This window comes from Lichenicoccus roseus, from assembly GCF_005844085.1.
GTDB classification, from domain to species: Bacteria; Pseudomonadota; Alphaproteobacteria; order Acetobacterales; family Acetobacteraceae; genus Lichenicoccus; species Lichenicoccus roseus.
The window spans coordinates 114,843-172,513 of sequence record NZ_VCDI01000001.1; the positions used below are offsets into that span (position 1 = coordinate 114,843).

A 57,671-nucleotide genomic window follows, 5' to 3' on the forward strand; every position below is an offset into this window, starting at 1 on the left:
TCGATCGCGTCGACACGCAGACGCCGGAGCGATGCCTCGGCCACCTGCCGGATGCGCGCCGGGCGGCTGTCGAGCGCAGCACCGCCCTTGCCCCCGGGACCGAGGTCGAAGCCGAACTTGGTCGCAATCACGACCTCGCCTCGGAACGGCGCCAGCGCGTCGCCGACCAGGGCCTCGTTGGTGAACGGCCCGTATACCTCGGCGGTGTCGAAGAAGCTGACGCCGCGCTCCACGGCACCGCGCAGCAGGGCGATCATCTCGCCGCGGTCGGGCACCGCGCCCCGATGGTGGTTCATGCCCATGCAGCCCAGGCCGATGGCGGAGACCACCGGACCGTCGCTGCCAAGCCTGCGTGTCTGCATCCCCTGCCCTCCTGTCCGCACGACAGCGATATGGCGGAGGATGGCCGGCACGATTAGCCGTTCAGCGGCGCATGCACCGATAAGCCCGGCTTATGAATGCTCCACGTCGGTGCCGGGGGATCAGTGGTTGTCGCGCGGCAGGCCCTTGGTCTGCGCGATGCGCTGGTAGGCGACCGCCGGCTCCAGCACCGCGCCGGTCTCAAGCTGCCCGACCACGCCGCGCTGCAGCTCCTGCCAGGGCGTCTGGTGGGCGGGATAGCGATAGCCGCCGTCCGCCTGCAGGGCGACCCGGCGCTCGGCGATCTCGGCCTCGGCCACCAGCATGTCGACGCGACCCTGGCGGAGGTCGACGCGCAGCCGGTCGCCGGTGCGCAGGATGGCGAGATTTCCGCCCGCCGCCGCCTCCGGCGACGCATTCAGGATCGAGGGCGAGCCGGAGGTGCCGGACTGCCGCCCGTCGCCGATGCAGGCCAGCGCGTGCACGCCCTGCTGGATCAGGTACGCCGGTGGCCGCATGTTGACCACCTCGGCGGCGCCCGGATAGCCGATCGGTCCGGCACCGCGCATCACCAGGATGTCGTGCGTGGTGATGTCGAGCGCCGGATCGTCGATGCGGGCGTGGTAGTCCTCGGGGCCGTCGAACACCACGGCGCGGCCCTCGAAGGCCTCGGGATCGTCCGGGTTGGCGAGGTAGCGCTCGCGGAACTCCTCGGAGATCACGCTGGTCTTCATGATCGCCGAGGTGAACAGGTTGCCATGCAGCACCAGGAAGCCGGCACGCTGCTTCAGCGGGCGCTCGAACGGCCGGATCACCTCCGGATCGAGCGTGCGCAGGTGGCCGCTGGTCTGGCCGATGGTGATGCCCTTCACCGTCATCGCCTGCTCGCGTATCAGCCCCTGGCCGATCAGCTCGCCGACCACCGCCGGCACGCCGCCGGCGCGGTAGTAGTCCTCGCCGAGATACTCGCCGGCTGGCTGCAGGTTCACCAGCAGCGGAATGTCGTGGCCGTAGCTCTGCCACTCCTCGATCGGCAGCTCGAGGCCGAGATGACGGGCGATGGCGGCAAGATGGATCGGCGCGTTGGTCGAGCCGCCGATCGCGGAGTTCACCCGGATCGCGTTGATGAAGGCGTCCTTGGTCATGATGTCGGACGGCTTGAGGTCCTCGCGCACCATGTCGACGATACGACGCCCGGTCTCCCAGGCCATCTCCTGGCGGTCGCGATACGGCGCCGGGATCGCCGCCGAGCCCGGCAGCTGCATGCCCAGCGCCTCGGCCAGCGAGTTCATCGTGGTGGCCGTGCCCATGGTGTTGCAGTAGCCGGCCGACGGCGCGGATGATGCCACCAGCCTGACGAAGCCCTCGTGGTCGATCTCGCCGGCGGCCAGCAACTGCCGCGCGTGCCAGATGATGGTGCCCGAGCCGGTGCGCTGGCCGCGGAACCAGCCGTTCAGCATCGGCCCGACCGATAGCGCGATCGCCGGGATGTTGACGGTGGCCGCCGCCATCAGCAGCGCCGGCGTGGTCTTGTCGCAGCCGATGGTGAGCACGACGCCGTCGAGCGGATAGCCGTACAGCACCTCGACCAGGCCCATGTAGGCGAGATTGCGATCCAGCCCGGCAGTCGGCCGCTTGCCGGTCTCCTGGATCGGATGCACCGGGAACTCGATGGCGATGCCGCCGGCCTCGCGTATGCCCTCGCGCACGCGCTCGGCCAGGATCAGGTGGTGGCGGTTGCACGGCGACAGGTCCGAGCCGGTCTGCGCGATGCCGATGATCGGGCGCCCGGACTGCAGCTCCTTCTGCGACAGCCCGAAATTCATGTAGCGCTCGAGATACAGCGCGGTCATGTCCGGGTTGTGCGGATTGTCGAACCAGGCCTGCGAGCGAAGACGCTGCTGGGTGCCGTTATCCTGCCCGTTCGACATGGTGATGCTCTCGTTGCCTGTCTGTCCGGTGGCCACCGCGCCGGCGCACCGCGCCGGCTACCTCCCGGATGTCATTAGTCAGACAAATAATCGCGAAAGAACAGCGATACAAGCCGGATGGGGGAACCGTCCCGGCAGGCCCCCGGAGAGTGGGCTACGGACGGCGCGCGAGCGCCAGGATGTGCAGGCCGGCATCCGCCAGCAGCGGATCGTGCGCCGCCGCGCGATCGATCGCGGCGTACAGACCATCCTCGTCCGCCAGCGGCGCGCAGGCGGCGAGCCGGCCGGACGCCGTCGCGGTTACCGCCAGCGCATGGCAGCGCACATCGACCAGTCCGGCATCCAGAAGCGCCGCCTTCAGCGTGCCGCTGTCATAGAGGCGGCGCTTCGGCCGGCGCCGCTCGGGATGCCACCGCTCGGGAGCATGCCCGCGCTGCTGCTCCTGCAGCCAGCCCAGCACCAGGGAGAGCAGGTTCTCGACGCGGACGCAGAGGATGCCGCCAGGCTTCACCAGGCCGACCAGGCGCTGCAACGCCAGGAACGGATCGGCAGCCGACTGCAAGGTCGCCGTCGCCAGCACCAGGTCGCCGCGATCCTTGTCTGTCCACTCGATGCGTTCGGCTTCGGGGCCGGTGATCTCGTCGCCGGCCAGGCTGGTGACGCGGCAGCCGCGTTCGATCCAGCGACGCGTCCAGCGCGCGCCACCGCGGTCGGCCTCGACGACATGCGCGCCCGGCGGCAGCGGGATGGCGGAGACCAGCTCCCAGGCGAGCGCATCGTGCAGCCGGCGATCGGCGGGCGCGTCATGCCAGCGCAGCTCCATGACTTCCAGCAACGCGTCCACCACCGGCGGCGCCGGCAACGCGGGAAAATCCATTGCCGCAGTCATGCGGGAGTAGTCCTCGGGTCGACGGTCGGCAAACAGGTGTGTCACGGCAGATCAGTCCAGCCTGGATGAAGACCTTCAAAGCATATCTCCCCGGTCGGGGCATCGTTATTGTATGCGATCGAAAGTAAATGACGGCGTTTTAGCGTTCCAAAGTTGTAACGATCAAACAACCGTCGCGTCTTCGATGCTGCTAACCGGCCATCCGTTGCAACGACGCGGCGGCATCGCGGTCGTCCCACCGTACCGGGCCCTGGATGCGGGCGACCTCCTGGCCGCCGCGATCGATCACCAGGGTGGTCGGAATGCCGTCCAGCCGCAACGCCATCATGGTTTCGCTGTGCGGATCCAGCAGCACCGGCAGGTTGCGTATGCCGTGCGAGGCATAGAACGGCGTCACCGCCGCGGCCCCGGCACGGTCGAGCGAGACCGCCAGCACCGTCATCGGCGGCTTCGATGCCGCCATGGCGCCGGCCAGCGCATCGAGCGCCGGCATCTCCGAGACGCAGGGGGTGCACCAGGTAGCCCAGAAGTTCAGGATCACGCCGCGACCGGCATAGTCGGCCAGCGTGCGCCGGACGCCGTCCGCGGTGGTGAAGGCGAGCGCAGGCAGCGCGGCCGGTGCATGTGGCTGCAGGTCGGCGATGCCGCGGGGCGCCGGGCCGGGGGCGGCAGGCGGCGCGGCGTTCCGCGCCGGACCGGTGCCGGGCGCCTCCGGGCCCGGAGTCGGTGCTTGGCGCAGGGAATTGCGTGCGACCAGGGCGGCCAGTAGGGTCCCACCCGCCGCCAGCAGGCCGCGGCGCATGACGATTGGCGTGATCAGGGGCATCTGCATGTCTTTAGAAGCGGGCGACAGGCAGGGGAAGCCCGGCGCATTGCCAGCAAGTGCCGCCGCGGGAAGCGGGGCGAATGCCCAGTGGGGCGGACGCTTCGCCGGCGGACCGTCCGCGATCATGCAGGAGATCAACGCCTCGATCGGCTTCGACCGCGCGCTGTGGCGGCAGGACATACGCGCCTCGCTGGCGCACGCCGCCATGCTGGCGCGCACCGGCATCATCGAGGCCGCCGACGAACAGGCGATCCGTGCCGGGCTGGAGCAGATCGCAGGCGAGATCGAGGCCGGGCGCTTCGAATTCGACGCCGCGCTCGAGGACATCCACATGAACATCGAGGCGCGGCTCTCGGAGCGCATCGGCGAGGCTGGCCTGCGGCTGCATACCGCGCGCAGCCGCAACGACCAGGTCGCCACCGACTTCCGGCTCTGGGTACGCGACGCCATCGACGGCCTCGACGCGCAGGCCGCCGCCCTGATGCTGAGCCTGTCGCGGCGGGCGCTGCAGCACGCCGCCGACCCGATGCCCGGCTTCACCCACCTGCAGACCGCACAGCCGGTCACCTTCGGGCACCACCTGCTGGCCTATGTCGAGATGCTCGCACGCGACCGTGGCCGGCTCGCCGATACAGGCCGGCGCCTGAACCAGTGCCCGCTCGGCTCGGCGGCGCTGGCCGGCACCTCGTTCCCGATCGACCGCCGCATGACCGCGAGCGCCCTCGGCTTCGACCGTCCGTGCGGCAACTCGCTGGACGCGGTCTCCGACCGGGACTTCGCGCTCGAATATCTCTCCTCGCTGGCGATCATGGCGATGCACCTCTCGCGCCTCGCAGAGGAGATCGTCACCTGGTGCTCGTCGCCGTTCGGCTTCATCCGGCTGTCGGATGCCTTCACCACCGGCTCCTCGATCATGCCGCAGAAGCGCAACCCGGACGCCGCGGAACTCATCCGCGCCAAGACCGGCCGCATCACCGGCGCGCTGGTCGGGCTGCTTACGGTGATGAAGGGACTGCCGCTGGCCTATGCCAAGGACATGCAGGAGGACAAGGAGCCGGTGTTCCAGGCCACCGGGAGCGCCAGCCTGTCGCTTGCCGCGATGGACGGCATGGTGCGCGACCTGGTCGCCGAGACCGGACGGATGAACGCGCTGGCTGGTTCCGGCTATGCCACCGCCACCGATCTCGCCGACTGGCTGGTGCGGGTGCTGAAGCTGCCGTTCCGCACCGCACACCACGTCACCGGCCGGCTGGTCGGCCGCGCCGAGGCGCGTGGCGTGGATCTGGCCGGCCTGTCGCTTGCCGAGATGCAGGCCGAGGAGCCGGGCATCACCGGCGACGTGTTCTCGGTGCTGACGGTGGCCGCCTCGGTGGCGTCGCGCACCAGCGAGGGTGGCACCGCCCCCGGCAACGTGCGGCGGGCGGCACAGGGCTGGATCGCGCAGCTGTCCGGTGACGCGCAACCGGGGGACGGCGCATGAGGCGGTTCGTGCTGCTGGCACTGGTGCTGCTGATCGGCCTGCCGCTCGCTGCCTGCGGACGCAAGGGCGCGCCGCACGCGCCCGGCCCGGCCGACCGCATCATCTATCCGAAATCGTATCCGACGGAGTAGCCGCCGGGGCCGCCACCAGGGCCGCCGCGCGACCGCCGACGCTACCGATCCGCGCCTCGATCTGCACCCCGATCACCACCCACCGCCCGGCGGCGTCGCGGGCGAGCAGCGGCGCGCCGCTGGTGCCCCTGGTGCCGGCGCAATCGTGGTCCAGCACCTGTCCCGGCCCGATCCGCCTGATGCCGAGCAGCCGGCAGGGTGCTCCGCTGGCCGCGACCTCGTCGCGATCCGCGCCATAGCCGGCCATCGCCAGGGGGGTGCCGGAAGCCGGTAGCGCGTGCGCGATACGCAAGGTCTCGGCAACGGGCGCGATCGGATGGTCCAGCAGCAGCAGCGCCCGGTCCAGGGCCTCCGGGACCGGACGCCCGCGATCGGCGCCGGGCGGCAGGACGAACCGGCGTGCCTGGGCGTGTGCGGCGTAATCGCCCATCCGGTAGCGCAGCAGGACGTGCACCGAAGCCGGCTGCAGCAGACGCCCGGTCGCATCAGAGTACAGGCAGTGTGCCGCGGTGACGGCGATATCGGGTGCGATCAGGAAGCCGGTGCACCGTGCGCCCAGTTGGGTCTGCACGCGCAGGAGGCCCTGCCAGGGCGGGACCTGCAGGGAGACCTCGTGCGGACGCTGGCTACCCTCGCCGGGGAGCACGGTTGCCTCATGAAGCGTCGCTGCCCCGGGAAGCGTCGCCTCCCCGTGCCGCGGAGGCGCTGGTACCTGCGGTCGTGCGGCGGACAGCGGCCATGGCGCAAAAGCCGCAGCGAGGAGGAAAATCCGCGGCAGCCTGATCATTCCGTATTCAGATCGTCCCGGACAGCGCATCAAAGGCACGGATCGACATGATCGTGCCATCAACAAGCCACGAAGCCGATGAAGATCGGCGATGGCAAGACGGCCGGTGGCCCGCCCGGGAGGATTTCGTGCGCAGACAGGACCCGGAGACTCGTCAGGCACCGGTCGACGAACGGATCGCGCATCGGGCGCTCGGGCTGCCGGGTCCGCGCGCCGGCGCCGGGTCGATGTCCCAGCAGGCGCGCGACCGGCTTTATGAACGGATGTTTCCGCGCGAGATCTGTGGCGGCGGCGACGAGGGCAGCGAGTAGGCTGTCGGATGACTGGTGCAACAGTCCCGGCCCCGCCTGGGCCGGGACGTAGTCGTGCTGGCGGAACCGCCCTGCTCAGGAGCGAGCGAAGCGGGCGAGATCCTCCGTGAGCCGGTCCTTGTCGGTCATGAACAGCCCGTGCGGGGCACTCTCGTAGCGCAGGTAGGTCGCATGCGGCAGCGCGGCCGCAACGGCGTCGCCGGTGACACCCGCCGGCACCGTCTTGTCGCCGGTGCCGTGGATGACCAGCGTCGGGATCTTGAAGGCGGCAAGATCGCCGCGGAAATCGGTTTCCGAAAAGGCCCGGACGCAATCGATGGTCGCCAACGGGGAGGCCTGCAAGGCCATGAACAGCGTCCACTGCATGATGGCGCTGGAAACCGGCGAGCCGAGCAGCCCCGCACCGAAGAACAGCTTGCCGAACTCGTTCAGGAAGTGCGGCCGGTCATCCTCCAGCTGTCCGATCATCTGGTCGAACACCGAGCGATCGACGCCATCCGGGTGATCCGGCGTCTTGAGCACGAAGGGCACCACGGAAGAGACCAGCGCCACCCGGCCGATCCGGGCACCGCCATGGCGCGACAGGTAGCGCGCGATCTCGCCACCGCCCATGGAGAAGCCAACCAGCGTCGCGTCCTGGAGGTCGAGTTCGTCCAGCAGTGACTTCAGGTCGTCGGCGAAGACGTCGTAGTCGTACGGTCCCGAGGGCTGATCCGAGCGGCCGAAGCCGCGGCGGTCGTAGGCGATGGTGCGCAGACCCTGCCGGGCCAGCGGCGTCATCTGGTACTCCCACATGTCGGCATTGAGCGGCCAGCCATGGATGAACACGATCGGCCCGGGCGCGTCGCGCGGCGTCGCGCCTGCGCTTCCCGCGAACCAGTCCTTGTAGAACAGGCGGGTTCCGTCCCCCGTCGTGATGTGCGGCATATCGATGCTCCCTGCTGCCGGACCCGGTGCCGCCGGCTTCTGAAGCGAACGGCGCCTCCTGCGGACGGTTTCAGCCAGGGACGGGCCCGCACCGTGCCGTGATGGAGTCCCAGAGCAACCGCTGCCGCGGCCACCGGTTCGAGGAGCTTGGCCGACCGCCCCGGTCGCAGCCTTGCGAGAGCGACATGAACCAGGATCCGCGCAGCAACTATCCGACCCCGCCGTTCAGCCAGCCGAAGATCGACCCGCCCGGCTCGAGCGCCGAGATGACGCCGAAGCCCGACCATGGCGAGAGCAGCTATCGGGGCTCGGGCAAGCTGGAGGGACAGGTGGCGCTGATCACCGGCGGCGACAGCGGCATCGGCCGCGCGGTCGCGATCGCCTTCGCACGCGAGGGCGCCGACGTCGCCATCTCGTTCCTCGACGAAAGCGCCGATGCGCGCGACACCATCGGCTGGATCGAAGAGGCGGGTCGCCGCGCGCTCGCCCTGCCGGGCGACATCACCAGCCGCGCGCTCTGCCGCGGCCTGGTCGAGAAGGTGGTCGCCGAGTTCGGCCGGATCGACATCCTGGTCAACAACGCCGCCTTCCAGCGCACCCACGAGAAGTTCGAGGAGATCGACGGCGACGAGTGGGAGCTGACGTTTGCCACCAACGTGCATGCGATGTTCCACCTGACCCAGGCGGCGGTGCCGCACATGCGGCCGGGCAGCACCATCATCAACACCACCTCGGTCAATGCCGACATGCCGCCGCCGACGATGATCGCGTACGATGCCACCAAGGGCGCGATCTCCAACTTCACCGGCGGCGCCGGGCAACTGCTGGCCAAGCAGGGCATACGCATGAACGCGGTGGCGCCCGGTCCGATCTGGACGCCGCTGATCCCGTCGACGATGGACGCGGACTCGGTGAAGAATTTCGGTGCCCAGACCCCGCTCGGCCGGCCGGGCCAGCCGGCCGAGCTTGCCGCCGCCTACGTGCTGCTGGCGTCCAACGAGAGCAGCTACATGAGCGGCGCGATCATCCCGGTGACCGGCGGCAGGCCGATCCTGTAGGCGACCGGCCCCGGGGCCGTCAGAAGCCGAGATTGCCCGGCCCGAACGAGTGCGGCAGCAGCTCCTCCAGCGTACTCTGCAGCAGGACGCTGCCTTGCTGGTCAACCATGCGTATCACGACCTCCGGGCCGGCGAACTCGCGCAGCTTCTGCCGGCAACCGCCGCAGGGTGTGCAGGGAAGCGGGCCGGCGGCGGCGATCACCACCTCGGCGATCCGGCGCGGCCCGGCCAGCACCATTGCCGCGATCGCACCCGCCTCGGCGCAGGTACCCTGCGGATAGGCGGCATTCTCCACGTTGCACCCGGCATGCAGGCTGTCGTCGTCGCAGCGCAGCGCGGCGCCGACAAGGAAGCGGGAATACGGGGCGTGGGCGCGCAGGCGGGCGGCCACGGCGGCTTCGATCAGGGGGTCGCTCATGCCGGATGTCCCGTCAGACTGTTGGAGTGATGCCCAGGCTAGCCGCGCCGTTCGCAACCCCAAAGCGGCAGTCAGCCGTCGAGCGCCCCTTGGTGGCGCGTGGCGGCACCACTATCCTCCATTGATGCAAAGCGCCGCCTCGCTCGCTCCGACAGATCGCGCGAACCAGCAGCCCGACCCGGCGACCGGCGACATGCTGGCCACCCGGCCGCATCTGTCGATGCATGCGGTGTCCGGCCTGCTGCTGGGCGACGTTCCGCTCAACGCCATCGCGGACACGCTCGGCACCCCGTGCTGGGTGACCGGCGCCGATATCCTGCGCAGCCGCTACCGCGAGCTCACCGGCGCGATGGCGGAAGCCGGGTTGCCGGTATCGGTGCATTACGCGGTGAAGGCCAACGATCATCTGGCCGTGCTGCGCGTGCTCGGCGCGGAAGGCGCCGGTGCGGACGTGGTCAGTGGCGGCGAGCTTCGCCGGGCGGTGCAGGCGGGCATCGCGCCGGAGGCCATCGTGTTCTCCGGCGTGGGCAAGTCGGAGGACGAGCTGCGCCTCGCCCTCGCTCTCGGCGTCGGCCAGATCAACGTCGAGAGCGCCGAGGAGATCGTGCGTCTCTCCTCGATCGCCGCCGGCATGGACCGGATCGCCCACATCGCGCTGCGGGTCAATCCCGACATCGAGGCCGGCGCCCACGACAAGATCAGCACCGGCCGGCTCGGCGACAAGTTCGGCATCGACCATCGCGACATCCTGGCCCTGTATGCGCAGGCCGCCGGCCTGCCCGGCCTGCGCCCAGTCGGTCTTGCCGTGCATATCGGCAGCCAGATCGACAGGGCGGCGCCGTTCCGCGCCGCCTACCGCCGGCTTGCAAGCCTCGTCGACGCCCTGCGCGCGGCCGGCGGACAGGTCGGGACGATCGATTGCGGCGGCGGCCTCGGGGTGCGCTACCGCGACGAGAACGGACTGTCGCCGCGCGCCCTGGCCGGCGCGATCCGTGCCGAACTCGGCGACCTCGGGGTCCGCTTCGCCATCGAGCCCGGACGCTGGCTGGTGGCGCCGGCCGGACTGCTGCTGGCCTCCGTGCTGACCGTCAAGCGCCAGCGGGACGGCGCACCCTTCGTGGTGCTGGACGCCGCCATGAATGACCTGCTGCGGCCCAGCCTGTACGGGGCCTGGCACGGGATCCTGCCGCTGTCGGCCGCGGTGGCGGCCGGCCCGCTCTCGCCCGCCCACGTCGTGGGTCCGGTCTGCGAGACCGGCGACAGCTTCGCCCGCGACCGCATGCTGCCGGAGCTGCGCCCGGGCGACCGCGTCGCCATCCTCGATACCGGCGCCTACGGGGCGGTGATGAGTTCGACCTACAATGCGCGGCCGCTTGCGGCGCAGGCCCTGATCGACGGCGGACGCTGGGCCTGCATCCGCGCGCGCCAGCCGGTCGAGGCGCTGTGGCGTGACGAGACCGTGCCCGACTGGCTGCAACGCGCCGACCTGCCGCCGCTGCAGGACCGGCTGCGTTGAGCGACGTGATCCCGGACCGGACGGACCGCGATACCGGGATCGCCCGGGCTCGTCGGCGGGCCGCCGCCAACCTCCGCGTCGAGCAGATCTGGCCGGCGCTGCTGCCATCGATGGCAGTGGTCGCAGCCTATACCGTGCTGGCGCTGCTCGACCTGCCGCAGCGCCTTCCGCTCTGGCTGCAGGTGCCACTGCTCGTCGTCGTGCTGGTGGCCGCCGTCCAGATGGCCTGGGTGCGGTTGCGTCACCTGCCCGCCCCCCGCTCCGACCTCATCGATCGCCGCATCGAGCAGGCTTCCGGCCTCCGCCATCGGCCGCTGCAGGCGCTGCTGGACCGGCCGGCCGGTGGTGGCGAGGCCGGTGTTGTCTGGACGGCGCATCTCGGGCGGGTGCAGGCCGGTATCGGACGGCTCGACGCCGGCTGGCCGCGCCTCGGCCTGCTGCGGCACGACCCGTACCGGCTCTCCCTCGCGCTCGGGCCGCTGCTGCTGGTGACCGCCCTGGTTGCCGGCGCCGATCTCCCCGGCCGGCTCGCCACCGGCTTCCTTCCCGGCCTGGTGGTGCCGCCCGGACCGATGCCGCGCCTGCAGGCCTGGATCACGCCGCCCGACTATGCGCACGCGGCGCCGGTGTTCCTGACCGGCGGCCACGACGTTGTCAGCGTCCCGGCGGGCTCGGTGCTGCAACTCAGCCTGACCGGCGTGGTCGGGCGGCCTCACCTCGCGCTGCACATGCTCGATGCCAGCGCAGATTTGGCGGGCAAGGTCCGGCTCGAGAGGCTGGCGGCGGGAAGCTGGTCGCTGCAACGGTCGCTGCAAGCCGGCACCAGCCTCTCGCTGCGTGCAAACGGCCGGGCCCTGGCGGATTGGACCCTACGGGTGACACCGGCACCGCAGGTGCTGGTGGCATGGAACGGCACGCCCGGGCCGGCGACCCAGCCGTGGCTGACGCGCCTGCCCTGGCACGTTTCGCATCCATACGGCGTCTCTGCGCTCGCCGCCGAGATCCGCCTCGCGGATCCCGTAGGGTCCGGCGGTGGGAGGGTGTCCGGCGGCGGGGCCATCGCGCCGTTGCAGGTGCCGGTCGCGCTGCCGCCGGATGCCCGCGACGCACGCGGCGTTGCCCTGCCCGACCTGTCCGCCGACCCGCGTGCCGGCGAGGCGGTGATCGGCCGCCTGCTGGCGACCGACGCCGCCGGCCACACCGCCGCGTCCACGGAGGCGCGTTTCCGCCTGCCGGAACGGCCGTTCCACAATCCGCTCGCCCGCGCGGTGCTTGAAGCCCGCAAGCGCCTCGCCCTCGGTCGCGAGACACGTGCCGCCACCGCCGCCGACCTGCAGGCGCTGGGCGATGCGCCCGGCGCCTTCGCCACCGATCCCGGCCTGTTCCTGAACCTCTCCAGCACCGCGTCGCTGCTCGGCGACGACGACGTGCGGGACCAGGCCGCGATCTCGGAGGCCACCGCACGGCTGTGGAACCTCGCCCTGGCGCTGGAGGACGGACTGCACAACGACCGCGCCGGCGCCCGCGCGCTGGCAGACGTACGCGCCGCCCGCGAGGCACTGGCGCAGCAGCTCGAGCACATGCGCCAGCTCGGCGACAAGGGGCAATCGTCCGCGGAACAGTCCGAGCTTGACCGCCGCATCCAGGCGCTGCAGTCGGCGATCGCGCGCCGCCTGCAGGCGCTCGCCGAACAGGCCAGGCGGGATCACACGATGCTGCCGCCGATGCCGGACGCGAAGGCGCTCACCGGCGGCGACCTGTCCCGCATGATGCAGCAGATGCGCGATGCCGCCGCGCAGGGCAACACACGCGAGGCGATGCAGCAGCTGCAGCGCATGCAGTCGATGCTGGACCGCATGCGCAGCGCCACGCCGCAGGACCTGCAGAGCCTGCGCCAGCAGGCCGAGGCGCAGGCGCAGGTGCGCGAGCAGATGCAGGGGCTGCACGACCTGGAGCATCGGCAGGCCGATCTGCTGGACCAGAGCCAGGCGCGCCAGGGCGCCCAGCAGCGCGAGGCGCAGGCACGTGATGGCGCCAGCCAGCGTGGCCAGATGGACGAGGCGACGGCAGAGCTGCTGAGCCGTCTCGGGGTGTCGCCGCCGCAGGAGCAGGGCTTCCCGCCGCCCAATCCGGACGGACGTGACGACAGCGCGACCGACCCGCAGGCGGAGGCGAAACGCCAGGCTGCCGGGCAGGCCCGCGAGAAGCAGCGAGCAACCGACAGCCGCACGCAGCATGCGCTTTCCCGCGCGCTCGAGGAGCTCGGGCAGGAGTTCAAGAGCCTCACCGGACGCAAGCCGGGCGGATTCGACGAAGCCGGCCGCGCCATGCAGCAGGCGCGACAGGCGCTGGCCGCCGGCCAGGACCAGGCGGCGCAGCAGTCCCAGCAGCAGGCGCTGGCGGCGCTTCAGAAGGGCGGCCAGCAGATGCAGCAGACGCTGGCCTCCTCGAAGGGTGGCAGCCCGATGCTGCTGCCGGGAATGGCGGGCAACAACCCGTCGGACGACGCCGGCGACGCGCCGGGCCAGGAAGCGCAGGGCGACGGCCAGGATCCGCATCCCGGGCAGCGCGATCCGCTCGGGCGCCCGGTCGGCATCGGCCCGCATGCCGATGACGGCGACACCCATGTGCCGGATACCGCGGAACGGCTGCGCTCGCGCGAGATCGAGCAGGAACTGCGCCGGCGTGACACCGACCGCACCCGGCCACCGGCGGAACTCGACTACCTGGATCGGCTGCTGAAGTCGTTCTGAGAGCGGGTTTCGAACGGCCTCGCCTCGCTCAGCGACAGAGATGCGTGGCGGTCACGAAACTGACCAGGCGCGGCGGCTCGTGCGTCCAGTCGGCCTGCTCGCAGAACGGGCGGACCACCGCCACGGCCTCGATCCTGTGGCCATCCTGCAGCTTCAGGGTCGCGAGAAGGATGCGCATGTTGTTGGAGAGATCACGCGAGTACAATCCCGGCGCGTTGTCATCCAGCCCGATTGCCTGCTCCAGTTCCGTTTCGGCTCCTGGCCTGTCCTTCTTCAGCAGGTGGGCGACACCCGCGTAGAAACGTGCCCTGGCGTCGTAGGGATAGTTGAAGGCAAGCGTTTCACCTTGAGCCACGATGTCGGCGCTACGCCGCGGCATATCCTTTGTCGAGAAGAACCGGCTTGCGGGTCCGTAGTAGCCATAGTTGATCGAGACCGCATGGGCAGAGCATGCGGCCGAGAATGCGGCGAATGCAGCGAGTACCGTCGCCCCGACCGCGTATGGCGGCCGTTCCGAGTAATCTTCCCAGCCGCCCAGAAGAAGAAACCCGATCAACAGGCCGAAGACGGCTCCACCGGTATGAGCGGCGTAATTCACATGCAAGGCGCTGCTGGCGTGAAGCGGTATGAGGCTCGGGATGCCGAAGAAGGCTGCGCGTCCTTGCGCCCGCGACCTGGCATGTCCCCTTGGTAGCCGGAAGCTGGTCATGAAGAGGGCGCCGAGCACAGCCATGACTCCCCCCGACGCGCCCACGGTCACCATCGATGGCGGCATCCAGAAGATCGTCGCCAGCCCTCCACAGACTGCACCCAGGACGAAGATGCAGAGTATCCATGCATGTCCGACGATGCGCTCGAGCGCGTAGCCTGCAAGGCCCATGGCCATCGCATTGCCGATCAGGTGCTGCGCGTTCGCGTGCAGGAACGCGGACGAGAGCAGGCGATACCATTGGCCGGCGCGGGCCAGAGAGCCTGTCAGACCGCCCATCAGGATCTCGGCCATCGGATTGCTCCCGATGTCCTCGCCACCCGGAGCAAGGCGAAGCTCGACGAGATAGACCGTGACGAAACCGACCAGCAGAAGAATGGTCGCCAGCGGCACGTTGGTGACAGTCCCCTCCTCGAGGGTCCCGCCGGAGGCATTGGCATCATAATAGGGCCGCGCAGGCAGGACGCTCATGCGGAAGTCTCTCGGGCTGAAATTCTGATATGCTTAAATGTAACGAATATCTCTACTCAGCCCATTTATCAGGGTCCGGTCCGCGCCACGAAGCCATTTCTTTGTCACAACGGTTTTTCTGGAGCCGTTGCGGCGGCCGATTTCTCTCCACCGGCTCGCAGACCGTTCGCAAGGGCGTCGCTCGCCACCCGGACACGCATTGCGAGCCACGGCGACGAAGGTCGGGATATCGGCATACCCAGGGATCATGCCGGATCGTGGACAACGGGGAACCAGTCTCAGCAGAGCATGGCGTCACTGCCCCCTGCCGGCGCAATGCCTACCGCCGGCGGTCCTGACGATGCCTGTCGTTCATCCGCCCGAGCCGGTAGTTTCTGCCACCCGGCAGGCATGGTCCTGCAGGCGTTCGCCGGCGCCGAAATCGAGCCGCAGCCGGTCGATTTCACCGTCGAGAAGGATGAAGCCCGGTCGCGGCGCCACGGCGCCGACCAGCACGAGCGTGTGCCGGCCCATCTCGCGGCCGGGATCGTGCAGAGTGGCAGCGAGCAGGCGGAACGGATCCCGCGGTCCGAGCGTGTCGCCGGGAAGGAACATCGCACGGTAGCTGGTGCCGTCGATCGGCGGCAGCGTGGTCCAGCCGGTTCCGATGGTGGCCGAGGCTGCCTGCAGCATTGCGTGTGCCGGCACGCCGATGCAGTCGACGTGGATATGCAGCTGGTTCTGGCTGCGGCCATAGGCGGAGTTGATCGCAAGCGACAGATCGTCGCGCGGGAGGGAACGACCGACCCTCGCCGCGACCAGCGGCACCTGCTGCCAGGCGTCGGCGAAATAGTTCGGCGCCTGTGGCTGCAGCAGCTCCGGAGCCTCTATTCCGGACAGGCGCCGTGTCGGGATCAGCAGATACTGCTCGCGACCACGGATATCCTTGAGCACCGCGTAGCCGCCGCCGAGATCGACGACGGCGCAAGGTTCGGGACGCGCATGCAGCTTCTCGTCCGGAACGCAGCGCCCGTCGACGATCTTCCACAGTGCCGATGGGTCGGCGGCGTGCGCGGCGCTTGCCTGCCAGAGCGACGCCAGCAACGCGGCGCCGGCAAGGCGAGCCATCGCCAGGCGCCCCTGCTTCACGCGCCTTCGATCACCGGGGCCAGTCCCGCCGCCTGCGCCAGCCGGTCGAGCCGGCGGCCGACGCTTTCGGTGCCGGAGGCCAGCCGATCGGCGGAGAGCCGCAGCACCAGCCGGTTGCCGTCGCGCAGCAGGGCGGTTCCGTGCAGCAGCTCGGGAATACCGGCACACAGCACGTAGGCGAGGCGCAGGGCGAGGCCAAGGATCTCCGCCTGCTGGAAGCCGCGTGCGTCGAGCAGGCGACGCGCCGGTTGCAGAAAAGCCTGGTCGAGCTCCGCCTCGTAGCGCATCGCCAGCACCAGGGCGAGAAAGGCGCGCGTAGGATGCGACAGCGCCATGCCCGGCTGGCGCAGGATGCGAAGAAAGGTCTGCTCGGCGCGATATTCCGGATGATCGAGCGCGCCGGTATCGGACACCCAGCAGGCGCTGACACGCAACCGGCGTTCTTCGGCGGTCTCACCTGCGAACAGCGCCTCGGTCCAGTCGATCAGCGCCGGCGGCAGCGTCGTACTGCGGCTCAGCCTTGCCGCGAGTTCGTGCGAGGACGCTTCCAGCGGCGGCTCGTCCATCACCCCGGGGGCGACGCGGCGCATGTACCAGCCCTCGCGCAAGCCGTCGACGCTGAATACCACGCGGTCCGGCTGCACCCGGCGCAGCAGCCGGCGCAGCACGGTGGCGGCGAACGGCATGTCGTCGAGGCGCTTGCGTGGCGCGCCCGGCAGGCGCTCGAGGGTACGTCGGGTGGCGCCGATCACCCAGCCTGTCATCTCGCGGGCATCTTCCGGTGCAAGTTCGTACTGGTGAACGATGTTGAGCGGATAGAAGGTGCGCGCGATCTGCAGCCGTGCGAGCGCCCGGAACGCGCCGCCGACCAGATACAGCGTGCGGCCGGTGGCGTTGGCAAGCCACTCGACACCATCGAGATCGTTCTCGACCAGTGCACGCGCACGCTGCACGTCGCCGCCGGCGCGGTCGGACAGCCGGATCACGCCGAGCCGCAGCGTGCGCGCCTCGTGCATCCGGCCATCCCCCAGCCGCACCAGTTCGAGCGAGCCGCCGCCGATATCCGCCATCAACCCTTCCGCCTGCGGCAGGCCGCACAGCACGCCGGTGGCGGAATAGTCGGCCTCCTCCAGGCCGGACAGGATGCGTATGCTGGCTTCCGGCATCGCCGCGCGCAGCACGTCGATGAATTCGGCGCCGTTGCTGGCATCGCGTACCGCCGCCGTCGCCAGCACCTCGAACGGCTCCGCCTGCATGCCGCGCGCCACCGCATTGAAACGCGCCATCACGCTCATCGCCTGCGCGACGCCATCCTCGTTCAGCCGCCCGGTCGCCTCCAGGCCACGCCCCAGGCGCAATACCGCCTTCTCGTTGAAGATGGTGACCGGGTTGCGCGCATGGCCTTCGAACACAACGAGCCGCACCGAATTCGAGCCGAGATCGACTACTGCTGACCGCTTGTGCCGGTGCGCTTCATGATTACCCGTCATGCCCTGCCCCTCAATCCTCGAGGATGCGGTCGGGGCGCCGCGGCAACGGACGCGCCACCGGCACCACCTGCCCGCGCGCCGCCGAGCCACGTCCGGACAGCGACGGATTGGTCATGAAATACTCGTGCGCCGAGAACGGCTTGCCGCCTGGATCCAGCCGGCGCCAGACCGCGTCGGCGCCAAGCTTCCAGGATTGCAGGTTGTCCTTCAGGTCCATCACCATGATCTGGTCGAGGACCTGGGCGTGCACCGTCGCATTGCGGATCGGCACCATGCTCTCGACACGCCAGTCCATGTTGCGCGCCATCCAGTCGGCGCTGGAAATATACACCAGAGCGTCGCGCGACGGCATGCGGTGGCCGTTGCTGAAGGCGAACACCCGGCTATGCTCCAGGAACCTTCCCACGATCGACTTCACCTGGATGGTCTCGGACAATCCCGGCACGCCGGGACGCAGGCAACAGATGCCGCGCACCACGATCAGGATGCGAACTCCCGCCTGCGACGCCTGGTACAGCTTGTCGATCAGCTCGTCATCGACCAGCGAATTCATCTTGAGCCAGATCTGGGCGGGCTTGCCGGCACGCGCGAACGCGATCTCGGCATCGATCAGGCCGGTGAGCGTGCTGCGCGTGGTTAGCGGCGAGAAGGCCAGCACGTCCATCGCCGCCGGACGCGCATAGCCGGTCATGTAGTTGAACAGCCGCGCGCTGTCGCGCACCAGGGCGGCATCGCAGGTGAAGAAACTCAGGTCGGTATAGATGCGCGCGGTGATCGGATGATAGTTGCCGGTGCCGAAATGCGCGTAGCTGCGCACCCCGCCGCCCTCGCGACGCACCACCAGGCTGAGCTTGGCATGCGTCTTCAGCTCGGCGAAGCCGAACACCACCTGCACGCCGGCGGCCTCCAGGGTACGTGCCAGACGGATATTCGCCTCCTCGTCGAAGCGTGCGCGCAGCTCGACCATCGCGGTGACGGATTTGCCGGATTCCGCAGCCTCGATCAGCGCCTTCACGATCGGGCTGTCGCGCGAGGTGCGGTACAGCGTCTGCTTGATCGCCACCACCGCGGGATCCAGGGCGGCCTGACGCAGGAACTGCACCACCACGTCGAAGCTCTCGAACGGGTGGTGGACGATGATGTCCTTGGTGCGTATGGCGGCGAAGCAGTCGCCGCCGAAATCGCGTATGCGCTCGGGGAAACGCGGCGCATACGGCGCGAACAGCAGGTCGGGACGGTCGTCCACGATCAGCTGCTTCACGTCCACCATGCCGATCAGCCCGGCATGCAGCTGCATCTCGTCGACCGGCACGTCGAGCTCGTCGGCGACCAGCGCCGACAGGTCGGGCGGCATGGCGGCCTCGACATCGAGATGGATCACCACCCCACGCCGGCGCCGCTTCAGCGCGGTCTCGTAGGAGCGCACGAGATCCTCGGCCTCCTCCTCGAACTCCACGTCGGTGTCGCGGATGACGCGGAACACGCCGTGGCCGCCGACGTGGAAGCCGGGAAACAGCCGGTCGAGGAACAGGCCGACCAGGTCCTCGAGCAGGATGAAGCGGGCCTGCTCATGGGTTGCCCCACCTTGTCCGGCAGCCGCCTGGCCGCCGGCAGGCAAGCGAATGAAGCGCTCGACCTGGGCCGGCAGCATCACCAGCCCGCTCATGACATGGCGCTCGTCGTCGTCGCGCAGCAGCCGCAGCGCCAGCACCTGGCCCATGTTGGGAATGAACGGGAACGGGTGCGCCGGGTCGATGGCGAGCGGCGTCAGCACCGGGAACAGCCGGTCCATGAAGAAGCTCTCGAGCCAGCCGCTTTCCTCCTCGCCGAGAGCGGCGGGCTCGCAGACGACGATACCCTGCGCCTCGAGGGCGGCACGAAGCTCGCGCCAGATCCGCTGCTGCTCGTCGAGCAGCAGCCGTGCGCGCTCGGCCACCGCCTGCAACTGTTGCGCCGGGGTGCGTCCGTCGGGCGAGCGGGTGGTCAGGCCCTCGCGCACCTGGCCGACCAGTCCCGCCACGCGCACCGAGTAGAACTCGTCGAGATTGCCGGCCGAGATCGACAGGAACCGCAGCCGCTCGAGCAGCGGGTTGCGGTCGTTGTCGGCTTCCTCCACCACGCGCTGGTTGAAGTCGAGCCAGGAGAGCTCGCGATTGATGAAGCGGTCCGGGCTGTCCGGCACGATCGCCGGGACCGCGCCGTTCGTGGCTCCGGCCCGTATCGCGGATCCCGCGGCCGGCCGCCGGTGCTGCGCCGGGGCGCGGGCCGGCACGTTCGCGGACGCGGCAGCCACCACGAGGGCGCGTGGCCGCCGCGTGCGATTGGTCTCAGGCTTGGGTCGATCCGCTTGTTCCGGCACCAGCACGCTCGTCTTGTTGCAGCCAAACGGTAGGGCAGAACCCCAGCCGCGCAAAGCACGCGATAGGGCCTCGAGCCGGGACGCGGCGACTTGACCCGGAACCTTCATCGACCCGACCGTCAGGAACCATCACCAGGACGACCGGCCTTGCGCAGACGCAGCTTCATCGCCTCCCTCCCCCTCGCGGCCTCCCCGCTCCTGCTGCCCGATCCTGCCGGCGCGGCTCCCGCAACCACCGATGGCCCCGGCCAGGGCAGCGCCCCGCACGGCCAGCCGGCAGCCGGGACGCTGCCCAAGTTCCAGCCTGAGGGCGCCGAACGCTTCGAGCGCCCGGACGTGCATGCGGGCGACCGGCCGTCCGGGGCCAGCTTCGCCTCGCGCTCGGCGGCGATGGGCCTGAACGGCGCCGCCGGCACCGCGCACCCCATCGCCACCCAGGCGGCGATCGCCATGCTGCGGCGCGGCGGCTCGGCGGTGGATGCGGCGGTGGCGGCCAATGCCTGCCTCGGCTTCCTCGAGCCGACCAGCGCCGGCCTCGGTGGCGACTGCTACGCGATGATCTGGGACCCGAAGCTGCAGCGCGTGGTCTCCCTGGCCGGCTCCGGCGCCTCGCCGCGCGGCCTCAGCCTGGAGACCGTCCGGCAGCGGGCGAGGAACGGCGTCATCCCCAAGCTGGGGGCGATCAGCGTATCGGTGCCGGGCGCGCTCGATGCCTGGTGGACGATGCACCAGCGCTATGGCCGGCTGCCATGGCGCACGCTGTTCGAGCCGGCGATCGAGCTTTGCGAGCAGGGCGCGCCGGTGCCGCAGATCATCGGCTACTACATCAAGCGCAACCTCAAGGCGTTCCTGCGTCCCGGCAGCGGCGTCGAGGAGACCGCGAATGCGATGCACACCTATGCGCCCGGCGGCCACATGCCGGACGAGGGCGACGTGCGGCGCAACCCGGATCTTGCCCGCACCTACCGGATGATCGCCGGCGGCGGCCGCGACGCCTATTACGACGGCCCGATCGCCGCCACCATCGAGCGCTATTTCCGTCGCATCGGCGGCTGGATGACGCGCGACGACCTCAGGCGGCACCACTCGGAATGGCTCGACCCGCTGGTCACTTCCTATCGCGGCACCGAGATCTACGGCATGGCGGCCAACACGCAGGGCCTGGCCACCTTGCAGATGCTGAACATCCTGGAGAATTTCGACCTGCGCGATGCGGGGTTCCAGTCGCCACTTTCCATCCACCTGCAGGCGGAGGCCAAGCGGCTCGCCTACGAGGATCGCGCGCGCTACTACGCCGACCCGCATTTCGCGAACATCCCTGTCTCCTGGCTGATCTCGAAGGACTACGCGGCGCAGCGCGCGAAGCTGATCCAGCCGGGCCGCATCCTGACGCCGGTGCATCCCGGCGAGGCGCCGAGCCACGGCGACACCACCTATTTCAGCACCGCCAGCGCCGACGGCCTGATGGTGTCGATGATCCAGTCGAACTTTCGCGGCATGGGATCGGGGCTGGTGGCCGACGGGCTCGGCTTCATGTTCCAGGATCGCGGCGAACTGTTCTCGCTGCAGGACGGCCACCCCAACCTGTATGCGCCGGGCAAGCGGCCGTTCCAGACCATCATTCCGGGTTTCGCCACCCGCGGCGGCCAGCCCTGGATGGCCTTCGGCGTCATGGGTGGCGACATGCAGCCGATGGGGCAGACGCAGATCGTGCTGAACCGCATCGATTACGGCCTCGACATCCAGGCCGCCGGCGATGCGCCCCGCTGGCATCACGAAGGTTCGTCGCAGAGCATGGGCGAGGACATCGCGGGGCTGCCACCGAACGGGCTGCTGCGCCTGGAGGCCGGGGTGCCCACCGCGACAAGGGCGGCGCTGGCCGCGATCGGCTGGACGATCGGCGCCTCGGACGGTGGCTTCGGCCGCTACGAGTGCATCGAGCACCGGATGGCCGGCCGCGACCGGGTCTATGCGGCGGCCTCCGAGATGCGCGCGGACGGGGTGGCGCTGGCCTATTGACCCGGCGCGGCACCCCGCTCGAAGTCCTGCTGGTCTTCCTCCGGCTCGGCCTCACCTCGTTCGGCGGCCCGGTCGCGCACCTGGGCTATTTCCGCTCCGAACTTGTCGAACGGCGAGGCTGGATCGGCGAGCCCGCCTATGCGGAGATCGTGGCGCTCTGCCAGTTCCTGCCCGGGCCTGCGTCGAGCCAGACCGGATTTGCGCTCGGGCTGCTGCGTGCCGGCCCGCTCGGCGCGCTTGCCGCCTGGGTCGGTTTCACCGTGCCCTCGGCGCTTTTCCTGCTGCTCTGCGCGGCGCCGAGCGTCCGGCTGGCCGGCACCGCCGCCGGCGCCGGCCTGTTGCACGGCCTGCGCCTCGCCGCGGTCTCGGTGGTGGCGCAGGCGGTCTGGAGCATGGCGCGCACCCTGTGCCCCGACCGGCCGCGCGCGGCGATCGCGCTGGCGGCGATGATCCTGGTCGCCATCGTCCCGGCTGGCGTCGGACAACTGGCGGCGATCGCCCTGGGGGCCGCTTGCGGCATCCTCGCCGACCGGAGCAACGTCGTACTTGAGGATGCGACCGCTCTGCCGAGCCCGGTCTCGCCACCTGCGGCCGGCTTCTGCCTCGCGCTGTTCACGGCATTGCTGGTGCTGCCCGCGGCGCTGCCCGGCATCAGCGAGGCGCATCCGGCGCTGGCGCTGGCCGCCGCATTCTATCGCGCCGGCGCCCTGGTGTTCGGCGGCGGCCATGTGGTGCTGCCGTTGCTCCACGACGCCGTCGTCGCGCCGGGTTGGGTGACGGAGGACCGCTTCCTCGCCGGCTACGGCCTGGCGCAGGCGGTGCCAGGCCCGCTGTTCAGCGTGGCGGCCTTCCTCGGCGCTGTCGCGCGACCTGGGCCGGGCGGCGCGGCCGGCGCTGCCATCGGCCTGGTCGCCATCTTCCTGCCGGGGCTGCTGCTGCTCGGAACGCTGCCGTTCTGGAGCTGGCTGCGCCAGCGCCGGGCCGCGCGCGCCGGACTGCGTGGCGCCAACGCCGCCGTGGTCGGGCTGCTCGCGATGGCTCTGTACGACCCGCTCTGGACCGGCACCGTGTTGCGCCCTGCCGACTTCATCGCAGCGCTCACCGGTTTCCTGCTGCTGGTCCTGTGGCGCTTCCCGCCACTGGCGGTGGTGACGCTTGGCGCGGTGGCTGGCGTCACGCTCGGGGTATTGCGGCCTTGAAGCAGCACGGTAGAGGCAGGACGGGGAAGCTTGTACGCTGTCCGCTCCTCTTCGAAGACCATCCGGAGCGGTTTCGCACCGCCTCCGTCATGGCGACTGGTAAAAAATCACGACGATCCGCGTGACGGCGCCGCCCGCTGATACGTCTCAGTGCCCGTCGCTCAGGGGCATTGACGTCTCGAACACGGGAGTGAAACCGGCTCCCGCGCCTGCATGGGGAATGAGGCCGCCGGTGATCGTCTCGGCCTGAGCCTGCTTCAGATAGACATCGGCATGCGGCCTGATCGTGAACGGTATCCTGGCCGCCAGGAAAGCCTGTTGCAGTCCACCGCTTCCGGTCAGGTCAGGCTTCCGATTGCCACAGGCGGTCATGGCGTCGGCGAGCGAGGCGTCCCGGTCATAATATTGGTGGTGCAGGCAGGGAACGTCACGGCTTGCCAAGCTGGCCACCAGAGGTGGTTCCGCGGAACAGCCGGCAACTGATACCAAGGCAAGGAAGGCAACGAGAACCCGCATGTTGGTTCTCCAGCGGCATGTCGTTATGAATCCCGAGGGTCACTCGATCACTCAAGAAGGTCTACGCCTGTGAACGGGACGCAACGTATCTTATCAACACCCGATGATTTGACGTCGAGATCGAGCTCGCCCCCCTAAACGGTTTCGATCTTTCCTGGCGAGTACCCGGATCCTCGAGAGTACTTCGCGCCTGATGCACCCGATGCGGTGGGCCGTGGTGCCCGGCGGTTGGCCAACATCGCGAAGGTTTCGATCCTGAAGCGGAAATGGCTGCATTCCCGCCGTGGACAGACGTTTCCGGCACTGCGGCGCCGGGTGCCCGGAGGATCATGGTGGCGTCGATCGCATCCACCATCTGCGCGCCAGAAGGAACTCGTATTCGTCGCTGCGGCCGCCCTTGAAGTGATCGGCGCCGACGATCGTTCGCAAACGCTCGAAGCCCAGTTTCGCAAGCAGCGCGATGGATGCGGAATTCCGTGTGTCGACGAAGGCATGCACCTCATCGACCGCGACCGCGCGAAACAGCTCGTCCAATGTCGCCCGCAGTGCCGCGGTTGCGAAACCCTGCCGCCAGCAGGCCGGAAAGACATGATAGCCGATATCGCCGATCCGCCCGCCGATCGTCGCCTGCGTGTAGCCGACGAGAGCGCCGCTCGCGCGGCTTCTGACGACCCAGTTCAGCCAGGTCTCGCCATCGTCAGCCAAGCTGCCGGTCGCCAGGCGCCCATAGCGTGATCTCAGGGCCGCCACGCTCGCCGGCGGGTCGGAGGCCAGGAAGCGGTATCCCGCCGGGTCGGCCAGCCCCTCGAACATCTCGGCCGCATGGTCGCGGCGAAGATGTTCCAGGTCGATGCTTGGAAGTTCCGTCATCAGTCGACAATAGATGGTGGCTCCGAGTGAGACTTCATCGCCAGGCTCGGCGATCGTTACGCGCTGCCGACCGCCGGCCAGTTCGCCTTCCTGCGGGATCCAGCCCCGTTACAGGCCGCGCTGCCGACTACCTGGACTGCGGCCGACGCCGGGCCTTCGACCGACGGACGCTCAGAACAGCCCGGCGCCCTGCAAGCCGCCGAACACGCCGAGTGCCGTGGTCAGGCCAGCGACCACCACCACCAGCCAGAAATACGGCCCGCGCAGCCGGTGCGCGTCCGGCAGCGCGCGCACCGCGAGCGCGATCAGGAAGCCGAGCACCAGCGGCAGCAGCAGCGCATTCATCACCTGGACGCCGACATTGAGCGACACCAGGTTGGGCCAGAACGCCACCAGCACCGCGCCGGCGACCACGCAGATCGCATACACGCCGTAGAACCAGCGCGCCTCCAGCGGCCGCAGCTCCAGAGACCGGCGATAGCCGGCCACCTCGCCCACGCCCCAGGCAAGCGCCAGCGAGGCGACGATCGCCGCCACCATGGCGGCTCCGAGCACGCCGAGGCTGAACACCAGCCGCCCGGCGGTGCCCCCCATGAACGGCGTCAGCGCCTGGCTCATCTCGCCGATGGTGTCGAGGCTGGCATTCGGCTGGTGCGGCGCGATGGTGGCGGCGCACGCGATCAGCACCGCCGCCATCACCAGCTGGGTGATCACCGCGCCGATCGCGGTGTCCCAGCGCGCGGCGGCATAATGCTCCGGGCGCAGCTTTTTATCGGCCACTGCGGACTGCTGGTAGAAGATCATCCACGGCATGATCACCGCGCCGATATTGGCGGCCGCAAGATAGACGTAGCCCTTGCTGGCGAACGGGATGTCGACCGCGCCGTGCAGCATGGCGCCGACATGCGGATGCGCCGCCCAGGCGACGTAGAAGAAGGCCAGCTCGAACAGCCCGATCGCGATCATCGCCCGCTCGACCCGCCGGTAGGATCCGGTGATCACCACCAGCAGCAGCGCCACCGCGGCCAGCGCCAGCGTGATGCCGCGTGGCACGCCGTACAGCTCGCCGATGCCGGCGACACCGGAGAACTCGGTCAGCAGCGCGCCGCCGGTGGCGACCGCCAGGCCGGCCGCCGACACGATCGCCCAGAACCGCCCGAACGTCTCGCGTATCAGCTCGCCATGGCCGCGGCCGGTGAAGATGCCGAGGCGCACGGTCAGCTCCTGCACCATGAACAGGATCGGCATCAGCACGAACTGCAGCAGCAGCAGCCGGTAGCCCCACTGCACGCCGCTCTGCCCGGCGGTGATGACGCTGCCGACATCGGTGTCGGCCAGCATGACCACCAGGCCGGGACCGAACACCGCGGCGGCCCGGCCCAGTCGCGTTTGCCTGCTCCGGACGAGATCGGTCGAAGATGCCACGAGCGGATTTCCTGCATCCCGGGTATCGGGGCGCGGCAGGAGAGGGGCCGGCGGCGCCGGTGTCAACGGTTGCGGCGCTACAGCAGGGACGCCGCTTCCGGCGTGTCCTCCATGACCTCGCGTGGCCCGGCCAGCAGCTCCTCCAGCACCAGGGCCGCAAGCGTACGGGTGACGGCACCCCCCGACGCAAGCGCCGCCTGGTCGAGCCGGCGCGCCGCCTCGCGCATCGCATCCGCCCGGCGCGGCAGCCGCAGCAGCAGCCAGTCCACCACCGGTTGCGCCACCGCGAGCTGCCGCTCGGCCAGCAGGCGCTGCAGCAGGATGCGCAGCAGACCCTCCTCGGGATGACGCAGGCCGACGGCCACCGTGGCCCGCAACCGGCTGGCGAGGTCGGGCAGCCGCATGTCCCAGCGCGACGGCGCCTCGCGGCCGGCCAGCAGGATCGGCAGCCGCTCCTCGCGGGCGGCGTTCAGCAGGTGCAGCAGGGCGCGCTCGTCGGTGGCGAGGTCGGCGTCGTCGAGGGCGATCCCGCCGGCATCCGGCAGCCGGGTCAGGCCGCGCAGCGCGGTGCCGGGCAGCAGCAGGGCGTCGTGGTCGTGTGCCCAGACCTGCAGCAGGTGCGTCTTGCCGCTGCCCGCCGCCCCCCACAGCGCCAGCCGGTGATCGGGCCAGTCCGCCTCGCGCCGACGCTCGAGCCAAGCCAGCGCGGCAGCATTCGAGGGGGCGGCGATGAAGTCGGCGCGGGCAAAGCGCGGCCGGTGCGCGAACGGCAGCGCCAGCTGGCGCAGCGACGCGGTTTCGGCGGTGTCGCCCGGATGATCGGCTGCAGCTGTCACTGTTTTACGAAGCGCCCCGCCTGCCCTAAAGGAACCCGCACTGCATCTACCTGAGGAACCACCGGCCAGCCATGGCGGCACTCCTCCCACCAAGGGCCGCGACACGCATGACCGAGCCAGCTGAAGGCACCTACCGCGCATCCGGGGTCGATATCGAGGCGGGCGAGCGCCTGGTCGAGGCGATCCGCCCGGCCGCCGGCGCCACCGACCGGCCCGGCACGATGGGCGGACTTGGCGGCTTCGGCGCGCTGTTCGACCTCAAGGCGGCCGGGTTCCGCGACCCGGTGCTGGTATCCTCCACCGACGGCGTCGGCACCAAGCTGATGGTTGCCATCGAGACCGGGCGGCACGACACGGTCGGCATCGACCTGGTCGCCATGTGCGTCAACGACCTTGTCGTGCAGGGCGCCGAACCGCTGTTCTTCCTCGACTATTTCGCCACCGGCAAGCTCGCCGTGGACGCGGCGGCGCGGGTGGTGCGCGGCATCGCCGAGGGCTGCCGGTTGTCCGGCTGCGCGCTGGTCGGCGGCGAGACGGCCGAGATGCCGGGCATGTACGGTCCCGGCCATTACGACCTCGCCGGCTTCTCGGTGGGTGCGGCCGAGCGCGGTGCCCTGCTGCCGAAGACCATCGCACCGGGCGACATCGTGCTCGGCCTGCCCAGCAGCGGCGTCCATTCGAACGGCTTCTCGCTGGTGCGCAGCATCGTGCGCGAGGCCGGCCTCGGCTGGGACGATCCGGCGCCGTTCGCCCCCGGGCTGTCGCTCGGCGAGGCGCTGATGGTGCCGACCCGCCTCTACGTGAAGCAGGTACTGGCGCTGCACCGCGCCGGCCTGCTGCGCGCCGCGGCGCACATCACCGGCGGCGGCCTGCCCGGCAACCTGCCGCGGGTGCTGCCGGCCGGCACGGTGGTCGCCATCGACGGCGACGCCTGGACGCCGCCGCCGGTATTCGGCTGGCTTGCTCGGGCCGGCAGCGTCGAGCCCGAGGAGATGCTGCGGGTGTTCAACTGCGGCATCGGCATGGCGCTGATCGTGTCCAACGTCTCCAGCGCCACCGCCCTGCTCGCCGAGATGGGCGAGGATGCCGTCGTGCTCGGACGCATCGAGGCCGGGACCGACGGCGCGCCGGCCACCCTGCGCTACGCCGGCATGCCCGCGTTCCTCGCGGCCTGACCGATGGCGCGCACACGCGTCGCGGTCCTGGTCAGCGGACGCGGCAGCAACCTGCATGCCCTGATGGCGGCCTGCGCGGCGCCGGACTATCCGGCCGAGATCGCCCTGGTGCTTAGCAACAATCCCGATGCCCCCGGCCTGGATGCGGCGCGCGACGCCGGCATCCCGGCGCAGGCGATCGACCACCGGCCGCACGGTCGCGATCGCGCCGCCCACGAGAGGCAGATCGACGGGGCACTGCGCGAGGCCGGCATTGCGTGCGTCTGCCTCGCCGGCTACATGCGCCTGCTCACCCCGTTGCTGACCGGCACCTGGACCGGGCGCATGCTGAACATCCACCCCAGCCTGCTGCCCGCGTTTCCTGGCCTGCATACCCATGAGCGCGCGCTTGCCACCGGGGTCAAGCTGCATGGCTGCACGGTGCATTTGGTCACCGAACGGGTCGATGACGGGCCGATCCTGGGCCAGGCGGCGGTCTGCGTGCATCCCGATGATACGCCGGACAGTCTGGCGGCTCGCGTGCTCGAACAGGAGCATCGCCTGTATCCGCTGGCCCTGCGCCGGCATCTGGAAGGCGCGCGAGCGGAACCGTTGCACGAAGGCGTGCTGCTCGCGGTCTGACCGGAAACCGGCCTAGACTATGATCCGGATCTTGCAGGAGGACCGACACGTCATGGCCGAGCACGCTGCATCCAGCGACCACGCGCCGCTGCCGACCACGGCGGAAGCCTTGATGGCGGATCGCCAGCTGTTCTGGGCGCGCTTCTGCCGGGCCGCGTTCTGGGCGGTGATGGTGGTGATCGCCATCGTCGTGCTGCTGGACTGGACGCTGGTCTGACGGGCCATGACGCCCCGGCGACCAAATCCCCTCAGCGTGGTTTGCAGTGGACAATTGCTCGATTGAGCATATGTATTGCTCAAAGGAGCATTCCAATGGCTGACACAGCCGCGTCGCTTTCCCGAGTCCTCGTCGCCCCGGCCCGGGTGGAGCCCGAGGCGAAGCTCTCCTACACGGCCCTCTATCGCGCCACCCCGCTGGAGCGGATCGACATCATCCGGCACGGCATCCCGGCCGCGGATGCCAAGCGCATGTTCGCGGATCTGACCCTCGCCCAGGGCGCCGGGATCCGCGCGCTCAACCTGTCGGAAGCCACCGTCAACAAGAAGGCAAAGGTCGGGGAGACGCTGTCACCCGACGAGAGCGAGCGGGTCGTCGGCTTCGCGAGGCTCGTCGGCCAGCTCGAGGCGATGGTCGAGGAGGCCGGGGATGCGGCCGGTTTCGATGCCCGGGCATGGATGGCGCGCTGGCTGTCGGAGCCGTTGCCGGCACTTGGCGGCAGGCGGCCGGTCGATCTCATGGACACCATGGAAGGCCAGGGCATCGTCTCGACGGCTCTGGCACAGGCGGAAAGTGGCGCCTACGCTTGAGCGTCACCGTCTGGCGGATCGCGACCGACACGCCGGACTACGAGGCTGACGATCTCTCCGGAGCCGGCGCCGAGCGGACCGGCGGACGCTGGAACGAGGCCGGTGCGCCGATGGTCTACACGTCGGAAACGCAGGCACTCGCCTGCCTCGAGACCATCGTCCACCTGAACACCGGCGGGTTGCCGCTCAACCGGTTCCTCGTATCCATCACCATCCCCGAGGCGATCTGGATGGCGGCGCGGGTGGAGACCTCGGCGAGCGTCCCGGCCGGGTGGGATGCGGAACCGGCAGGCCGCGCCAGCATCCGGTTCGGCACCATCTGGAGCCGGTCCAGGGCGTCGGCGCTGCTGCGGGTGCCGTCGATCATCGTGCCGGACGAGTGCAACGTCCTGATCAATCCGCTTCACCCGGATACCCCCGGCATCAGGGCCGTCAAGATGCGGCGATGGCTCTACGACCCGCGCCTGCAGCGGTTCTAGCCTCGGGCAGCGCCATCGCTGCGGCGGCGGCGAGCAGGTTGACCAGCAGCAGGTACCAGCCCGGCGCGATCACGCTGCCGGTGCTGTGGATCAGCCAGACGAAGGCGATCTGCGCGGTGCCGCCGAAGGCCGCGATCGCCACCGCGTAGATCATGCCGAACCGGGTCGCGCGCAGCGCCTGCGGCAGGTGCTGCACCATCAACACGATGCTGGCGACGAAGGCCGCGCCCTGCAGCACGGCGATCACCGCGCACAGGGCGATGAACATGGCGGTGCTGCCGCCGCTGGAGACCAGCCACAGCCCGGGCACCGCCAGCAGAGCGAGAGCCAGGCGCGGCCAGATCACCACCCGCCTGCTGCCGATCCGGTCCGACAGCACGCCGCCGCCCCAGGCCGCCACCGCCGCGCAGATCCCGATCACCACGGCCACCGACAGCGCGTTGCGGATCGGCAGGTGCAGCGCGGTCAGGGCGTAGCTGGTCGAGAAGTTGAGGAAATACTGGCTGACGGTGCCGCCCGCCATCATGACGAAACCGCAGAACAGCACCCGGCTCAGTGACGGATGCAATGCCGATCCAGCCTCCGGAGAGGCCGTCTGCTTCGGTGCATGCAGTCCGGAACGCAGCCAGAGCCCGACCGGCACGACCGCAGTGCCGAGCAGGAACGGCACCCGCCAGCCCCAATCGGACAACGCGCCCGGCCCGAGCAGCAGGTCCAGCAGCACGCCGAGCAGGCCGCACAACAACACCGCGGCCGCCTGGCTCACCCCCTGCCAGGCAACCAGCCGGCCCTGGCGTCCGGCACCGGCGGCATCGAGCAGGAAGACGGTGGCGGGTCCGGCCTCGCCGCCCCAGGCGATGCCCTGGATCAGGCGCGCCGCGACCAGGAGGATGGGAGCGGCCTTGCCGAGCGTGTCGTAGCCCGGCAGCAGGCCGATGATCAGGCTGCCGGCACCCATCAGCGCCAGCGACGCCAGCATGCCGGCGCGGTTGCCGCGGCGGTCGGCGAGTGCGCCGATCAGCAGCGCGCCGAGCGGGCGGGTGACGAAACCGACCCCGAAGGTCGACACCGACAGCAGCAGCGACAGCCCGGGATCGTGTGCCGGGAAGAAGGCCCGGCCGATCATCACCGCGAAGGTGCCGTAGGCGATGAAGTCGAACACCTCGAGGGTGTTGCCGACGACGGCCGCAAGAACCTGTCCCGGCGGCACCGCCGCCGGGTGGGTGGTTCGGCTCAGGGCAGGATCTCGGTCCCGGCGAAGAAGAAGGCGATCTCGGCGGCGGCATTCTCCGGGCTGTCCGAGCCATGCACGGAGTTGGCCTCGATGCTCTCGGCGAACTGCGCGCGCACCGTGTTCGGCTCGGCCTTCTTCGGGTCGGTGGCGCCCATCACCGAACGGTTCTTCAGGATGGCGCCCTCGCCTTCCAGCACCTGTACCACCACCGGGCCGGCCGTCATCGACGATACCAGGCTGGCATAGAACGGGCGCTCCTTATGCACCTCGTAGAAGGCGCCGGCCTGCAGGTCGGACAGGCGGATGCGCTTCTGGGCGACGATGCGCAGGCCGGCTTCCTCGAACAGGGCGTTGATGCGGCCGGTCAGGTTGCGCCGGGTGGCGTCCGGCTTGATGATGGAAAGGGTGCGCTCGGTCGCCATGTCCTGGTTCCTTGTGGAGGTGGTTGATCCCGGCCGGGCATCTAGAGCAAATCCGATCTCCTGACCACACGCGCTCCGTCCCGGGACACACGCTTGAGCCTGCTCGTCATCTCCGACCTGACCCTGCGCATCGCCGGGCGCACCCTGCTCGACAATGCCGATCTCACCGTCGAGCCGGGCCGCCGGGTCGGGCTGCTCGGTCGCAACGGCGCCGGCAAGTCCACCCTGCTGGCCGCGATCGCCGGCGACATCGCGCCCGACGGCGGCGAGATCCGGCTGTCGTCGCGTGCCCGCATGGCGCGCATCCGGCAGGAGGCACCGTCCGGCCCGGCCAACCTGCTGCAGACCGTGCTCGACGGCGACATCGAGCGTGCCGGCCTCCTTGCCGAAGCCGAGGTCGCGACCGATCCCGCCCGGCTCGCCGACGTCCACGAGCGCCTGCTCGCCATCGGCGCCGACAGCGCTCCGGCACGCGCCGCCACCATCCTTGCCGGCCTGGGTTTCGACGCCGAGGCGCAGACCCGGGCGGTGAGCGAGTTTTCCGGCGGCTGGCGCATGCGGGTGGCGCTGGCCACCGCGCTGTTCCTGCAGCCCGACCTGCTGCTGCTCGACGAGCCGACCAACCATCTCGACCTGGAGGCGACGATGTGGCTGGAGAACTGGCTCGCCCGCTTCGCCGGTGCGGCGCTGATCGTCAGCCACGATCGCAACCTGCTCGATCGAGCGGTGCACGCGATCGCGCATCTCGACCATGGCAAGCTGTCGCTCACCCCGGGCGGCTACGACGAGTTCGTGCGCATACGGACCGAGCAGGCGCTGCAGCAGAACCGCGCGGCCGAACGGATCGCCCAACGCCGCGCCCACATGCAGTCCTTCGTCGACCGCTTCCGGGCCAAGGCGACCAAGGCGCGGCAGGCGCAGGCCCGCATCAAGGCGCTGGAGAAGCTCGACCACATCGAGAGCGTGGTGGAGGACGCGCCGACCCGCTTCGCCTTCCCCGAGCCGGCCCAGCTGGCGCCGCCGATGCTGACCATGGAGCGCGTCGATGCCGGCTATGACGGGCGGGCGATCCTGCGTGGGCTCACCCTGCGCATGGACATGGAAGACCGCATCGCCCTGCTCGGCGCCAACGGCAACGGCAAGTCGACCTTCGCCAAGCTGGTCGCCGGCAGGCTGGCGCCGATGCGCGGCACCGTCGCTGCCGCCCGGCAGCTCCGTGTCGGCTACTTCGCGCAGCACCAGGCCGACGAGCTGCTGCCGGACGAGAGCCCGATTGCGCACATGGCCCGCGCGCTGCCGGACGCCACGCCGACCGTGCTGCGCAGCCAGCTGGCCCGTTTCGGGCTGGATGCCGACCGCGCCAATACCGCCTCGCGCGACCTCTCCGGCGGCGAGAAGGCACGGCTGCTGCTGGCGCTGGCCACCCGCGATGCGCCGCAGCTGCTGATCCTGGACGAGCCCACCAACCATCTCGACATCGACGCCCGCGAGGCGCTGGTGCGGGCGCTGGCTGAATTTCCCGGCGCGGTCCTGCTGATCAGCCACGACGCGCATCTGGTCGAGCTGGTCGCCGACCGGCTGTGGCTGGTCGGCGACGGCACCGTGCAGCCGTTCGAGGGCGACATGGCCGACTACCGCGCCTGGCTCGGCGAGCGCGCGCGCATCGCGAGCCGCACGGCAGAGGGACCCGGCGGGACGCAGGCCGCCGGCAGCCAGGCAGCAACGCAAGCCGGTCGTCAGCCGGGAGCTCCGCCAGCCGGCGAGAAGGCCGAACGGCGGGATCGCGCGGAGCAGCGGCGGGTGCTGGCGCCGGTCCGCAAGCGTGCCCAGGATGCCGAACGGCGGCTGGCGCAGCTTGCCGCCGAACGTTCCCTGCTCGAGGCCCGGCTCGCCGATCCGGCATCCTACGCTTCGGGCAGGTCCGCCGAAATAATCGCCATCAACACCAGGCTGTCCGTGATCGAGCGGGCGGCCGGGGACGCCGAGGAACAATGGCTGCTGGCGGAGCAGGAACTCGAGGCGGCCAACACGGAATGTTGAAATCCGGCCGAGATCGTTGCATTGTTGATCGTATCTGCCGGGGCGAACCGACTTTCCCATGATGCGCGTAATCGGTTGCATAGCCGGCCAGCACGATCCGCGGCTGCTGCTGCTGGCGGCCTGCATCTGCATGCTGGCCTGCTTCACGACGCTGACGCTGGCCTCCCGGGCCCAGCGTGCCCGCCCGGCGACCGCGGTCGTCTGGCTGGCCGCGGCGGCCGCCATCTTCGGCTGCGGCGTCTGGTCGCTGCATTTCATCGCCATGCTCGCCTGGCTGCCGGGTGCCGACAGCGTCTATCGCCTCGGGCTCACCCTGGCCTCGATCCTGGTCATCAGCTTCGGAACCCTGCTGGCACTGCTCTGCACGCGCCTCGACGTGCCGCGCGCGGTAACCTCCATGCTCGGCGGCAGCGTGCTCGCATTGAGCATCGCCGCCATGCACGAGGTCGGCGTCGCCGCGATGGAATTCCCCGGCGTGGTGACCGTGGATCGCCGGCAGCTTGCCGGGGCACTGCTCTGCGGCGTCGTGCTGGGTTGCATCGCCTTCGCCCGCGCCGGGCAGTTGCAGCAGTTGCGGCGACGGGTGGAAGTCACCGCCTGGCTCGGCGCCTGCGTCCTCGGCGTGCACTTCATCGGCATGTCGGCCCTTTCGGTGACGCTGGGACCCGTCACCCCGGCGCATCCCGGCCTGGGCTACGCCCTGCTGGCGATCGCGGTCGGCACCGCCAGCCTCGCCGTGCTGGCGGCGACCCTGGCGGCGGCGCTGATGGAACAGCACCTGCACAACCGCACCACGCTGGAGCTGAAGCGCCTGCGCCTGCTGGGCTCGATCTCGCGCGAGGGCATGATCATCCACCAGGACGGCCTCATCCTGGAGGTCAATGAAGCGGGAGCGGCACTGCTGGATACCTCCGAGGAGGCGATGCTGGGCCGCCGCTTCCTCGACCTGTTCTCCGCTGGCAGCCGGAGTGCCGCGGAAGCGCAGATGGGCCATGGCGGCGAGCCGCAGGTGCCGGCGAAGCTGGAGGTGCAGTTGCAGTCGGGCCGGCTGGTGCCGGTCGAGGTTGCGTGCCGCGCGATCGACTTCCTCGGCCGGCCGGCGACGGCGGTGGCGCTGGTCGACCAGTCCGAGCGTCGCCGGGATGCGGAGACCATCCGCCGGATGGCACAGCACGACGCGCTGACCGGCCTGCCGAACCGCTTGCTGCTGCAGGAGCGGCTCACCCAGATGCTGTCTGACTGCGACGCGCAGCAGGACCAGGTGGCGCTGCTGCATCTCGACCTGGACCGCTTCAAGGCCTGCAACGACCTGCTCGGCGACCAGGGCGCCGACCTGCTGCTGGCCGAGCTGTCCCGCCGCCTCGCCGGCGAGCTGCGCAACAGCGACATCCTGGCGCGCATCGGCGGCGACGAGTTCATCATCGCCTGCGCGCTGCGGCCGCAGGCCGGGCTGGGCGGCGAGGATGCCAGGCAGGCGGGCGCACTGGCGGGCCGGCTGCTGGAGAGCCTGGTCCGGCCGTTCGCGCATGACGGATTGACGATCACGCCGGGCGCCAGCATCGGCATCGCGCTGTATCCCGGCGATGCCTCCAGCCAGGCGACGCTGTTGCGGGCTGCAGGGACGGCGCTGCACCAGGCCAAGCAGGAGCGGCGCGGCTCGTTCCGCTTCTTCGAGCCGGCCATGGACCAGCTGCTGCTCGACCGCGTCGTGCTCGAGCACGAGCTGCGCGCAGCACTCGCCAACCACGAGCTGGAGCTGCACTACCAGCCCCTGGTCAGCTGCAGCAGCGGCGCGATTGAGGGCTACGAGGCGCTGATCCGCTGGCATCATCCGCGCCGCGGCATGGTGATGCCGATCGATTTCATCCCGCTGGCCGAGCAGACCGGGCTGATCGTGCCGATCGGCGAGTGGGCCATCCGTACCGCCTGCATCGAGGCCTCGAAATGGCCGGCGCGGCAGTCCATCGCGGTCAACGTGTCGCCGCTGCAGTTCCGCCAGTCGAACCTGCCGGAGATGGTGGCCGAAGCACTGCTCGAGTCTGGCCTGCCGGCGGACCGGCTCGAGATCGAGATCACCGAGGGCGTGCTGATCAGCGACACCAGCGACGCCATCCTGACCCTCTCGGCGCTGCGCGCGCAGGGCGTCCGGGTCTCGCTCGACGATTTCGGCACCGGCTATTCGAGCCTGAGCTACCTGTCCTCGTTCGCCGTCGACAAGATCAAGATCGACCGCTCCTTCGTGCGTCCGCTCGGCCAGAGCGAGGGCGCGGGACTGCTGGTGCGCACCATCATCGAGCTCGGCCATCATCTCGGCCTGACGGTGGTGGCCGAAGGCGTCGAGACGCCGCAGCAGCTCGCCATGATCCAGGGCAAGGGATGCGACCAGGTGCAGGGCTACCTGCTTGGACGCCCGGACCGCATGGAAGCCCGTCCGGCCGTGACAGGTGCCTCTCCACGAGGCAGAGCGGACCGCAAGCCGGAACTGGAGGCAACCCGCGTGGCCTGATTGCCCGCCACTTTACCATCGGCGATCAAAATCTATCCATGAGCAACGTATTGACGGGTTTCGCCCTGCGTCATTAACCTTCCTTCACCCCGTGTGATGAGACAACGATCCGGCCTCGTATCACGCGTGCGTGGTGGGCCCGGGGACCTCTCGATCCACTGGCGAACGTGAGGATGATTGATGTCGGCCTTGAAGCGTTATCTCACCACTTCGGTGGCGTCGGTGCTCGGCGGGGTGCTTGCCGCGACGGCCGCGGCCCCCGCAGCGTCCGCCGCGGACCCCACCATCGGCGTGCCGCTGGCACTCACCGTCTACCTGCCGATCAAGAACCTCGCGGGCGCCGAGGCCGCCGCCCGGGCCATGCAGACGCCCGGCAGCGCGACCTATCATAAATTTCTCAGCGTCAAGCAGTTCGTCGCAGCCTATGCGGACAGTGACGCGGAGATCGCCAAGGTCGAGGCGACGCTGCAGAATCTCGGCTTCACGATCCAGTACGTCTATGCGAACCACCTCGCCATCGAGGTCGGCAGCTCGGTCAACAACGTGGCCGCCACCTTCGGGGTGACCCTCAAGCAGTTCACCGTGGACGGCCGCACCGGCACCGCCTCGACCACCGCCCAGAAGATCCCGCAGGCGCTCTCCGGCATGATCAGCGGCATCGGCGGCCTGAACACCATCGCCCATCCGAAGGCGCGGCATGTCGCCGCTCCGGTACTCGCCGCCGCCCAGCCCTCTGCCGCCGCCGCCGCTTCGGCCGCTGCCGGCGCGACCCTGACCGGTGGCACGCCGGGCAACTACCTGCCGGCCGATTTCGAGAAGTTCTACGACGTGACCCCGATCAGCCAGCGCGGCATCAACGGGCGCGGCACCACCATCGGCATCGTGACCCTGAACGACTTCAACACCGCCGACGCCTACTCGTTCTGGAAACAGATCGGACTGAACGTCTCGCAATCGCGCATCACCAAGGTCAGCGTCGATGGCGGCGAGACCGCGAGCACCAACAACGCCGACGGCGAGGGCGAGACCGACCTCGATGTCGAGCAGAGCGGCGGCATCGCGCCGGGCGCCAGCGAGCGCGTCTATGTCTCGCCGAACATCAGCAACGCGAACTTCATCGACGGCTTCGAGGCCGCCGCCTCCGAGAACATCGCCGACACGGTGTCGTCGAGCTGGGGCCAGCCGGAACTCGACTTCTTCTACGACGCCGCCACCAACACGCCGGGCGAGACCTACCAGCTCGAGGTCTTCCACGAGGCGTTCCTGGAAATGGCGCTGCAGGGCCAGAGCGTGTTCATCGCAGCCGGTGATTCCGGCTCGTTCGACACCGTGCGCGGCTGCCCGGCCTACGGCACCCCGACCGCAGCCGCGCCGACCTGCAACGCGCCCTATGCGGTCGATCATCCGTCCAGCGATCCGCTGGTGACCGCCGCCGGCGGCACCACCCTGCCCTTCTCGCTGACCACCTCGGCGGGCGTGAAGCTGTCGGTGGCGGTGGAGCAGGCCTGGGGCTGGGACTACATCACCAACGAGGCGGCGGCGCAGGGCAAGGGTTCGGTCTATCCGGTGTCGGAGTTCTTCTCGACCGGCGGCGGCGGCGGCGTGAGTTCGTTCTGGGGCCTGCCCTGGTACCAGACCACCACCAAGGGCATCACCCGGACGGTGCCGAACCAGACCTACACCGAGAACAGCGGCTCGGGGAGCGTGCTGCAGGTCACGCTGCCGTCGAACTTCGCCGGCCGCAACATGCCCGACATCAGCACCAATGCCGACCCGGAATCCGGCTACCAGCTGATCGAGGAAGGTGCCGTGCAGAACTTCTACGGCGGCACCAGCTTCGTCGCGCCGCAGCTCAACGGCGTGAACGCGCTGTTCGTGCAGGCGCTCGGCGGCCGCACCGGTCAGCTCAGCCCGGCGATCTACCAGCTCTCCAACCTGACCTCGAACGAGGTCAACGCGGGCGACAACTGGGGCTACAAGGCGGCCAACGGCTTCGACAACGCCTCGGGCATCGGCAAGCTGGACGCCACCAAGCTGCTGCTCGGCCTGGAAGCGCTCAAATACTACTGATCACCTCCAACCGGCCGGCATCCCGCCAGGGGCGCCGGCCACTTGGTCAAGCACGCAAAGCCGGATATTGACCCTGTCGCAACTGCCCAGACTGGTCATTCCGCTTATGATGCGACCCGGATACCGCCCGAACGCTCTGCGATACGGCATGCTCGCCGCGCTCCTGGTCGCATCGCCATGGGCTTCCGCCGCCCATGCCGAGGAAGGCATGTGGACGATGGACAACCTGCCGGTGAAGCAGATGCAGGCGCAGTACGGTTTCACGCCGTCGGCCGACTGGATCAAGCGGGTGACGCAGTCCTCGGCCCGCCTGGCACTCGGCTGCTCGGCGTCGTTCGTGTCCGGCGACGGGCTGGTGATGACCAACCATCACTGCGCCAACGAGTGCCTTTCGGAACTCTCCGGCGCCAGCCACAACTACATGCAGGACGGCTACACCTCGGCAGCCCAGGCACGCGAGCCGAAATGCCCGGCGATGGAGCTCGACCGGCTCGACACCATCAGCGACGTCACGCCGCGGATGAACGCGGCGCTCGCCGGCAAGCATGGCGCCGACTACACCCGCGCGCAGCAGGCCGCTGAAAGCTCGATCGAGAAATCCTGCGTCGGCGGCGATGCCACCCTTTGGCGTTGCGACGTGGTCACGCTCTACCATGGTGGCCGCACCGCGCTGTACCGCTACCGCCGCTACCAGGACGTGCGGCTGGTGTTCGCACCGGACCAGAACGCGGCCTTCTTCGGCGGCGATCCGGACAACTTCAATTTCCCGCGCTACGACCTCGACGTGACGTTCCTGCGTGCGTACGACAACGGCCATCCGGCGCACACGCAGTTCTTCCCGTTCGACCCCGCCGGCCCGAAGGATGGACAGCTGGTGTTCACCTCCGGCAATCCGGGCTCGACCTCGCGCGAGGAACCGGTGGCCCAGCTGCAGCTGCTGCGTGATCTCGAGCTGCCTTCGACCTATGGCTATCTTTCGACCCTGGACGGCATTCTCTGGGAATACGGCCGCACCGGCGCCAGCGCCGCGCAGGACGCCCAGGACGAGGTGTTCGGCGTCGAGAACAGCCTCAAGGTCTACACCGGCTGGCTGCAGACACTGGCCGACCCGTCGATGCTGGCCGCCAAGCAGAAGGCCGAGGACAGCCTGCGCCAGTGGATCGATGCCGATCCGCAGCGCAAGAACCAGTACGGGGATCCGTGGGCGACGCTCGCACCGTCGCTGGTGGCCGAGCGCCGGCTGTTCGTTCCGTACGTAATGCTGGAAGGCACCCGGGCGCCGCGCGGCTTTGCCGGCGACCTGTTCGGCTATGCCAAGATGCTGGTGCGCGGCGCCGCCGAGCGAGCCAAGCCGGACGCCGACCGCCTCAGCGAGTACCACGACGCCAAGCTGCCGGCGATCGAGGCGCAGCTCGGCTCCAGCGCGCCGGTGCATCCGAACCTGGAGCGCACCCTGCTCGCCTTCTCGCTGACGCGGCTGCGGCAGTCGCTCGGCGCCGACGATGCGGCGGTGAAGACGATCCTGGGCAAGCAGTCGCCCGAGGAGATGTCGACGCATCTGGTCAACTTCACCAACCTCGGCGACGCCAAGGTGCGCATGCAGCTCTGGCACGGCGGCCAGGCGGCGATCGACAAGTCGACCGACCCGATGATCGTGCTGGCGCGCACGGTGGAGCCGCTCGCCCGCAGCCTGCGCGACCAGTGGGACAACCAGGTCAAGGCGCCGCAGCGCGAGGCCAGCGAGGCGCTCGCCCGGGCCCGCTTCGCCCGCGCCGGCACCAGCGTCTATCCGGACGCCACCTTCACCCAGCGTCTGTCCTACGGCACCGTGAAGGGCTGGGACGAGAACGGCCACCAGGTGCCGGCCTTCACCAGGTTCTCCGGGCTGTACGACCGTGCCACCGGCAGCGACCCGTTCAAGCTCACCAAGCCCTGGCTGGCTGCGAAGTCGAAGCTCGACCTGGATACGCCGTTCGACTTCGCCTCCACCAACGACATCATCGGCGGCAACTCGGGCAGCCCGGTGATCGATGCGAAGGGACATGCGGTCGGGCTGATCTTCGACGGCAACATCCACTCGCTCGGCGGCGACTTCACCTATGATGGCAGCCAGAACCGCGCGGTCTCGGTCGACACCACCGCCCTGCTCGCGGCGCTGAAGACCGTCTACCGCAACCAGGCGCTGGCGGACGAGCTGGTAAGCGGCCATCTCGGTGGTCACGCAGGGGCGGCCGGCAAGTCCTGAGGCTTCCGCCCGAGGCCGGTCGGGAGCACAGTATGCCTGCCTGTCCCCGGCCGCCCGGCCGGAGACAGGCGGGGAGACAAGCGACTTGAGCGACCGGCCAGAAACGCAGGTCAACGGACTGCAGCCCGCCGTGCGGCTCCGCCGTGCGAAGGCCGCGCCCAGGACGCTGGAGCGGCTGCACACCGCGATCGCGCGCGACCTCGGGGTGGCGATCGCCGCCGGCGTGCTCTCGCCCGGGGACACCCTGTCCGGCGAGGTCGCCTCCAGCGCGCAACTCGCGGTCTCGCGCACCGCCTATCGCGAGGCGGTGCGTATCCTGGCCGCCAAGGGCCTGGTGGAGAGCCGGACCCGCACCGGAACCAGGGTGAGCGCCCGCCATCGCTGGCACATCCTGGACCCGGAGGTGCTCGGCTGGTTCCTGCAGACGCACCCCAGCGAGGCGTTCGTGCGCGACCTGTTCGAGGTCCGCATGATGGTCGAGCCGGCGGCGGCTGCATTTGCCGCCGAGCGCGCCTCGCCGCATGACCTGCGCACGATGGCGGCAGCACTCGACGAGATGGACCGGCTGAAGCTGTCCACCGAGGCCGGACGCGCCGCCGACCGCGCCTTCCACCACGCCATCCTGGCGGCGACCCGTAACGAGGCGATCATGGCGCTGTCGAGCAGTGTCGGAGCCGCGATCCGCTGGACCACCCTGTTCAAGCATCGCACGCAGACGGCGCCGCGCGATCCGATCGTCGAGCACCGGCTGGTGCTGGACGCGATCGCGGCGCGCGATCCGGAAGCAGCGCGGACCAGCATGACCGCGCTGGTCCGCTACGCCCTCGCCGACATGCAGGCGTCGCTGGCCGCCGGCGCCGGCAACGGCGCGCCGGTTGCCGACGCAGCGGGAGTGGGCCATAAGCGCACTGATTTCATTTTGTCGGACAAATGATGCAGGATGCCGGCCTGATCGCGCTCGACTGGGGCACCAGCTCCTTGCGTGCCTGGTTGCTGGACGACGACGGCACGGTGCGCGCCGCGCGCTCCGAAGGCTGGGGCATCATGCACCTGCCCGAAGGCGGCTATCCGACCGCCTACGCCGCCATCACCGAGGGCTGGCACGACCGCGCTCGCCCGGCGATCGCCTGCGGCATGGTCGGCAGCCGGCAGGGCTGGGTGGAGGCGCCCTACCTGCCGACGCCGGCGGGCCTTGCGGAACTGGCCGGCAGCCTGGTCCAGGTGGAGACCGGGCTCGGCACGCTGCGGCTGGTGCCGGGGCTGCTGGAAGCCGGCGATCCCGCCTTCCCCGACGTCATGCGCGGCGAGGAGACCCAGGCGGTGGGCGCGATGCGGCGACTGGGTGGCGACGCGATACTGGTGCTGCCCGGCACGCACTCGAAATGGGCGCGCCTGGCGGGTCACCGGCTCACCGGTTTCGAGACGCTGATGACGGGCGAGGTGTATGCCCTGCTCTCGAAGCACTCGATCCTGGGCCGTGGAGTGGCGGATGCGCCCGAGGGAAGTGCCGAGCTGCGTGACGCGGCGTTCGCACGCGGCGTGCTGGCGGCGCAGGATCGTGGCGCCCTTGCCCGGCTGTTCTCGAGCCGGGCCCTGATGCTGACCGGCGCGATCGAGCCCAGCGCCGTGCTGGACTACCTGTCCGGCCTGCTGATCGGCGAGGAGTTGCGGCTCGCATCGCCGATCCTGCAGGCTGGCGATCCTCGTGTGGCGCTCACCGGCGACGGCCGGCTGTGCGCGCGCTACGAGCGCGCCTTCGAGATTGCCGGATACGCCGCCCCGGAGCGGGTCGACAACAGCGCCCTGCAGGGGCTGGTCGATATCGCCGGCGCCGCCGGGTTGATCGTTCCCACGCAACTCCAGCCATCCGGAGCCTGACATGCTCAGACAGATGATCGGGCGGATGCCCTTCACCGCCATCCTGCGCGGCCTCACCCCCGAGGAAGCGCTGGCGGTCGGCGACGCCCTGGTCGAGGCCGGCATGACAATGCTGGAGGTGCCGCTCAACTCGCCGCGCCCGATGGAGAGCATCCGCCTGCTGGCGCAGCGCCATGGCGAGACCTGCCTGATCGGCGCCGGCACCGTCATGACGCCCTCGCAGGTGGCGGAGATCGGTGCCGCCGGCGGCCGGCTGATCGTCATGCCGCACGGCGATGCCGAGGTGATACGCGCGGCCAAGGCGGCCGGCATGGTGTGCATGCCCGGGATCGCGACCCCCACCGAGGGCTTCGCGGCGCTGAAGGCGGGCGCCGATGCGCTGAAGCTGTTTCCGGCCGAGCTGGTCGGGCCGAGCGTGCTGCGGGCCATGCGCGCGGTGTTCCCGAAGGACACCATCTTCCTGCCGGTCGGCGGCGTGACCCCGGAGAATGTCGGCGATTTCGTGCGTGCCGGCGCCGATGGCTTCGGGCTCGGCTCGGGCCTGTATGCGCCCGGTCGCAGCGCAGCCGACGTCCGCCGCCGGGCGGATGCGTATGTCGCGGCCTGGCGCGCGGTGAACGGCGGAGTGCTCGGGCAATGAGGCAGGTTCGCGACACCACCCGCGCGCTCAGCGTCGGGATCGTCGGCTTCGGGCAGATCGCCCGCGTGCAGCATGTCCCGGCGCTCGCCGCCACGCCGGGGCTGCGGCTTGCCGCCATCGCCAATCCGGTGCCGCTGCAGGGCGCGCCGGACGTGCCGGTGTATGCGTCGCTGGCGGAGATGCTTCAGCACGAACCCGAACTCGATGCGGTGGCGCTGTGCACGCCGCCGCAGATCCGGTACGGCCTCGCCCGCCAGGCGCTCGATGCCGGCCGCCATGTGCTGCTGGAAAAACCCCCCGCCGCCACGCCGGCCGAGATCGCCGATCTCGCGGCCCACGCCGACAGGCTCGGCCTGACCCTGTTCACCGCCTGGCACTCGCTGTTCAGCGCGGCGGTCGACCAGGCGCGCGAGATCCTGGCCGCCCGCGGCGTTTCGGGCATGCGCCTGGAGTGGAAGGAGGATCACCATAAGTGGCATCCGGGAGTCGACTGGTTCTGGCAGCCCGGCGGCATGGGCGCGTTCGACTCCGCCATCAACGCCTATTCGATCCTGGTCGCGGTGATGCCCGAGCCGGTCTTCGTGCGCTCGGCCCGCATGGTGATCCCGGACGGCGCGCACACGCCGATGTCGGCGCAGGTGGAGTACGCGACACCCTCCACCCTGAACGGCGGCGGCACCGGCTTCACCTCGGACCACGCCTGGGACCAGCTCACCGGCGAGACGTGGACCATCGACTGGACCCTGCGCGACGGTGCCCACCTCGTCCTGGAGCGTGGCGGCGCGCGGCTGCTGCTCGATGGCGAACTGCTGGTCGAGGCGCAGGACGAGGAATATCCCCGCCTCTACGCCCGCTTCGACACCCTGCTGCGCAGCGGCCGCTCGGATGTCGAGATCCGGCCGCTGCAACTGGTGGCCGACGCCTTCATGCTCGCCTCGCGCGTGCCGGGCGCCGCGGTCCGGTCATGAGCGACAGCCTCGGCGCGCCGGTCGAGGTCGCACTCGAGGCGCACGACCTGCTGGGCGAGTCGCCGTTCTGGGACGCGGCCGACCAGGCGCTGGTCTGGGTCGACATCTATGGCCGCCGCATACACCGGCTGCATCCCGCCACCGGTGCCGTGCGCAGCCTCGCGATGCCGGACCGGGTCGCCACCGCGATCCCGCGCGCACGTGGCGGAATGCTGGTGGCGCTGTCGCGCAGCCTGCACATGCTCGACGAAGCCGGTGGCCTCGGCGCGCCGTTCTTCACGCTGGACGCAGGCGAGACCGGCATACGCTTCAACGACGCCCGCACCGACCGGCACGGACGGCTGTGGATCGGCACCATGAACGAGGATGGCGACGCACCGACCGGCGCGTTGTACCGGATCGACGCCGATCTCTCCGTAAGCAGCGTCGAGCATGGCATCGCGATCTCGAACGGCATCGGCTTCAGCCCCGATGGCACGCGGTTCTACTTCGCCGACACCCCCGAGCGCATCATCCGCGCCTACGATCTGGATGACGCCGATGGCCGCATCGCCAACCGGCATGACCTGATCACGATCGATGGCGACAGCGCCTATCCGGATGGCAGTACGGTCGATGCCGACGGCTTCATCTGGAACGCGCAGTGGGAGGGCAGCCGGGTGGTGCGTTACAGTCCCGACGGGCATATCGACCGGGTGATCGAGCTGCCGGTGAGCCGTCCGACCTGCTGCGTGTTCGGCGGCGAGGCCCTCGGGACCTTGTATGTCACCAGCGCCTGCATGGAACTTTCCGGAGCCACGCTGCGCGCGCAGCCCCTCGCCGGTTCGCTGTTCAGGATCGAGACCGGCACCACCGGGATCGCCTGCAGCCGGTTCGCCGGTTGAACGGCGCCTCACCAAGCGCAATCCGGAAAAACACAATGAAGATCACCGGCATCCGTACCGTCGTCGTCAATGCCGAGATGCGGAACTGGATTTTCGTCCGCGTCGACACCGATCAGCCCGGCCTCCATGGCTGGGGCGAGGCGACGCTGGAATGGAAGACGCGAGCGGTCGTCGGCGCGGTGGACGATCTCGCGCCACTCATCATCGGCCGCGATCCGCGCGACATCGAACAGCTCGTCCGTATCATGCACAAGCACGGCTTCTGGCGCATCGGGGTGATCGGCACCAGCGCCGTCGCCGGCATCGAGGTGGCGCTCTGGGACATACTGGGCAAGAGCCTCGGCGTCCCGGTCTGGCGCCTGCTCGGCGGCAAGCTGCGCGACCGCGTGCGGGTCTATACCCATCTCGGCCTCGGCCAGATCGATGCCGTCTACAACAGCATGTCGCTGGCGCCGCTGATCGAGCGCGCGCGGGCGGTGGTGGAGCGCGGCTACACCGCGATGAAGGTCGTGTTCATTCCCTACACGCACTACACGGCGTCGCTGCGCGCGATCGATGACGTCGCGCGCATGATGGGGGAGTTGCGGGCCGCGGTCGGCGACGATGTCGAGCTGATGGTGGATTTCCACGGCCGCTGCGCCTCGGTCGGCGCGGCGCTGCACTATATCGACGCGCTGGCGCCGGGACGGCCGTTGTTCGTCGAGGAACCCCTGCCGCCGCAGGACAGCGACGGCATGAAGGCGCTGGCCGCCCGCACGCATGTGCCACTCGCGGCGGGCGAACGCCTGCTCGATCGCTGGGAGTTCGCGCCACTGTTCCGGGACCGCTCGATCGATATCGCACAGCCGGACCTGTGCCATGTCGGCGGCTTCACCGAGGCGCGCAAGATCGCCGCGATGGCGGAGGTCGCCGGCGTCGGCATCGCGCCGCACAATCCGCTCGGCCCGCTCGCGGGGGTCGCCGCGCTGCATTTCGACATCGCGACGCCGAACTTCGTGATCCAGGAGGAAATGACCGGCGCGGTGCCCTGGTACGGCGAGGTCCTGCAGGGGCCGATACGCATGGTGGATGGCCACTGGCAGATCCCGGAGGCGCCGGGCCTCGGCATCGAGATCGACGAGGCGGTCGCGGCCAGGCACCCGTTCAGGCAGGAAATCCTGGCGACCCGCGAGGCGGTGCTGCCGGACGGTACGGTGGTGGACTGGTGACCGGCCGCAACCCGGTCAGGTCGGGCAGATCAGCTGGTGTTCCGCGATGATCGCCGGCTGGACGGCGGTCGGGGCGGCTGGCGGGACGGCGGATAGCTGCGCCGCCGGGGCTTCCTCGAACAGGCGCGAGCGACGCAGCCCGGTCCTGTGCATGCGGTAGGATAGCGCGGTCCGCAGCACGCCGATCCCGTAGGTGATGCTGCGCCGGAGGTTGATCGACGACGCCTCGGCGAAATAGCGGGTCGGGCAGGAAATCTCGCCGCTCCGGAAGCCGAAATGGACGGCCTGCGCCAGCATCTGGTTGTCGAAGACGAAATCGTCGGAGCAGTGCAGCAATGGGAGGCGTTCCAGCACGTCGCGATTCCATGCGCGATAGCCGGAGTGATATTCGCTCAGCTTCTGGCCGAGCAGGGCGTTCTCGAACGCGGTCAGCAGCCGGTTGCAGATGTACTTGTAGAGCGGCATGCCGCCAGCCAGCGCACCGTTGCCCAGGATGCGCGAGGCGATCACCACGTCGTAGTGGCCGGACACCAGCATCGACGCCATCGCCGTGATCAGCTTCGGGGAGTACTGGTAGTCGGGGTGCAGCATCACGACGATGTCGGCGCCGCGCCCGAGGGCTTCGGCGTAGCAGGTCTTCTGGTTGCCGCCGTAGCCGCGATTGATCTGGTGGCGGATGGTGTGCAGGCCAAGCGCCTGTGCAAGCTCATACGTGCGGTCGCTGCTGGCGTCGTCGTTGAGGATGATGTCGTCGACGATGTCGCGCGGGATTTCCGCGATCGTCCGCTCCAGGGTTCTTGCCGCGTTATAGGCGGGCAGGACAACGGCTATACGCTTACCGGCCAGCATCGCCTGCTCCTGGAGACACCCGAGGTTGTATCACGACCGGTGATTTCTGTTGTAGTGGGAATCTGCGGCAAATAAGAATAGCAGCAACCGGCGGTGGAACTCGTTCAACCAGATGACCACGAGCACGTCCATCGCGGAATGGTCAAGGCCGGCTTCCGTCCTGACGCGCTGCGTACTGTATCTGTTGACCACCGTTCTGCTGGTGGTGTGCTGGTATTGCGTTCGCCTCAATTGGTCGCTTGGCGCCCTGCATCCGTCCCCGGTCAGCGGCGCCATGCCGGAGGAGGACCTTGCCAGCCTCTGGATGGCCGGGCATCTCGCCCGCCTCGGCCACTTGGACTGGCTCTATACCGCCCCCCTCTACGAGGCATGGCGGCATCGCATGTTCGGGCCGACGCTGGGTCCGCTGCCCTGGATCTACCCGCCCACGGTCCTGCTTCTGGGCGTGCCGCTCTCCTGGCTGCCGCTGCCGGCCGCGTTCCTGCTCTGGGATGCGGGAACGCTCCTGGCCGCCGTGCTGGTCCTGCGCCGGGCCGGGCTGCCGTGGCCGATCCTGTTGCTCGGCCTGGCGGCCCCGGCCAGCTGGCGCTCGCTGGTCCTGGGCCAATACGGCGTCATCGCCGGCGCCCTGGTGGTTGCGGGAACCCTGATCTCGCCTCGCCGGCCGGTCCGTGCCGGCATCATGCTCGGCCTGTGTACGCTCAAGCCGCAGCAGGGCATGATCCTGCCGGTCGCCTGGCTCGCGGCCCGCAATTGGCGAGCGATCGCCGCCGCCGCCGGCGTTGCCGTGTCCTTGGCGCTGCTGGTCGCTGGCTGGCTCGGCACCGGGTCCTGGCAGTTGTTCCTCACCCAGGGAACGCGATCGATGCACGCCCTGGTCGAGGCCGCACCGCCGACCGGCTACATCAACAGCGGCGTCTCGGTCTTCTGGGCCGCCCGGACGCTGGGCGCCGGGGTTGCGCCCGCCTACGTCCTGCAGGGCATGGCGGCCCTCGCCGCGATCGTGTTCGCCTACCGGGCATGGAGGCGCCCGGAAGCCGATCCGCTGGCCCGCATGGCGGTCACCGTATCCCTGTCGCTGCTGCTCACCCCGTACGGCTACACCTCCGACATGGTCGCCTGCTCGATCGCGCTGGTGGCGGTCGTCGCTCGGAACGGTTGGCGCATTCGACCGTGGCACGGCCTGTTCTGGCTGTGGCCCGGCTGCTGCCACATGGTCGCCCCGGGTTTCGGGATGATCCTCAACCCGGTCGCGGTCACCGCCACCGCCGCGATGGCCTGGCGACAGCTGCCGAAACCGGGCTGACCCGGTCGCGGCAGCCTTTGCTCAGCGTCCGATCGCGCGCAGCTTGCGACCTTCCATCAGGTTGCGCTCGATATGCTCGAGCGAGATGCCCTTGGTCTCCGGAACCAGCGTGATCGTCACCACGATGAACAGTGCATTCAGCGCCGCGTAGAGCCAGAAGGTCTGCGCGTTGCCGAAGGTGCTGAGCAGGGTCAGGAAGGTCTGGCCGACCACGAAGTTGGCCGCCCAGTTGGTGAAGGTCGAGCAGGCGATGCCGAAGTCGCGGCCCTGCAGCGGCTGCACCTCGGAGCACAGCACCCAGATCAGCGGCCCGGCGGAGAAGGCGAAGCCGGTGATGAAGCAGAGCAGCACGGCGATGGCGAGGATGCGCTGCAGCTCGCTGTCGATGCCTGCGAAGATCAGCAGGCCCAGGATGCCCATGCCGATCGCCATCACCGCAAAGCCCGAGATGAGCATCGGCCGGCGGCCCCAGCGATCGACCAGGCCGATGGCGATGAAGGTCGCCAGCACGTTCACCACGCCGACGACCGCAGTGCCCCAGAGCGAGGCATTCTGTCCGAAGCCGGCGAGACCGAAGATCTTGGGTGCGTAGTACATCACCACGTTCATGCCGGTGAACTGCTGCATCACCTGCAGCAGCACGCCGAACCAGACCGAGCGGCGGAAATTGGAGTTCGCCCTGAACATCGCGAATCCCTGCTGCTTGTTCCGGAGCTGGTCCTCGATTTCCTTAATCTCGCTCTGCACCGCCGCATCGTCCTGGCGCAGGTCGTTGAGCACATCCACCGCGTCCTGCCGCCTGCCCTTCATCATCAGCCATCGCGGGCTGTCGGGCAGCACGAACACGCCGGCCAGGAACAGCGCCCCGGGGATCGCGACCAGGCCGAGCATCCAGCGCCAGGCGCCGCTGTAGCTGAGCAGGGCGTCGGAGATGAAGGCTACCAGGATGCCGATGGTGATCATCAGCTGGTAGGTGGAAATCATCGATCCGCGACGAGCCTCGTCGGCGATTTCCGAGATGTAGAGCGGTGCGGTGAAGGTGGCGACGCCGATCGCCACGCCGAGCAGGACGCGGCCGGCCAGCAGCCAGCCGACCGAAGGCGCCAGCGCACAGAGCAGAGACGAGACCACGAACAGCGTGGCGCTCAGGATCAGCGAGCGCTTGCGGCCGAAGCTCGACGACAGGTAGCCGGCCAGGATGGCGCCGACCGCGGCGCCGAACATCATGCTGCTGACGATCAGTTCCTGCATCGTCTCGCTGACGCTGAACTGCTTTGCGATGAAGCCGAGCGCGCCCGAAATGACGCCGATATCTAGGCCGAACATCAGGCCGGCCAGGGCTGCTACGCCGCCTGTGAGGAGCGTCTTGCCGCTCTTCTTCGCAGTCGGCACCGAATAGGTTGTGGTGCTCATTGATCCGTCTCCCCGGGGCGCGTCGGCGCTGGGGCACACAGCATCCATGGTCGACGCGGCAAATTGATTAACGCCACTGCAACCGGCAAGTTGCAGTGGCGTGACGGCTCCGGGACTCAGGCAACTCTACCACCGGCGACGAGGCACCGCCGGGAGCGGGTCTGGCGGGCTAGGTCGCCCCGAAGACCAGGGCACGTAGCTCGATGCTCTGCCTGGGCGGGGCGTCCGGGGGCGTGGTCGGATCTGAGAAGGCGGTGTGCGGAGCAAAGCGCGACACCCCGGTCTCGCGGCTGTCGTAGCATTTGAGCAGCAGCACCTCGTCCGGCATCATCCTGGACAGGTAGTGCCAGCGCTGCCCCGGATTGTGGCGCACAGAATAGACCTCGCCGCGATGTTGCGGATAGACGAGATCGGTCGCGACCAGGTCGCCGGGCGCCAGGCTGGAGCCGTCGCAGACGGCGAGCGGACTGTCCAGCACCGGACCCCGTATCGGCCGCCAGACATTGATCACCTGCACCCGGCCGTCGAGCAGCGCCGCCGCCTCCGCCCCCAGATGCCGACGCACGCGCTCCGGACCGGAACTCAGCGTCTGGTCCACGTGCACGCGTGCAACCGGTTGCCGCTGGCCGGCGCGATCCTCCTGCCCAGGGATACGGCGGCGGATCGTGTGGTCGAAGATGAACACCCGGTGCGCCCCGGTGGCCTGCCGCAGCAAGGCCTCGGTTTCGGCGTAGTATGCGCCGACTATCGCGGCCTCGTCGGCGAAATCCCGCTCTGCGCTGCGGTGCCGCAGCACCGCGAAACCCTCGCGGTCGAGCGAGGCCGCGGCGGGGTCTGCGCGGAGGTCGCGAATGGCGACCTCATGCGGATCGTCGCCGAAGTTGCGGACCGGCACGCCAGGCGGCGGCGTGTAGTTGTAGGTCTCCGGCTTGCCATCGGCGGGGCCGATGAAGTTCAGGGAAGCGCGCACCACGCCGTCGCGGTGGATCGCCCGGTCGGCCTCGAGGCGGGTGTTGGCGTTCATCGAAGCGGCTCCGTTGAGTTCACGCCACGACATATGGGAGCGTCGGGCCGGAGTTCCACCAGACAGGAGTCACGTAAAATATAACTACAATTCAGGTAAGTGGTTCTTGCCCGTCACGGCCGCGCAGCGCGTTGAGATCCGCACGCGCCTTGTCGGCAACCTGTCCCCGCGGCACCAGGGCAAGGAAGCGCTCCAGGCACGCGACCGCCGCTGCCATGTTGCCGGCCTGCCGGTTCAGATCGGCGGCATTGAGCCAGTTTGCCGCGATGTCCGGCGCTATCTGCAGCATGCCACCGAGCGAGGTCAGCGCGGCCTCGACGTCGCCCGCGATCAGCCGGCGCTGCACGAGATTGCGCTGCATGCGCAGAAGCACCTCGCGGGTGGTCATGCGCCGGACCATGTCCGGCTGCAGCCGCACCGGAGCTGCACCAAGCCGTTCCAGCAGGGCCTGGAGATCGTCGGCATCGAGGGTGTCGCCACCGCCGAACGCATCGACCAGTACCACCGCCTCGGCATCGTCCTCGGTATCGTCAACCGACAATGCGACCAGGAAGTGATACGGGAAGTCGACGCCGAAACCGTCCCAGCCGGCCGCGCGGATGCAATGCAGCCACAGCACGCCGAGTGCCACCGGCAGCCCCTTGCGGCGGCCGATCACCTTGATCAGGTTGGCGTTGTCGAGATCGTCGTAGCTGTCGCTGTCGCCGCGATAGCCGTACCGCGCATGCAGCAGGCCGGCCAGGGCGCCGATCCTGGCCTCGGCGGACCTGCCCGTCATCAGATGGCCGATCGCTGCCGCTTCGCGGGCGAGTTCCGACAGGTGCTCCGAAGCCGACATCCAGTCCGTACCGGTCTCGTCGAGCCGCGCCAGCTGCAGCGCGGCCGGCGCCGGATCGATCTCGGAGTCCGGAAGCAGGCCGATGGCCGCCAGCGCCTGGATCGCTTCAATCACCGGCCGGTCCGATCACCGCGGGCGCCGCTCATGTCCCGGTCCCCCCGCCGGCCGCGTCGCACGCATCAGGTGCCTCCGGATCTGCTGGAGCCTACATCTCTGCAGGCATATGCGACTTCGCAACGCCCGGCATCATGTTCTCGCTGATGTTATGCATGATCCAGAGCGAGCCGACGATCAGGATCGCCACCGTCAGCACCGCGAAGGCGAAGGCGGTCACGTTCCAGCGCTGCTCGGAGGAGCCGTTCATGTGCAGGAAGAAGAACAGGTGGACGAACACCTGGACCGCGGCGAGGCCGGCAATGGCCAGCAGGGTCGCCACATGCGGCAGCACCGGCTCCATCACCAGGCCGAAGGCGGCACCGGTCAGGATGATGGAGAGGACGAAGCCGATCCCGTAGGACCCGACGCTGCCATGGCTCTCGCCCGTGTAGGCGCGGTTCATGTCGGCCATTACTGCACACCCATCAGGTAGACGAACGTGAACACGCAGATCCAGACGATATCCAGGAAGTGCCAGAACAGGCTGAGGCACATCAGCCGGTTCATGTAGGGGCCGGAAATGCCGTTCTTCTTGATCAGGATCTGCGACATCAGCACCACCATCCAGATCAGGCCGCAGGTGACGTGCAGCCCGTGGGTGCCGACCAGGGTGAAGAAGGCCGACAGGAAGGCGCTCTGGTCCGGACCATGCCCCTCGGCGACGAGGTGGCTGAACTCGTTCACCTCCATGCCGATGAAACCCAGGCCCAGCAGGAAGGTGATGCCCATCCACAGCACCAGGCCGCTGGTGCGGTTGCGATAGGCGTCCAGCATCGCCAGGCCATAGGTGCAGCTGCTGACCAGCAGCAGGAGGGTCTCCACGCCGACATACTTCAGGTCGAAGATGTCGTGGCCGCTGGGGCCGTCCGCGAACTGGTGCCTCGCCACCGCGAAGGCGGCGAACAGCGTCGCGAACAGGATGCAGTCGGTCATCAGGTAGAGCCAGAAGCCGAACACCGTGTTCGGCCCCGGCCCGTGGTGCTCGCCGTGCTCCGGATGCGCGGCGAGGCTCTCGTGCGTCGCGTCCATCAGGCACGCACCGCCGCGGCCACCCGGGCATTCGCCAGGCTCAGGGCGACCGCGCGCTCATGCTCGCCCTCGATACGGGCAACCTCGGAGGCGGGCACATAGTAGTCGATGTCGTCGTTGCAGCTGCGCACGATGAAGGTGGTGACCATGGCCAGGAAGCCGAACGCCGCCATCCACCAGATGTGCCAGATCAGTGCGAAGCCCATGATGGCCGCGAACACCGCGATGAACAGGCCGGCCGGCGTGTTGCGCGGCATGTGGATGTCCTCGTAGGCGCCCGTATGCTTGGCGATGCGGCCACGCTCCTTGGCGTCGCAGAACTCGTCCAGCGCATGCACGTGCGGCGTCACGGCGAAGTTGTAGAACGGCGGCGGCGAGGAGGTCGACCATTCCAGGGTGCGGCCACCCCACGGATCGCCGGTCCAGTCGCGCAGCGCCTCGCGCTGGCGGATGCTGACCACGATCTGCGTGACCTGCAGGACGATGCCCACCAGGATCATGCAGGCGCCGACCGCCGCCACTTCCAGCCAGGGGGTCCAGGCCGGATTGTCGTAGTGGTTCATGCGGCGCGTCATGCCCATGAAGCCGAGGACGTAGAGCGGCATGAAGGCGACGTAGAAGCCGCTCAGCCAGAACCAGAAGGACCACTTGCCGATCGTCTCGTTCAGCTTGAAGCCGAACGCCTTCGGGAACCAGTAGTTGAAGCCGGCGACATAGCCGAACAGCACGCCGCCGATGATGACGTTGTGGAAGTGCGCGATCAGGAACAGCGAATTGTGCAGGACATAGTCGGCGCCCGGCACGGCGAGCAGCACGCCGGTCATGCCGCCGATGGTGAAGGTCACCATGAAGCCGATGGTCCACAGGATCGGCGTGTGGAACTCGACACGGCCGCGGAAGATCGTGAACAGCCAGTTGAACACCTTCACCCCGGTCGGGATGGCGATGATCATCGTCGTGATGCCGAAGAAGGCATTCACGTTGGCGCCGGAGCCCATGGTGAAGAAATGGTGCAGCCAGACCACGAACGAGAGCACGGTGATCGAGATGGTCGCGTAGACCATCGCCGCATAGCCGAACAGGTGCTTCTTGGAGAAGGTCGCAACCACCTCCGAGAACACGCCGAACGCCGGCAGGATCAGGATGTACACCTCCGGATGGCCCCAGGCCCAGATGAGGTTCACGTACATCATCTGGTTGCCGCCGGCATCGTTGGTGAAGAAGTGCATGCCGAGATAGCGGTCCAGCGTCAGCAGGCCGAGCGTCACCGTCAGGATCGGGAAGGCCGCCATGATGAGCACGTTGGTGCAGAGCGCGGTCCACACGAAGACCGGCATCTTCATGTAGTTCATGCCGGGTGCGCGCATCTTGAGGATGGTGACGAAGAAGTTGATCCCCGTCAGCAGTGTCCCGATGCCCGATATCTGCAGCGACCAGATGTAGTAGTCGACGCCGACGCCGGGGCTGTACTGCAGCTCCGACAGCGGCGGATAGGCGAGCCAGCCGGTCTGCGCGAATTCGCCGATGGCGAGCGAGATGTTGACCAGGCCGACGCTGACCGCGGTGAGCCAGAAGCTGACCGAGTTCAGGAACGGGAATGCCACGTCGCGTGCGCCGATCTGCAGCGGCACCGCGATGTTCATCAGGCCGATCATGAACGGCATCGCCATGAAGAAGATCATGATGACGCCGTGCGCGGTGAAGATCTGGTCGTAGTGGTGCGGCGGCAGGTAGCCGGGCGCACCGTCATGCGCGATCGCCTGCTGCGCGCGCATCATGATGGCGTCGGAGAAGCCGCGCAGCAGCATCACCAGGGCGAGCAGGATGTACATCACGCCGATCTTCTTGTGATCGACCGAGGTCAGCCATTCCCGCCACAGGTATGGCCATTGGCGATACCAGGTCACCAGCCCGAGAACCACGGCGACCACGCCGCCCATGAAAAGAACGGCGCCCATCTCGATGGGATTGTCGAACGGAATATCCGCCCAGGTCAGCTTGCCGAGCATAGTCTCACTCTGCCTTCATGCCGGAATTGAAGTGCATCGCCTTGCCTCGATACTTGGCGATGATCTGGTCGAACATCCCAGGCTGGACCTGGGCGAAGTAGGTCGCGGGCACCTTCTCGCTCGGTGCCGCCACGGCCGAATAGTTGGCGTTGGTCAGGTTGCGGCCGGAGTGGCGTACCTGATCGACCCAGCCCTTGAAGCCGGCGTCGGTCGTTGCGATAGCGTTGAAATGCATGTCCGAGAAGCCGGCGCCACTGAACTGCGCCGACTCGCCGAAATAGCGGCCCGGCTTGTCGGCGATCAGGTGCAGGCCCGTCTCCATGCCGGCCATGGCGTAGATCTGGCTGCCCAGTCGCGGGATGAAGAACGAGTTCATCACGCTGTCCGAGGTGATGTGGAACTCGATCGGGGTGCCGATCGGAAACGCGATCTCGTTGACCGTGGCGATGCCCTGCTCCGGGTAGATGAACATCCATTTCCAGTCGAGCGCCACCACGTCGATCACCACCGGCTTGCGGCTGGAGGTGAGCGGCTTGTACGGATCGAGCGAGTGGGTGGTCTGCCAGGTGATGACCGCAAGCACCGCGATGATGGCGATCGGCACCGCCCACACCACCGTCTCCACCGGGCGGCTATGCGCCCAGTTCGGCGAATAGGTCGCCTGCGTGTTGGTGGCCCGATAGCGCCAGGCGAACAGCAGGGTAAGGCTGATCACCGGCACGACCACGATCAGCATCAGCCAGGTCGAGAGGATGATCAGGCTTTTTTCCTGCTGGCCGATATTGCCCATCGGGTCCAGCACGTCGAGCTGGCATCCACCGAGCAGAAATGCCGCGCCGAAAGCGCCTGCGCCCGGCAGCCATCGGGAAATCCTGTTCTTCATCAAGCGCCTCAATCGACCTGACCCAATCGCGGGTGCGGGGCCCTTCCGCCAAACGGCGCGAACATAGGCGCAGCGACTGTCACAGGCCAGACGCAAACGCACATAATGCTGCGCCGCAACACGTTTCTATGAACAGCCATTCAGCAGCGTCAGCCAGCAGTTGCCTGCCGGGCGGCCTGGTGGACGGCACGCGCCATTGCCGCGATGCCGTTGCCGCGGTTGGTCGACAGGGCTTCGAGCAGGCCCAGATCCTTCAGGAACACCGGGTCGGTCGCCAGCACCTCGGCAGGGCTGCGGCCGGAGTACACCCGCAGCAGCAGGGCAATCAGTCCGGAGACGATGGCCGCGTCCGAAGCGCCGGCCAGTCGCAGCACGCCGTCCGCATGCTCCGCTTCCATCCAGACCCGGCTCTGGCAGCCGGGAACACGGTGCCTATCGTCGGTCCACGGCTCGGGAAACGGCGGCAGCTTGCGGCCCAGTTCGATGATGTACTGGTAGCGCTGCATCCAGTCGTCGAAGACATCGAGCTCCTCGGCGATGGCGGCTATCGCTTCGGCTGCCGTCGCCTCCTCGGGGACGACGAACGGATCGGCGGTGGTCGCGGCGTCCGGCATGGCCGCCATCCTAGAGGATGAACCGGCTGAGGTCGCCCTTCTGTGCCAGCGGCGCCACCTTGTCGCGGACATACCCGGCATCGATGCGCACGGTGTCGCCCGGCCGGTCGCTGGCGGTGAAGCTCACCTCCTCGAGCAGTCTCTCGAGCACGGTCGCCAGCCGGCGGGCACCGATATTCTCCACCCGGTCGTTGATGTCGGCGGCGAGATCGGCCAGCGCATCGATGGCATCCTCGCCGAAGTCCAGCGCCAGGCGCTCGGTCTTCATCAGCGCGGTGTACTGCTTGAGCAGCGAGTGCTCGGGCTCGGTCAGGATCCGCCGCAGATCGTCGCGCGACAGCGGCGCCAGCTCGACGCGTATCGGCAGGCGGCCCTGCAGCTCGGGCAGCAGGTCGGCGGGCTTGGCCAGATGGAACGCGCCGGAAGCGATGAACAGGATGTGGTCGGTCTTGACCGGGCCATACTTGGTCGAGACCGTGGTACCCTCGATCAGCGGCAGCAGGTCGCGCTGCACACCCTCGCGCGATACGTCGCCACCCCGGAAGCCGCCCTCGGACGAGCGCGCACAGACCTTGTCGATCTCGTCGAGGAACACGATGCCGTGGTCCTGGGCGTGCGCCACCGCCTCGCGGGTCAGGCTGTCGTTGTCGAGCAGGCGGTCGGCCTCCTCGCGCTGCAGGGCGATCCGGGCCGCCTCCACCGTCATCCGGCGCGGGGTCGCCTGCTTGTTGAACATGCCCTTCATCATCTCGCCGAGATTGATGACGCTGCCGCCCGGCATGCCGGGGATGTCCATCCCCTGCGGCGCGCCCTGCGGATCGGCGACCGCGACCTCGACCTCCTTGGCCTCCAGCTCGCCGTCCCGCAACATGCGGCGGAACTTGCCCTTGGTGTCGGCGCTCGCGGTCTCGCCAACCAGGGCATTGACCAGCCGGTCCTCGGCGGCGAGCTCGGCACGTGTCTGCACGTCGCGGCGCTTGAGGTCACGCAGCATGGTGATGCTGACCTCGACCAGGTCGCGCACGATGCTCTCGACGTCGCGGCCGACATAGCCCACCTCGGTGAACTTGGTCGCCTCGACCTTGAGGAACGGCGCCTGCGCCAGCTTGGCCAGGCGCCGGGCGATCTCGGTCTTGCCGCAGCCGGTCGGGCCGATCATCAGGATGTTCTTCGGCACCACCTCCTCGCGGAGGTCCTCGGAAAGCTGCGCGCGGCGCCACCGGTTGCGCAGCGCGATCGCCACCGCGCGCTTGGCATCGGTCTGGCCGACGATGAACCGGTCGAGCTCGGAGACGATCTCGCGCGGCGAGTAGGTCGGGACTTCCATCAGCGTGTCCCTTCCGCCGCCAGGCTCTCGACGATCAGCGAGTGGTTGGTGTAGACGCAGATGTCGGCGGCGATGCGCATCGCGCGACGCGCGACGTCCTCCGCCGAAAGCCCGTCCACGCTCATCAAGGCGCGTGCGGCGGCAAGCGCGTAGTTGCCACCCGAGCCGATCGCGATCACGCCGTCTTCCGGCTCCAGCACGTCGCCGTTTCCGGTGAGGGTGAAGGAGCGGGTGGCGTCGGCCACCACCATCATCGCCTCCAGCCGGCGCAGGTAGCGGTCGGTGCGCCAGTCCTTGGCAAGCTCGACGCAGGCGCGCTCGAGCTGGCTGGGATAGCGTTCCAGCTTGGCTTCCAGCCGCTCGAGCAGCGTGAAGGCATCCGCGGTGGCTCCCGCGAAGCCGGACAGGATGGCGCCGTCCGGTCCGATCCGGCGCACCTTGCGGGCGTTGCCCTTGATGACCGTCTGGCCAAGGGTGACCTGGCCGTCGCCGGCGACGGTGACCTGGTCGCCGCGCCGGACGCACAGGATGGTGGTTCCGTGCCAGCCGATGGGATCGTGGCCGGCGGCCGGACCGGTAAACTGCGATGTCTGCATGATGGCGGTAGATAATCAGTCTGCATCGCGGCGCAAGCCGG

Annotated in this window: 52 protein-coding genes (1 of these 52 only partly in view); 24 read left to right on the forward strand and 28 right to left on the reverse strand. The window is 69.1% G+C overall.

Annotated elements, in window-relative coordinates; translation table 11 throughout:
* The 4 genes from FE263_RS00480 to FE263_RS00495 form a co-directional block, all read right to left on the reverse strand.
* Positions 1-362, reverse strand: the start of a protein-coding gene (locus tag FE263_RS00480; RefSeq protein ID WP_138324001.1) for an aldo/keto reductase. The gene continues 631 nt to the left of window position 1, outside the view; the window shows 362 of its 993 coding nt (coding positions 1-362); it begins with the start codon at positions 360-362; its stop codon lies off the left edge, out of view.
* Between the two features lie 120 nt (positions 363-482).
* Complete coding sequence (locus FE263_RS00485; protein WP_138324002.1) at positions 483-2,291, reverse strand: IlvD/Edd family dehydratase; 1,809 nt, start codon at positions 2,289-2,291, stop codon at positions 483-485.
* A 154-nt stretch (positions 2,292-2,445) separates the two neighbouring features.
* Positions 2,446-3,225: a class I SAM-dependent methyltransferase gene (locus tag FE263_RS00490; RefSeq protein WP_138324003.1), complete on the reverse strand. Its 780-nt coding sequence runs from the start codon at positions 3,223-3,225 to the stop codon at positions 2,446-2,448.
* Positions 3,226-3,370: 145 nt separating this feature from the next.
* Positions 3,371-4,006 carry a TlpA disulfide reductase family protein gene (locus tag FE263_RS00495; RefSeq protein WP_240758916.1) on the reverse strand — a complete coding sequence of 212 codons (636 nt, stop codon included), beginning with the start codon at positions 4,004-4,006 and terminating at the stop codon, positions 3,371-3,373.
* A gap of 46 nt (positions 4,007-4,052) precedes the next feature.
* On the opposite strand from FE263_RS00495, the gene argH reads away from it, so the two are divergent.
* Both argH and lptM read left to right on the forward strand, forming a co-directional pair.
* Positions 4,053-5,486 (forward strand): argininosuccinate lyase, encoded by a 1,434-nt coding sequence (gene argH, locus FE263_RS00500; protein WP_240758917.1) that lies wholly within the window; start codon positions 4,053-4,055, stop codon positions 5,484-5,486.
* The gene (gene lptM, locus FE263_RS22765) at positions 5,483-5,617 is read left to right on the forward strand and encodes an LPS translocon maturation chaperone LptM (protein ID WP_276611155.1); all 135 of its coding nucleotides are present in this window, start codon (positions 5,483-5,485) and stop codon (positions 5,615-5,617) included. Before argH ends, lptM begins: the two co-directional genes overlap by 4 nt.
* Here lptM and FE263_RS00505 read toward each other — a convergent pair.
* On the reverse strand, positions 5,586-6,263 hold the full coding sequence (locus FE263_RS00505; protein WP_171033861.1) for a trypsin-like serine peptidase: 678 nt from the start codon (positions 6,261-6,263) through the stop codon (positions 5,586-5,588). The two genes, lptM and FE263_RS00505, sit on opposite strands and share 32 nt — an antisense overlap.
* Positions 6,264-6,532: 269 nt before the next feature.
* Here FE263_RS00505 and FE263_RS00510 point away from each other — a divergent pair, with 269 nt between their 5' ends.
* Positions 6,533-6,715: a hypothetical protein gene (locus FE263_RS00510; protein WP_138324007.1), complete on the forward strand. Its 183-nt coding sequence runs from the start codon at positions 6,533-6,535 to the stop codon at positions 6,713-6,715.
* A 75-nt stretch (positions 6,716-6,790) separates the two neighbouring features.
* Here the strand turns inward: FE263_RS00510 and FE263_RS00515 are convergent, their stop codons facing one another.
* Entirely contained in the window at positions 6,791-7,642 is an 852-nt protein-coding gene (locus FE263_RS00515) for an alpha/beta fold hydrolase (protein WP_138324008.1), read from the reverse strand.
* A 185-nt stretch (positions 7,643-7,827) separates the two neighbouring features.
* Here FE263_RS00515 and FE263_RS00520 point away from each other — a divergent pair, with 185 nt between their 5' ends.
* Positions 7,828-8,700, forward strand: a complete 873-nt coding sequence (locus FE263_RS00520; RefSeq protein ID WP_138324009.1) for an SDR family oxidoreductase — start codon at positions 7,828-7,830, stop codon at positions 8,698-8,700.
* 19 nt (positions 8,701-8,719) lie between these two features.
* Here the strand turns inward: FE263_RS00520 and FE263_RS00525 are convergent, their stop codons facing one another.
* Positions 8,720-9,118, reverse strand: a complete 399-nt coding sequence (locus tag FE263_RS00525; RefSeq protein ID WP_138324010.1) for a cytidine deaminase — start codon at positions 9,116-9,118, stop codon at positions 8,720-8,722.
* Between the two features lie 124 nt (positions 9,119-9,242).
* Between FE263_RS00525 and lysA the strand changes: the two genes are divergently transcribed.
* Complete coding sequence (lysA, locus tag FE263_RS00530; protein ID WP_138324011.1) at positions 9,243-10,634, forward strand: diaminopimelate decarboxylase; 1,392 nt, start codon at positions 9,243-9,245, stop codon at positions 10,632-10,634.
* A gap of 5 nt (positions 10,635-10,639) precedes the next feature.
* On the forward strand, positions 10,640-13,387 hold the full coding sequence (locus tag FE263_RS00535) for a DUF4175 domain-containing protein (protein WP_240759000.1): 2,748 nt from the start codon (positions 10,640-10,642) through the stop codon (positions 13,385-13,387).
* A 28-nt stretch (positions 13,388-13,415) separates the two neighbouring features.
* On the opposite strand, the gene FE263_RS00540 is transcribed toward FE263_RS00535, so the two are convergent.
* The 4 genes from FE263_RS00540 to FE263_RS00555 form a co-directional block, all read right to left on the reverse strand.
* On the reverse strand, positions 13,416-14,489 hold the full coding sequence (locus FE263_RS00540; protein WP_171033862.1) for a rhomboid family intramembrane serine protease: 1,074 nt from the start codon (positions 14,487-14,489) through the stop codon (positions 13,416-13,418).
* A gap of 429 nt (positions 14,490-14,918) precedes the next feature.
* The gene (locus FE263_RS00545) at positions 14,919-15,695 is read right to left on the reverse strand and encodes a CDP-diacylglycerol diphosphatase (RefSeq protein WP_138324014.1); all 777 of its coding nucleotides are present in this window, start codon (positions 15,693-15,695) and stop codon (positions 14,919-14,921) included.
* On the reverse strand, positions 15,692-17,185 hold the full coding sequence (locus FE263_RS00550; RefSeq protein WP_138324015.1) for a Ppx/GppA family phosphatase: 1,494 nt from the start codon (positions 17,183-17,185) through the stop codon (positions 15,692-15,694). Before FE263_RS00550 ends, FE263_RS00545 begins: the two co-directional genes overlap by 4 nt.
* A gap of 10 nt (positions 17,186-17,195) precedes the next feature.
* Positions 17,196-19,478, reverse strand: coding sequence for an RNA degradosome polyphosphate kinase (locus FE263_RS00555; RefSeq protein ID WP_456306563.1), 2,283 nt, complete (start codon positions 19,476-19,478; stop codon positions 17,196-17,198).
* 213 nt (positions 19,479-19,691) lie between these two features.
* Between FE263_RS00555 and FE263_RS00560 the strand changes: the two genes are divergently transcribed.
* Together FE263_RS00560 and chrA are read left to right on the forward strand one after the other, a co-directional pair.
* On the forward strand, positions 19,692-21,563 hold the full coding sequence (locus FE263_RS00560; protein ID WP_138324017.1) for a gamma-glutamyltransferase family protein: 1,872 nt from the start codon (positions 19,692-19,694) through the stop codon (positions 21,561-21,563).
* Positions 21,560-22,762, forward strand: a complete 1,203-nt coding sequence (chrA, locus tag FE263_RS00565) for a chromate efflux transporter (protein WP_138324018.1) — start codon at positions 21,560-21,562, stop codon at positions 22,760-22,762. The genes FE263_RS00560 and chrA overlap by 4 nt, the downstream gene beginning before the upstream one ends.
* A gap of 147 nt (positions 22,763-22,909) precedes the next feature.
* Here chrA and FE263_RS00570 read toward each other — a convergent pair whose 3' ends face one another.
* From FE263_RS00570 to FE263_RS00585, 4 genes are all read right to left on the reverse strand, one after another.
* Positions 22,910-23,278: a hypothetical protein gene (locus FE263_RS00570; RefSeq protein ID WP_138324019.1), complete on the reverse strand. Its 369-nt coding sequence runs from the start codon at positions 23,276-23,278 to the stop codon at positions 22,910-22,912.
* A 327-nt stretch (positions 23,279-23,605) separates the two neighbouring features.
* The gene (locus FE263_RS00575) at positions 23,606-24,148 is read right to left on the reverse strand and encodes a GNAT family N-acetyltransferase (RefSeq protein ID WP_138324020.1); all 543 of its coding nucleotides are present in this window, start codon (positions 24,146-24,148) and stop codon (positions 23,606-23,608) included.
* Positions 24,149-24,319: 171 nt separating this feature from the next.
* Positions 24,320-25,573, reverse strand: coding sequence for an NRAMP family divalent metal transporter (locus tag FE263_RS00580; RefSeq protein WP_240758918.1), 1,254 nt, complete (start codon positions 25,571-25,573; stop codon positions 24,320-24,322).
* A 77-nt stretch (positions 25,574-25,650) separates the two neighbouring features.
* Positions 25,651-26,409, reverse strand: a complete 759-nt coding sequence (locus FE263_RS00585; protein WP_138324021.1) for a P-loop NTPase family protein — start codon at positions 26,407-26,409, stop codon at positions 25,651-25,653.
* A gap of 107 nt (positions 26,410-26,516) precedes the next feature.
* Between FE263_RS00585 and purM the strand changes: the two genes are divergently transcribed.
* The 5 genes from purM (at position 26,517) to FE263_RS00600 (ending at position 29,491) form a co-directional block, all read left to right on the forward strand.
* Entirely contained in the window at positions 26,517-27,584 is a 1,068-nt protein-coding gene (gene purM, locus FE263_RS00590) for a phosphoribosylformylglycinamidine cyclo-ligase (RefSeq protein WP_240758919.1), read from the forward strand.
* A 3-nt stretch (positions 27,585-27,587) separates the two neighbouring features.
* Positions 27,588-28,205, forward strand: a complete 618-nt coding sequence (purN, locus tag FE263_RS00595) for a phosphoribosylglycinamide formyltransferase (RefSeq protein ID WP_138324023.1) — start codon at positions 27,588-27,590, stop codon at positions 28,203-28,205.
* A gap of 52 nt (positions 28,206-28,257) precedes the next feature.
* Complete coding sequence (locus tag FE263_RS21955; RefSeq protein ID WP_171033864.1) at positions 28,258-28,422, forward strand: hypothetical protein; 165 nt, start codon at positions 28,258-28,260, stop codon at positions 28,420-28,422.
* 95 nt (positions 28,423-28,517) lie between these two features.
* Entirely contained in the window at positions 28,518-29,012 is a 495-nt protein-coding gene (locus FE263_RS21960; RefSeq protein WP_171033865.1) for an antitoxin Xre/MbcA/ParS toxin-binding domain-containing protein, read from the forward strand.
* Positions 29,009-29,491 carry an RES family NAD+ phosphorylase gene (locus FE263_RS00600; RefSeq protein ID WP_171033866.1) on the forward strand — a complete coding sequence of 161 codons (483 nt, stop codon included), beginning with the start codon at positions 29,009-29,011 and terminating at the stop codon, positions 29,489-29,491. The genes FE263_RS21960 and FE263_RS00600 overlap by 4 nt, the downstream gene beginning before the upstream one ends.
* On the opposite strand, the gene FE263_RS00605 is transcribed toward FE263_RS00600, so the two are convergent.
* Entirely contained in the window at positions 29,445-30,701 is a 1,257-nt protein-coding gene (locus FE263_RS00605) for an MFS transporter (protein WP_171033867.1), read from the reverse strand. The genes FE263_RS00600 and FE263_RS00605 overlap by 47 nt on opposite strands.
* A gap of 23 nt (positions 30,702-30,724) precedes the next feature.
* On the reverse strand, positions 30,725-31,147 hold the full coding sequence (ndk, locus tag FE263_RS00610) for a nucleoside-diphosphate kinase (RefSeq protein WP_138324026.1): 423 nt from the start codon (positions 31,145-31,147) through the stop codon (positions 30,725-30,727).
* A gap of 93 nt (positions 31,148-31,240) precedes the next feature.
* On the opposite strand from ndk, the gene FE263_RS00615 reads away from it, so the two are divergent.
* From FE263_RS00615 to dgoD, 10 genes are all read left to right on the forward strand, one after another.
* On the forward strand, positions 31,241-33,187 hold the full coding sequence (locus FE263_RS00615) for an ABC-F family ATP-binding cassette domain-containing protein (protein WP_138324027.1): 1,947 nt from the start codon (positions 31,241-31,243) through the stop codon (positions 33,185-33,187).
* A gap of 58 nt (positions 33,188-33,245) precedes the next feature.
* Complete coding sequence (locus FE263_RS00620; protein WP_138324028.1) at positions 33,246-35,693, forward strand: EAL domain-containing protein; 2,448 nt, start codon at positions 33,246-33,248, stop codon at positions 35,691-35,693.
* Positions 35,694-35,873: 180 nt separating this feature from the next.
* Positions 35,874-37,763, forward strand: a complete 1,890-nt coding sequence (locus tag FE263_RS00625) for a S53 family peptidase (RefSeq protein WP_138324029.1) — start codon at positions 35,874-35,876, stop codon at positions 37,761-37,763.
* 148 nt (positions 37,764-37,911) lie between these two features.
* Positions 37,912-40,008, forward strand: a complete 2,097-nt coding sequence (locus FE263_RS00630; RefSeq protein WP_240758920.1) for a S46 family peptidase — start codon at positions 37,912-37,914, stop codon at positions 40,006-40,008.
* A gap of 85 nt (positions 40,009-40,093) precedes the next feature.
* A complete protein-coding gene (locus FE263_RS00635; RefSeq protein WP_240758921.1) occupies positions 40,094-40,942 on the forward strand; it encodes a FadR/GntR family transcriptional regulator in 849 nt (282 codons plus the stop codon).
* On the forward strand, positions 40,942-41,886 hold the full coding sequence (locus FE263_RS00640; protein WP_205880225.1) for a 2-dehydro-3-deoxygalactonokinase: 945 nt from the start codon (positions 40,942-40,944) through the stop codon (positions 41,884-41,886). Before FE263_RS00635 ends, FE263_RS00640 begins: the two co-directional genes overlap by 1 nt.
* A gap of 1 nt (position 41,887) precedes the next feature.
* A complete protein-coding gene (locus tag FE263_RS00645; RefSeq protein WP_138324031.1) occupies positions 41,888-42,526 on the forward strand; it encodes a 2-dehydro-3-deoxy-6-phosphogalactonate aldolase in 639 nt (212 codons plus the stop codon).
* On the forward strand, positions 42,523-43,494 hold the full coding sequence (locus FE263_RS00650) for a Gfo/Idh/MocA family protein (protein WP_138324032.1): 972 nt from the start codon (positions 42,523-42,525) through the stop codon (positions 43,492-43,494). Before FE263_RS00645 ends, FE263_RS00650 begins: the two co-directional genes overlap by 4 nt.
* Positions 43,491-44,378 carry an SMP-30/gluconolactonase/LRE family protein gene (locus FE263_RS00655; RefSeq protein WP_138324033.1) on the forward strand — a complete coding sequence of 296 codons (888 nt, stop codon included), beginning with the start codon at positions 43,491-43,493 and terminating at the stop codon, positions 44,376-44,378. Before FE263_RS00650 ends, FE263_RS00655 begins: the two co-directional genes overlap by 4 nt.
* A 35-nt stretch (positions 44,379-44,413) precedes the next feature.
* The gene (gene dgoD / locus FE263_RS00660; RefSeq protein ID WP_138324034.1) at positions 44,414-45,586 is read left to right on the forward strand and encodes a galactonate dehydratase; all 1,173 of its coding nucleotides are present in this window, start codon (positions 44,414-44,416) and stop codon (positions 45,584-45,586) included.
* A gap of 15 nt (positions 45,587-45,601) precedes the next feature.
* On the opposite strand, the gene FE263_RS00665 is transcribed toward dgoD, so the two are convergent.
* Positions 45,602-46,435, reverse strand: coding sequence for a glycosyltransferase family 2 protein (locus FE263_RS00665; protein WP_138324035.1), 834 nt, complete (start codon positions 46,433-46,435; stop codon positions 45,602-45,604).
* Positions 46,436-46,547: 112 nt separating this feature from the next.
* Between FE263_RS00665 and FE263_RS00670 the strand changes: the two genes are divergently transcribed.
* Complete coding sequence (locus FE263_RS00670; protein ID WP_138324036.1) at positions 46,548-47,741, forward strand: glycosyltransferase family 87 protein; 1,194 nt, start codon at positions 46,548-46,550, stop codon at positions 47,739-47,741.
* A 21-nt stretch (positions 47,742-47,762) separates the two neighbouring features.
* Here the strand turns inward: FE263_RS00670 and FE263_RS00675 are convergent, their stop codons facing one another.
* The 10 genes from FE263_RS00675 to hslV form a co-directional block, all read right to left on the reverse strand.
* Positions 47,763-49,154: a sugar porter family MFS transporter gene (locus FE263_RS00675; RefSeq protein ID WP_138324037.1), complete on the reverse strand. Its 1,392-nt coding sequence runs from the start codon at positions 49,152-49,154 to the stop codon at positions 47,763-47,765.
* Positions 49,155-49,323: 169 nt separating this feature from the next.
* A complete protein-coding gene (locus tag FE263_RS00680) occupies positions 49,324-50,178 on the reverse strand; it encodes a CmcJ/NvfI family oxidoreductase (protein WP_138324038.1) in 855 nt (284 codons plus the stop codon).
* Between the two features lie 91 nt (positions 50,179-50,269).
* Positions 50,270-51,130 carry a SirB1 family protein gene (locus FE263_RS00685; protein ID WP_138324039.1) on the reverse strand — a complete coding sequence of 287 codons (861 nt, stop codon included), beginning with the start codon at positions 51,128-51,130 and terminating at the stop codon, positions 50,270-50,272.
* A gap of 91 nt (positions 51,131-51,221) precedes the next feature.
* Positions 51,222-51,584 carry a cytochrome o ubiquinol oxidase subunit IV gene (gene cyoD, locus FE263_RS00690; protein ID WP_138324040.1) on the reverse strand — a complete coding sequence of 121 codons (363 nt, stop codon included), beginning with the start codon at positions 51,582-51,584 and terminating at the stop codon, positions 51,222-51,224.
* On the reverse strand, positions 51,584-52,201 hold the full coding sequence (gene cyoC, locus FE263_RS00695; RefSeq protein WP_138324041.1) for a cytochrome o ubiquinol oxidase subunit III: 618 nt from the start codon (positions 52,199-52,201) through the stop codon (positions 51,584-51,586). Before cyoC ends, cyoD begins: the two co-directional genes overlap by 1 nt.
* Entirely contained in the window at positions 52,201-54,210 is a 2,010-nt protein-coding gene (cyoB, locus tag FE263_RS00700; protein WP_138324042.1) for a cytochrome o ubiquinol oxidase subunit I, read from the reverse strand. The genes cyoC and cyoB overlap by 1 nt, the downstream gene beginning before the upstream one ends.
* 4 nt (positions 54,211-54,214) lie before the next feature.
* Positions 54,215-55,093: a ubiquinol oxidase subunit II gene (gene cyoA, locus FE263_RS00705; protein ID WP_138324043.1), complete on the reverse strand. Its 879-nt coding sequence runs from the start codon at positions 55,091-55,093 to the stop codon at positions 54,215-54,217.
* 149 nt (positions 55,094-55,242) lie between these two features.
* Entirely contained in the window at positions 55,243-55,707 is a 465-nt protein-coding gene (locus FE263_RS00710; protein ID WP_138324044.1) for a SufE family protein, read from the reverse strand.
* A 10-nt stretch (positions 55,708-55,717) separates the two neighbouring features.
* Complete coding sequence (gene hslU / locus FE263_RS00715) at positions 55,718-57,034, reverse strand: ATP-dependent protease ATPase subunit HslU (RefSeq protein WP_138324045.1); 1,317 nt, start codon at positions 57,032-57,034, stop codon at positions 55,718-55,720.
* Entirely contained in the window at positions 57,034-57,630 is a 597-nt protein-coding gene (gene hslV / locus FE263_RS00720) for an ATP-dependent protease subunit HslV (RefSeq protein WP_138324046.1), read from the reverse strand. The genes hslU and hslV overlap by 1 nt, the downstream gene beginning before the upstream one ends.
* Between the last annotated feature and the right edge of the window lie 41 nt (positions 57,631-57,671).

Coding starts and splice junctions, on each gene's coding strand:
- FE263_RS00485 (WP_138324002.1), bottom strand. CDS start 2,291: ATGTCGAACGGGCAGGATAACGGCACCCAGCAGCGTCTTCGCTCGCAG.
- FE263_RS00495 (WP_240758916.1), bottom strand. CDS start 4,006: ATGCCCCTGATCACGCCAATCGTCATGCGCCGCGGCCTGCTGGCGGCG.
- lptM (WP_276611155.1), top strand. CDS start 5,483: ATGAGGCGGTTCGTGCTGCTGGCACTGGTGCTGCTGATCGGCCTGCCG.
- FE263_RS00515 (WP_138324008.1), bottom strand. CDS start 7,642: ATGCCGCACATCACGACGGGGGACGGAACCCGCCTGTTCTACAAGGAC.
- FE263_RS00520 (WP_138324009.1), top strand. CDS start 7,828: ATGAACCAGGATCCGCGCAGCAACTATCCGACCCCGCCGTTCAGCCAG.
- FE263_RS00525 (WP_138324010.1), bottom strand. CDS start 9,118: ATGAGCGACCCCCTGATCGAAGCCGCCGTGGCCGCCCGCCTGCGCGCC.
- lysA (WP_138324011.1), top strand. CDS start 9,243: ATGCAAAGCGCCGCCTCGCTCGCTCCGACAGATCGCGCGAACCAGCAG.
- FE263_RS00550 (WP_138324015.1), bottom strand. CDS start 17,185: ATGACGGGTAATCATGAAGCGCACCGGCACAAGCGGTCAGCAGTAGTC.
- FE263_RS00570 (WP_138324019.1), bottom strand. CDS start 23,278: ATGCGGGTTCTCGTTGCCTTCCTTGCCTTGGTATCAGTTGCCGGCTGT.
- FE263_RS00575 (WP_138324020.1), bottom strand. CDS start 24,148: ATGACGGAACTTCCAAGCATCGACCTGGAACATCTTCGCCGCGACCAT.
- purM (WP_240758919.1), top strand. CDS start 26,517: ATGACCGAGCCAGCTGAAGGCACCTACCGCGCATCCGGGGTCGATATC.
- purN (WP_138324023.1), top strand. CDS start 27,588: ATGGCGCGCACACGCGTCGCGGTCCTGGTCAGCGGACGCGGCAGCAAC.
- FE263_RS21955 (WP_171033864.1), top strand. CDS start 28,258: ATGGCCGAGCACGCTGCATCCAGCGACCACGCGCCGCTGCCGACCACG.
- FE263_RS21960 (WP_171033865.1), top strand. CDS start 28,518: ATGGCTGACACAGCCGCGTCGCTTTCCCGAGTCCTCGTCGCCCCGGCC.
- ndk (WP_138324026.1), bottom strand. CDS start 31,147: ATGGCGACCGAGCGCACCCTTTCCATCATCAAGCCGGACGCCACCCGG.
- FE263_RS00620 (WP_138324028.1), top strand. CDS start 33,246: ATGATGCGCGTAATCGGTTGCATAGCCGGCCAGCACGATCCGCGGCTG.
- FE263_RS00625 (WP_138324029.1), top strand. CDS start 35,874: ATGTCGGCCTTGAAGCGTTATCTCACCACTTCGGTGGCGTCGGTGCTC.
- FE263_RS00630 (WP_240758920.1), top strand. CDS start 37,912: ATGCTCGCCGCGCTCCTGGTCGCATCGCCATGGGCTTCCGCCGCCCAT.
- FE263_RS00640 (WP_205880225.1), top strand. CDS start 40,942: ATGCAGGATGCCGGCCTGATCGCGCTCGACTGGGGCACCAGCTCCTTG.
- FE263_RS00645 (WP_138324031.1), top strand. CDS start 41,888: ATGCTCAGACAGATGATCGGGCGGATGCCCTTCACCGCCATCCTGCGC.
- FE263_RS00650 (WP_138324032.1), top strand. CDS start 42,523: ATGAGGCAGGTTCGCGACACCACCCGCGCGCTCAGCGTCGGGATCGTC.
- FE263_RS00655 (WP_138324033.1), top strand. CDS start 43,491: ATGAGCGACAGCCTCGGCGCGCCGGTCGAGGTCGCACTCGAGGCGCAC.
- dgoD (WP_138324034.1), top strand. CDS start 44,414: ATGAAGATCACCGGCATCCGTACCGTCGTCGTCAATGCCGAGATGCGG.
- FE263_RS00665 (WP_138324035.1), bottom strand. CDS start 46,435: ATGCTGGCCGGTAAGCGTATAGCCGTTGTCCTGCCCGCCTATAACGCG.
- FE263_RS00670 (WP_138324036.1), top strand. CDS start 46,548: ATGACCACGAGCACGTCCATCGCGGAATGGTCAAGGCCGGCTTCCGTC.
- FE263_RS00675 (WP_138324037.1), bottom strand. CDS start 49,154: ATGAGCACCACAACCTATTCGGTGCCGACTGCGAAGAAGAGCGGCAAG.
- FE263_RS00680 (WP_138324038.1), bottom strand. CDS start 50,178: ATGAACGCCAACACCCGCCTCGAGGCCGACCGGGCGATCCACCGCGAC.
- cyoD (WP_138324040.1), bottom strand. CDS start 51,584: ATGGCCGACATGAACCGCGCCTACACGGGCGAGAGCCATGGCAGCGTC.
- cyoC (WP_138324041.1), bottom strand. CDS start 52,201: ATGGACGCGACGCACGAGAGCCTCGCCGCGCATCCGGAGCACGGCGAG.
- cyoB (WP_138324042.1), bottom strand. CDS start 54,210: ATGCTCGGCAAGCTGACCTGGGCGGATATTCCGTTCGACAATCCCATC.
- cyoA (WP_138324043.1), bottom strand. CDS start 55,093: ATGAAGAACAGGATTTCCCGATGGCTGCCGGGCGCAGGCGCTTTCGGC.
- FE263_RS00710 (WP_138324044.1), bottom strand. CDS start 55,707: ATGCCGGACGCCGCGACCACCGCCGATCCGTTCGTCGTCCCCGAGGAG.
- hslU (WP_138324045.1), bottom strand. CDS start 57,034: ATGGAAGTCCCGACCTACTCGCCGCGCGAGATCGTCTCCGAGCTCGAC.
- hslV (WP_138324046.1), bottom strand. CDS start 57,630: ATGCAGACATCGCAGTTTACCGGTCCGGCCGCCGGCCACGATCCCATC.